This window comes from Pseudomonas sp. NPDC098747, from assembly GCF_044760045.1.
Lineage (GTDB): Bacteria > Pseudomonadota > Gammaproteobacteria > Pseudomonadales > Pseudomonadaceae > Aquipseudomonas.
In genome coordinates this window covers 68,458-113,057 of sequence record NZ_JBIWAL010000016.1, presented here as the reverse complement: position 1 = coordinate 113,057, position 44,600 = coordinate 68,458, and the positions used below count along the sequence as shown (strand labels likewise).

At 61.0% G+C, this 44,600-nt stretch carries 14 protein-coding genes (1 of these 14 running past the window's edge); 6 read left to right on the top strand and 8 right to left on the bottom strand.

The window, feature by feature from the left end; genetic code table 11:
• Window positions 1-17: 17 nt before the first annotated feature.
• From ACIQVE_RS12825 to ACIQVE_RS12800, 6 genes are all read right to left on the bottom strand, one after another.
• Window positions 18-1,394 carry a hypothetical protein gene (locus ACIQVE_RS12825; RefSeq protein ID WP_402808593.1) on the bottom strand — a complete coding sequence of 459 codons (1,377 nt, stop codon included), beginning with the start codon at window positions 1,392-1,394 and terminating at the stop codon, window positions 18-20.
• Window positions 1,395-1,519: 125 nt separating this feature from the next.
• Window positions 1,520-2,485 (bottom strand): alpha/beta hydrolase, encoded by a 966-nt coding sequence (locus ACIQVE_RS12820; protein WP_402808591.1) that lies wholly within the window; start codon window positions 2,483-2,485, stop codon window positions 1,520-1,522.
• 12 nt (window positions 2,486-2,497) lie between these two features.
• On the bottom strand, window positions 2,498-3,130 hold the full coding sequence (locus tag ACIQVE_RS12815; protein ID WP_402808588.1) for a BRCT domain-containing protein: 633 nt from the start codon (window positions 3,128-3,130) through the stop codon (window positions 2,498-2,500).
• Window positions 3,131-3,141: 11 nt separating this feature from the next.
• Window positions 3,142-3,531, bottom strand: a complete 390-nt coding sequence (locus ACIQVE_RS12810) for a hypothetical protein (RefSeq protein ID WP_402808586.1) — start codon at window positions 3,529-3,531, stop codon at window positions 3,142-3,144.
• A gap of 378 nt (window positions 3,532-3,909) precedes the next feature.
• Window positions 3,910-5,736 carry a glycoside hydrolase family 15 protein gene (locus ACIQVE_RS12805; protein WP_402808585.1) on the bottom strand — a complete coding sequence of 609 codons (1,827 nt, stop codon included), beginning with the start codon at window positions 5,734-5,736 and terminating at the stop codon, window positions 3,910-3,912.
• Complete coding sequence (locus tag ACIQVE_RS12800; protein WP_402808584.1) at window positions 5,729-6,529, bottom strand: SDR family oxidoreductase; 801 nt, start codon at window positions 6,527-6,529, stop codon at window positions 5,729-5,731. Before ACIQVE_RS12800 ends, ACIQVE_RS12805 begins: the two co-directional genes overlap by 8 nt.
• Window positions 6,530-6,801: 272 nt before the next feature.
• On the opposite strand from ACIQVE_RS12800, the gene ACIQVE_RS12795 reads away from it, so the two are divergent.
• Window positions 6,802-7,974: an MFS transporter gene (locus ACIQVE_RS12795; RefSeq protein ID WP_402808581.1), complete on the top strand. Its 1,173-nt coding sequence runs from the start codon at window positions 6,802-6,804 to the stop codon at window positions 7,972-7,974.
• Window positions 7,975-8,070: 96 nt separating this feature from the next.
• On the opposite strand, the gene ACIQVE_RS12790 is transcribed toward ACIQVE_RS12795, so the two are convergent.
• Window positions 8,071-9,204, bottom strand: a complete 1,134-nt coding sequence (locus ACIQVE_RS12790; protein ID WP_402808579.1) for a cupin-like domain-containing protein — start codon at window positions 9,202-9,204, stop codon at window positions 8,071-8,073.
• 129 nt (window positions 9,205-9,333) lie between these two features.
• On the opposite strand from ACIQVE_RS12790, the gene ACIQVE_RS12785 reads away from it, so the two are divergent.
• The 5 genes from ACIQVE_RS12785 (at window position 9,334) to ACIQVE_RS12765 (ending at window position 42,388) form a co-directional block, all read left to right on the top strand.
• On the top strand, window positions 9,334-10,071 hold the full coding sequence (locus tag ACIQVE_RS12785; RefSeq protein ID WP_402808577.1) for a thioesterase II family protein: 738 nt from the start codon (window positions 9,334-9,336) through the stop codon (window positions 10,069-10,071).
• 243 nt (window positions 10,072-10,314) lie between these two features.
• Entirely contained in the window at window positions 10,315-22,728 is a 12,414-nt protein-coding gene (locus ACIQVE_RS12780; RefSeq protein ID WP_402808575.1) for a non-ribosomal peptide synthase/polyketide synthase, read from the top strand.
• Window positions 22,728-36,332, top strand: a complete 13,605-nt coding sequence (locus ACIQVE_RS12775; protein WP_402808573.1) for a non-ribosomal peptide synthase/polyketide synthase — start codon at window positions 22,728-22,730, stop codon at window positions 36,330-36,332. Before ACIQVE_RS12780 ends, ACIQVE_RS12775 begins: the two co-directional genes overlap by 1 nt.
• Entirely contained in the window at window positions 36,329-39,559 is a 3,231-nt protein-coding gene (locus tag ACIQVE_RS12770; protein WP_402808571.1) for an amino acid adenylation domain-containing protein, read from the top strand. The genes ACIQVE_RS12775 and ACIQVE_RS12770 overlap by 4 nt, the downstream gene beginning before the upstream one ends.
• A 339-nt stretch (window positions 39,560-39,898) precedes the next feature.
• Window positions 39,899-42,388, top strand: a complete 2,490-nt coding sequence (locus ACIQVE_RS12765; protein WP_402808568.1) for a TonB-dependent siderophore receptor — start codon at window positions 39,899-39,901, stop codon at window positions 42,386-42,388.
• A gap of 171 nt (window positions 42,389-42,559) precedes the next feature.
• On the opposite strand, the gene ACIQVE_RS12760 is transcribed toward ACIQVE_RS12765, so the two are convergent.
• Window positions 42,560-44,600, bottom strand: partial view of an amino acid adenylation domain-containing protein gene (locus ACIQVE_RS12760; RefSeq protein WP_402808601.1) — the 3' portion only. 2,135 nt of this gene lie beyond the right edge of the window; the window shows 2,041 of its 4,176 coding nt (coding positions 2,136-4,176); the start codon falls outside the window, past its right edge; it ends in the stop codon at window positions 42,560-42,562.

The window sequence follows — 44,600 nt, the reverse complement described above, 5'->3', positions numbered from 1 at the left end:
AACTGGGTTCGACCCCATCAATTTAACGGTGGGCTGGCGCCAGCTCGGGCCGAAGAAAAACTTAACGTCGTGTCCGGGATTAGTTGACCACTACATAGGTCACTTTTAAGCTTTTCGGGAATCTCTTCTGTACTCGCTCCCAACAATCGATAGGCCCGTTCTTTTCCAGTGCGTCCATCTCTCCGATGACGTTCGACGGTGACTGCCTTGTTTAGGTCATCTTCGAATTTTTGTACAGCATCGGCAATATCCAGCGGCATGAACAACAAACGTTTGAGCATGGTGGGAAGTATCTGCGGCAAACAGTTGTTCAAGTCCAGACCAAGGTGGTCTTTGAGCGTGGGGATCAGATGTTTGCAGCCATTGATGAACTGGGTCATTTCCCGAACAGTCTGCAGCGGGGTTTCCAATCGGCTATTTTCTTCTCCGTTGACACGCTCATTCAGTAGCGCATCAAGCCAAAACTGGAGCATGGCCAGAGGGAAGAGTTTCGAGCCGTTATCGGTCAGGATAATTTTCGGATTCTGCAGATAACTAGTCAGCGCTGGAAGTTTAATTCGTCTTGGCAGAGGCAAGACCTTGCGTTGGTATTCTTCTGCCAGATCTTTGGCCCTGGTTTGGGCCTCTTCTTCGATAGCCGCTTTCTTATGTGTCAGCCGGCCATGAAACTCGCGCCAAATAACCTCATCGTAAAGGCTCAGGTCACCACTGATCAGGGGTACGACAAACGGCGAGGTCAAGTATTTACGAACGACTTCTATGTTTTCAAAGGCCAGTTGTAGCGAAGTATCAACGTCATCGATAGGTAGAACAACCAGCTTTCGTTGGGTCAGTAACAAAGTCTTTTTCAGCAGCAGATGAACATTTTCTGCGAGAGACTGGTTTCCCATGAAGGCCCGAAGTTTATCTAGGCCATACTGCTCTTTCTGTTTCTGGATGCCTTCCAGTGCCGTACCCAGCTTATGCAGTTGTTCATAAAAGGCTTCAGCTTGCTTTTCATCGTTTTGCAGAGCACTGCGAACGGTCTTGTCCCTCATCAGGGCGGCGACAATCACGTTTAGCAGCAGGTCGTCACCGTTTTCCAGAAGTGTCGGATCCAAAGGTTTGAGGATTAACAAATCCTTGTCGTCTTTGAGATAGGTGGTGAGGTTGACAAGGACTGAGCTTTTCCCGGTACCACGACCACCGTCGATCAGGATGGCTTCATGGCTGCGGTAATCATCAAGGTCGTCGGACTGAGTATCGAGCGAGGGGGTTTTACCAAGGCTGTGTTTAAGGTGTTCAACGATTTTTTTATAGACGTCCTGTGCCAAGAGGTTTTTCGGTGTCGGCTGGTGCGCCTGTTCGCCTTGATCGATAGGCAGTTCAATTTCGATGCCAGGATTCTCACCCATGTAAACCAGTCCTTGTAATGCGCGTGGCGCTTCCCTCCGAGAGAGAAAGCGAAAGATATGCTCGATGTGGATCCAATAAGAGTAGCTATCTGCCACTATAATTGCCAGTCAAACTCTTCCGCGCATTAAGGGTGAACTTTGGCACTCCGAAGATCCAGCAATGCCTTGATAGTTTGTGCTGGGGCTTCTTCAGGAATATTGTGGCCAACCCCAACCCCAACCCCAACCCCAACCCCAACCCCAACCCCAACCCCAACCCCAACCCCAACAAGCACACGCCGCTCGTAGGAACCGGTAAAGCGCAGCGCGTCTTCATCATTATTCACGACCGGACCGACATCATCATCAGCGCCACACAGTGAAATCGTCGGTACGCTGATCGCCGGTTGTTTTTCCAGCGCCTGCTCCATCCATTCCAGCGCCGGATCGCCCGCCGCGTACATGAACCGATGGCGATAGGAATGAATAACCACTTCGACGAAATCCGGGTTGTCGAAAGCGGGTGTGGTCAGTGGGTAACGCTCGGCATTGCGCAGCCACGTCGGTGACCATAATTGCCAAAGTAACTCGCAAAATTCCCACCGGTTTTGCGTCAGCCCCTCAACGCCACGCGGCGTATGGAAATAATACTGATACCAATAGCGATGTTCGGACTGAGGATCCGCTGGTCGAACCGAGTTTGGAATGTCCTGCAAGTTGTAACCGTCGCCGGTCACCAGTCCTCGCACACGCTCGGGAAACAACGCCGCGACAATGCACGCCGCGCGACCGCCCCAGTCATAGCCGCATAGCGTGGCTTGCGCGATGCCCAGCCCATCCATCAAATCCAGCAGATCCTGCGCCAGCGCCGCCTGCTGGCCGGAGCGCAACGTTTGCGCACTGTTGAACTGCGTCGGCCCATAACCGCGCAAGTACGGCACGATCACCCGATAGCCATTGGCGGCCAGCGGCGGGGCGATTTCGTCATAGGCGCGCGGAGAGTAGGGGAAGCCGTGCAGCAAGATCACCGGCTCGCCTGATTCAGGACCGTGCTGTTGGTAAGCGATGGTCAAATCCGAGGTTTTGCAGAAAAGCATCGTGTGATGATTCATCTGACTCTCCAACTATCCGAACAACACCTTCTGCCAATGGTCTTCGCTAACAATAGCAATCGGCACTCCGCTATTTCTCAGCTCAACTGCCTTTTTGATCTTGGTGCCATAGGTGCTGTGAAGCCATTGATCATTGCCGATGCTGCCAACGACCAAGTAGTGAATTTTTTTGCTGACCGAGCCGCCAATCACGCCGCCGCGCTCGACGATCAGTGCTTCACAATCCTTGCGCGGCCCGTAAGCCATGACGCCGGTGAACAGGAAGACTCGATCTGCCCAACTCATGTCCGGTGCCGGGTTGTCGAGCGGCAAGCTGGTGGGTGTTGTGGTGGATTGCAATGCGCCGACGGGGAGGCCTGCGAATTGACGCAGCATTTCCAGCAGCTCTACCGACTCTTCTGCATCCAGCACGTTGTCACTGAGCATTTGAGCGAGACGCGTGTAAAGAATGTTAACGACTGGATCGGCGAGGTGAATCAAATGGCTTTCGATCCATGTCTTGAGAAACTCGGCTTCCTGCTGGTTGATTTTGCCGTCAGCGGCAAGTCCGGCAGCAATACCGACCAAGGCGTCAGCAGAACGCCGGTCAATCCGTGCCCGGTGAAAGAAAGCGCTGTTTTGAAATTCCTGGTGTAAATCGACCATCACGCTTCTCCTTAAGCCTCTACTTCCGCCACCTGATTAAAATACTTCGTCCGATCCGGCGTATACATCACCACCATCTTCGTCCGCGAACACGTCAACGAGCGCTCCTCAGCCAAATCGACATCCAGATCTTCCCCACGCAACCCTTGCCACTGCGCGAGGTATTTCAGTGAGCCATATTTTTCGTTTTTCTTCAGGCTGCGGCTCACCCCGCCTTTCCAGCCGAGGACGGGCAGTTCGTTGGCGAGGCAGCGTTGGGCGAGGTCGGGGAAACGGGCTGCGCGCTGGCGGCCGATTTCCCAGCATTTGATCAGGCCTTTGTCGGCGGCTTCCCAGAGCTGGGTGCGTGTCAGGCCGGTGCGCAGGGGCGTATCGATTGTGCGCTGGACGTGCTGGGACATTCTGCTTCCTTGAATTCGGGTTTTGTTGGACAGCTCCGCTGTGCCCGTTGCGGTGGATGGTAGGGGCGGATGTAACCGCTGGCAACAAGGTATTTCGGGGTGTAAGTGCAAGTTGCGGGGAAGTGTGGATCCGGGCGTGTTGAGTGTTTGTAGGCACGCAGTTGCAGTCACTGTGGCGAGGGGATTTATCCCCGTTCGGCTGCGCAGCAGTCGCAAAGTCAATGAATGCGGTATTTCTGAAGGAATGGGGGTGCAGGATCTGGGGCTGCGAAGCAGCCCAACGGGGATAAATCCCCTCGTCACAGGGGATTGCGGAGTGTATGACCTACTTTGAATAGCGGAAGTATGCGGGAGTTGTCCTACAGAAAATGGCGACTATTACGGCTGCCATTCACTCTTTTCCCCACTCAACCGGCGATCCAGAAAACTCGCCGCACTGATCAAGGCCAGATGCGTCAGCGCTTGCGGCGTATTGCCCAAGTGCCGCCCATGGCTGTCGAACTCTTCGGCGTACAGCCCCAGCGGATTGGCGTAACGCAGCAGTTGTTCGAACTCCAGATGGGCCTTTTCCACCTGGCCGGCGCGGGCCAGGCATTCGACGTACCAGAACGAGCACGCGGCAAACGCACCTTCTGTGCCGGCCAAGCCATCAATCCCCGCATCTTCATTGCGATAGCGGTAAACCATGCCATCGCGCACCAGGGTTTTCTCGATAGCTGCCAGCGTCGACAGCCAGCGGGGGTCCTTGGCGCTGACGAAGCGCACCAGCGGCATCAACAGCATCGAGCCGTCGAGGGCAGTGCCGCCCTTGTACTGGACGAAATGCTCGCGTTCTTCATCCCAGAAGTTGTCCCAGATGTCGGCGTAGATCGCTTGACGGGTCTGGTCCCATTGGGCGAACGGTGCTGGTAGCGAGCGTTTTGAGGCGAGGCGAATCGCTCGATCCAGCGCCACCCAGCACATCAGCCGCGAGTGCAGAAAGTGATGTTGCTCACCGCGCATTTCCCAAATGCCTACATCAGTGGTCTGCCATGTCTCACAGACCTGATCGACCACTTCGCGCACGTGCTTCCAGCCTTCGTGGGAAATTGCGTCGCCATACTTATTGACCAGATACACCGCGTCCATCAGTTCGCCGAAGATGTCCAACTGGATCTGGTCGTACGCGCCGTTGCCGATGCGCACCGGTTTCGCGCCGCCATGGCCGGACAGATGCGCAAGCTCGGTTTCTGGCAGTTCCTGGCGACCGTCAACGGCATACAGAATGTTCAGTTTCATTGGCTGGCAGTTGCAATCGCTGACCCGTCCGCGCAGCCAGCCCATGTAGGCGTTGGCTTCGCTGACGAAACCCAGACGCATGAACGCGTAAACGGTAAATGAGGCGTCGCGGATCCAGGTGTAGCGATAATCCCAGTTGCGCTCGCCGCCGGGGGTTTCCGGCAGGCCGAAGGTGGCGGCTGCGAGTATCGCGCCGTGTCGGCGGGAGGTCAGGAGCTTGAGCGCGAGCGCCGAGCGGTTGACCATTTCGCGCCAGCGTCCGCGGTAAATCGACTGGCTGATCCAGTCGCGCCAGAACTTCAGCGTGCGCTCCATGCAGAAATCGCTGGCCCCCTCGGCGAAACGCGGATCGTCGGTCGCGCCGAGCATGAAACCGGCCGTCTGATCCTGTTTCAGCGTGAAGCGGGCGACGGCCGCGTCTGCGTCAACCTGCATCGGCTGATCCGAGGCCAGACGCAGCGTCGGTTGGCCCATTGCACTGAACAGTACGTCTTGCTGATCCGCCTGCGCGCGCGTGTCGGCGCGGGCGTAGTCGTGGCGCACGGCGCAGCGCATATGGAACGTCGCTTCGCCGCTGACCACGCGCACGCGGCGCATCAACAGCGGCAGGTCATCTTCGCTGTCGCCCACTGGCAGCATGTCGGTGATTTCCACCACAGCGTATTCACTGAGCCAGCGGGTTTGCAGGACGTTGGTGTCCGGCAGGTAAATCTGCTCACGTCGCGCATCGGGCAAGTCCGGCGCGAGTTGGAAAATCCCCGCGTCGGGGGTGTCTAGCAACGAGCAGAAAATCGACGGACTGTCGAATTCCGGCCAGCAGAAAAAGTCCACGCTGCCCTTGTCGTTGACCAGCGCCGCACTGCGCATGTCACCGATGATGCCGTGGGCGTCGATCGGGCTTTGTCGTTCTGGATGATGCTCAGCCATTGCCGCGGAACTCCGGATAGAGACTCATGCCGCCGTCGATGAACAGGGTGGTGCCGACGATGTAATCAGCAGCATCGGAGGCGAGAAACACTACCGCGTTGGCGACATCTTCAACATCGCCAATACGCCCGTAGGGAATCAGTTCAAGCAGTTTTTCGCCCGCCGCGCCTTCGGTGGCCTGTTGATTGATCGCCGTGCGAATCGCCCCCGGCGCAATGCCGTTGATACGAATGCGCTGATGGCTGACTTCCTGCGCGAGGGTTTGCATCAACTGGTCGACGCCGCCCTTGGATGCGGCGTAATTGACGTGGCCGGCCCACGGAATCCGCTGGTGCACCGAGCTCATGTGGATGATCTTGCCCGCAGCCCGGGACACGCCTTCGCGAATACCCTGACGGTTGAAAATCCGCAGTGCGGCGCGGGCGCAGAGGAATTGGCCGGTGAGGTTGACGCCGATCACCGCATTCCAGTCCTCCAGCGACATATCCACCGCCGCCGCGTCTTTTTGCAGGCCGGAGTTAGCCACCAGAATGTCCAGTGAGCCAAAGGCGTCGAGTGTTTGAGAGAACAGCCGTTCGACCTCGTCTTCCTTCGATACATCGGCACCGATGGCCAGCGCCTGACCGCCGTCGGCGATGATTTGCCGGGCAAGGGCTTCAGCGGGTTCGGCCTGACGGTTGTAGTTGATAACCACCGCAGCACCCGCAGCGGCCAAGGCTTTGGCGGCAGCGTGGCCGATGCCGGAGCTGGCACCGGTGATGAGTGCAACCTGGCGGGCGAGGGAAATGTGCATAGGGAGGCGCCGGGGTGGAGGGCTTATTTAGCTGACCGATTGCTTGCCTTGAGAGTTCATTTCTGTGGGTTCTGTAGTGAATGTACGGGCTTCATCGCGGGCAAGCCCGCTCCCACAGGGGACATTGCTGAACACAAAATTCATGCACGACATGGATCACTGTGGGAGCGGGCTTGCCCGCGATGGCGTCTTTACATCCCACCAACAATTCCTCGCTTCCTCTCTCATCAGCCTTTATGGCAACTTGGCCGCCCCTGACGAGACTGTGACCGATGGCAAACCCCTACCGCATATTGTTCAATGCCCCCGGCGCCCGCAACTTTGTGCTGGCCGGGATGATCGCGCGCATGCCGATTTCCATGACCGGTATCGGCGTGATCACCATGCTCTCGCAATTGAAGGGCGGTTATGGATTGGCCGGTGCGGTGGCCGCGACGTTTGCTTTGGCCACGGCGTTTTGCGCGCCGCAGGTGTCGCGGCTGGTCGACCGGTTTGGTCAGGGCAAGGTGTTGCCAGTCTCGGCGTTGATCGGGGGCGGGGCGCTGCTGATGCTGTTGCTGTGCACGCGTTTGCAGGCGCCGACCTGGACGTTGTTTATCTTTGCCGCGCTGGCCGGTTGCATGCCGAGCATGTCGGCAATGGTGAGGGCGCGCTGGACCGAAATCTATCGCGGCCAGCCACAATTACAGACGGCCTATGCGTTGGAATCGGTACTCGATGAGGTCTGTTTTATCGTCGGCCCACCGTTGTCGGTGGGGTTGTGCGTGGTAGCGTTTCCCGAGGCCGGGCCGTTGGCGGCGCTGGTGATGCTGACGATTGGCGTGACTGCGTTCGTGGCCCAGCGCAGCACCGAGCCCGCAGTGCATCCACATGAGTCGCAGCATCAGGGCTCGATCATTCGCTCGACCGAGGTTCAATGGCTGCTGGCGTTGATGATCGCGATGGGCATCATCGTTGGTGTGATCGATGTGGTCAGCGTCGCGTTCGCTCAACACCAGGGGCAACCGGCGGCGGCGAGTATTGTGCTGTCGGTGTATGCGATCGGCTCATGTCTGGCGGGGATTGCGTTCGGCGCGATGCGCTCGAAATTGCCGTTGCCGCGGCTGTTCCTGTATGGCGGGATGGCGACGGCGGTGACCACGCTGCCGCTGTTACTGGCGAGCAACATTTTTGGCTTGTCAGTAGCGGTTTTTATTGCCGGGCTGTTCTTCTCGCCGACGCTGATTGTGGCGATGGCATTGATCGAACGCATCGTGCCGCCGGCCAAACTCACCGAAGGGCTGACGTGGCTGGTGACGGGTTTGAGTATTGGCGTGGCGGTGGGTGCCGCCGGGTCTGGTTGGCTAGTGGATGCCTACGGCGCTCGCAGCGGATTCTGGCTGGCAATTGCAGCGGGGGCGGTGGTGTTGGGCTCTGCGGTGCAGAGTTTCCGCCATCTGAAATAATTCCGCACTCCCGAATACTCTGATGCACATACTGTGGCGAGGGAGCTTGCTCCCTCGCCACAAATGACCCACAGATATCATTTGCCTCTGGGATGCCTACCAACCCCGTCCTGAATTCACCCAGAAATTCACCGACAACGATGTCGACACCGACTCCACCTGATGGAACCACCCCTCCGGTAAAAACAGCAGATCCCCAGCCTCCAGCGTCACGCGCAGGAACGTCACACCCCGCGCCGCCGGGAAGCGTTCATAGTCCGGCGCATCCGGATTGAAATCGCAGCCATCCAGCCCACCCTCGGGCGCCGTCGACCAGGTGCCCAGCGCTTCGCGATGATGCGGCGCGGCCAGGGTGAATGTCTTCTGCCCCCAGACTTGGGCAAACAGATTGTCGGTGTCATCACGGTGTAGCGGTGTCAGGGTGCCCTTGGGGCCGATCCAGATTCGCGGTGGGATGAACAGCGAGGCGTCGAAGTAGGCGGGGTATTTGATCTGCTGCATCAATGCGGCCGGCAGAATGTTGTTGCCCATATAAGCGGGTGGCTCACCGTCCGCACCTTTGGCCGCCGGGTTTTCCAGCGAGGCAATGAAGTCGGCCATCGATGTGGAGCGAAAATCACGCTCGGTGGAAAAGGTTTTCTTCACGTAGTCGCCATGGCGGGTGATGCCTTGCAGCTCGGCGAAATGCACCAGTGATTCTTCACGGCTGAGCTTGAACAGTGGCCAGTCGTGCAGTGCATTGCTGATCACCACTGGAATGCCGTGGGGCAAGTAGCGCTTCTCGAACTCGGCCACCGACAGCTCACTGCGCGGACGACGCTCGATCTCATGTTGAGTCGGCAGACCAGCGGTGAGTTTTTCGCTGAAACGTGGCGGGGTCGGGTAGCGCTTGTTCATGTCGACCTTTTGCGCTGCCGCACCGCCGTGGCGGGCGTGGTCGATGATCTGCGGCAGCAGCGTCGCCAGGCCCATGTTGCCGCCGATCTTCAAGCGACCGCTGGCGAAGAGTTCTTCAACGTTGGCCGTGCCGCCCATGATGGCGAGAAAATCCCGCTCCGCGACTTCAAAGGTCACGTCGGGGCTGGCATGGCGGCCCGCTTCAGTGCGGCTGCTGGCCTTGACCTCGGACCAGTAGGCCTGTTGCGGGCCAAACACGAATTGGAAAACACCTTCGATACCGACTGCGCCAGCATTGGCGAACAGTTTGCCCAGGATGGTCTGCACGTCCACGGCGATTCCTCATTATTGATTTTGGTCTGAACAGTTAACGAGCACCTCTGTGGGGGATTTAGCGGGCATCGACTAATTTGCCGGGGCAGCGATCCGTTTCTCTCTACAGACGAATTTTTTGAGGGACGCGTGGTGACCAAGCTGACTTTGCTGTGCCTGCCGTATTCCGGTGCCAGCGCGATGGTCTACAGCCGCTGGCGGCCGAAGTTGCCGCAATGGCTGCAACTGCAACCGGTGGAGCTGCCGGGGCGCGGCGCCCGGTTCGATGAGCCGCTGCAAACCGATATGCGCACGCTGGCGATGCAACTGGCCAGGGAATTGCGCCCGACACTCAAAACTCCGTATGCGTTGTTCGGCCATAGCCTGGGCGCGTTGATGGCGTGCGAAATTGCCCATGCGTTGCGCGCACTGGGTTGTCCGGAACCGGTGGCGCTGTTTGCCTCGGGGACCGCGGCGCCAACGATGCGCGCCGATTACGATCGCGGTTTTGCCGAGCCGAAGACCGACGCCGAGCTGATCGATCAATTGCGCACGCTCAACGGCACCAGTGAGGAAGTGCTGGCCAATGAAGAGTTGATGGGCCTGACGCTGCCAATCCTGCGCGCCGACTTCCTGCTGTGCGGCACATTCGAGCCGGCGCAGCGGCCGCTGCTCAACTGCCCGGTGCACGTGCTGGGCGGCAAGGCCGACAAGGCCACCACCGAACAGTTGATCGGTTGGAGCAAGGAAACTTCGGGCAGCTTCTCGGTGGACATGCTCGCCGGCGGGCACTTTTTCATCCATGAGCACGAAGCCAAAGTGCTGAGGGTGATCAAGGATCAACTGGAAGTTCATCATCGTCGGCATGCCGTGCTCGCAACCGCCTGAGCACCCAAGAACCTGTGGGAGCGAGCTTGCTCGCGAAGAGGGAGTTCCAGTCGATATTTCCATTGGCTGACACATCGCATTCGCGAGCAAGCTCGCTCCCACAGGGTTTCAGGGCAATCTGAAAATCTCCCCTTTACCTCCCGCTTGATAGTTGTTCTCAAACGCTAATTTTTCCGCTGTGCATTCGTTTTATAGGGACGACGCGCCTTTGTGCTGCCTGCCTATTGATCCGGATGCCAAGAAATGAATGCAGAAGACTCCCTGAAACTCGCTCGCCGGTTTATCGGGTTGCCCCTGGAAAAGCGCCAGATGTTCCTGGCGGCGCTGCAGAGGGAAGGGGTGGATTTTTCCCGGTTTCCGATTCCGGCCGGGGTCGAGGCCGAGGATCGGCAGGCGCTGTCTTACGCCCAGCAACGCATGTGGTTTCTCTGGCATCTGGATCCGCAAAGCGGCGCTTACAACTTGCCGGCGGCGGTGCGCCTGACCGGTCGCCTGAATCAGCAGGCGCTTGAGCAAGCCTTTGCCAGCCTGATCGAACGCCACGAAACCCTGCGCACGGTATTCCAGCAACAGCCTGACGACAGCCTGCTGCAAGTACCGCTGCAACAACCGTTGGACATTCAGCGCGTCGACCTCAGTGCCTTGGCGGCCGCCGAGCGCGAAGTGCGCGTGGCGGCGGCGGCAGAAGAGCAGTCGCTGCTGCCGTTCGATCTGGCCAACGGGCCACTGCTGCGCGTGCGTCTGCTGCAACTGGCCGAGCAGGAACATGTGTTGCTACTGACGTTGCATCACATCGTTTCCGATGGCTGGTCGATGAACGTATTGATCGACGAGTTCTGCCGCTTTTATGACGCCCATGATCAGGGGCTGATTGCCGAACTGCCAGCATTGGCGGTGCAGTACAGCGATTACGCGCTGTGGCAGCGGCGTTGGCTGGAGGCTGGCGAGCAACAGCGTCAACTCGATTACTGGCTGGCGCAATTGGGCGACGAACACCCGGTGCTGGAGCTGCCGGTCGATCGTCCGCGCCCGGTACTGCCGAGTTATCGCGGTCGTCGTCACGAGCAGGTGGTGGAGGCGGCGCTGGTCGAGCAACTGCGCGGGGTGGCGCGCCAGCACGGCGTCACCTTGTTCATGCTGTTGCTCGGTACCTTCAATGTTCTGCTGCACCGCTACACCGGCCAGAACGACCTGCGCGTCGGTGTGCCGATTGCCAACCGCAACCGCCGCGAAATCGAAGGCCTGATCGGCTTCTTCGTCAACACCCAAGTGCTGCGCGTGCAACTGGACGGTCAGACCCGATTCGGCGACTTGCTCAGCGCGCTCAAGGAAACCGCGCTCGGTGCCCAGGCGCATCAGGATCTGCCGTTTGAACGGCTGGTCGAAGCACTCAAACTTGAGCGCAGCCTGAGCTACAACCCGTTGTTCCAGGTGATGTACAACCATCAGCCGGAAGTCGCTGATGTCACCACGCTCAAGGTCGGCAGCGGCCTGGAGTTGGGGGTGATCGAGTGGGAAAGCCGCAGCACGCAGTTCGATCTGAGCCTGGACACGTATGAGAAGGGCCGTCAGTTGCACGCCGCATTTACCTACGCCAGCGACCTGTTCGACGGTGAAACCATCGAGCGCATGGCGCGGCACTGGACACGCCTGTTGCACAGCATCGTCAACGATCCGCAGCAACGGGTCAGCGAGATCGGGCTGTTGCAGGCGCAGGAATATCAACAACTGACCCAGGACTGGGGGCGCCATGACACGACATGGCCGAGCGAGCGCCCGGTGCATGAGTTGTTCGAGGCGCAAGTTGCGCAGGCTCCGGATGCTGCCGCGCTGATTTTCGAGGGTCAGCAACTGACCTACGCCCAGCTCAATGCCCGCGCCAATCGTCTGGCCCGCACGCTGCTGGCGCAGGGTGTCGGCCCGGAAGTGCTGGTCGGCGTCGCCGTCGACCGGGGTCTTGAGCTGATTGTTGCCATCCTCGCGGTGCTCAAGGCAGGTGGTGCGTACGTGCCGTTGGACCCGCAGTACCCGCGTGATCGCCTGCTGTGCATGATCGAAGACAGCGGCAGCCGCTTGTTGCTGACGCAAAGCCATCTGCTCGAACGCCTGCCGGTGCCGCAGAACGTGCAGTGCCTGTGTCTGGATCAGTCCGACGTCTGGGCAAACGCAGACGAAAGCAATCCACAGTGTGCGGTGTGGGCCGATAACCTCGCCTACGTGATGTTCACTTCCGGCTCCACCGGTCGCCCGAAAGGGGTTGGCATCAGCCACGGTGCGCTGAGCAAACACGCCTTCGCCTCGCAGTATTACTACGGCCTGAGTGCCGCCGATTGCGCGCTGCAATTTGCCACGTTCAACTTCGATGCCTTCGGTGAACAACTCTTCGGCCCGCTGACCTGCGGCGCCTCGGTGGTGTTGCGCGGCAACGAGGTCTGGGACAGCGAAACCCTGTATCGCCACATCGTCGAACAGGGCATCACGGTCATGGACTTGACCACCGCTTACTGGAACATGATCGCCAAGGAATTCGCTGCCGCCGGCCCGCGTGACTATGCCGCGCTGCGTCAGGTACACAGCGGCGGTGAAGCCATGCCGCCGGAAGGCGTGCAGGCCTGGCGCGTGGCGGGGCTTGGGCAAGTGAAATTGCTCAACACCTACGGCCCGACTGAAGCCACCATCACCGCGACCACGCTGGATTGCAGCGATTACGTGTTCGGTCGTCAGCCATTACCGCTGACAATGCCGATCGGGCAGCCGCTACCGGGGCGCCATACCTATCTGCTGGATGCCGACGGTCAACCGACGCCGGTGGGCGTGGTCGGTGAACTGTTGATTGGCGGCGAGCTGCTGGCGCGCGGTTATTTCCAGCGTGCGGACCTGACCGCCGAGCGGTTTATGCCCGATCCGTTTTCCACTAGCGGTGCCCGGTTGTACCGCACCGGCGACCTTGCGCGCTTCAACGGCAAGGGCCAGATCGAGTACGTCGGCCGGGTTGACCATCAGGTGAAAATCCGTGGTTTCCGCATTGAGCTGGGCGAAGTCGAGGCGCGTTTGCTCGAACTCGATGCCGTCAGCGAAGCGGTGGTGCTTGCGGTACAGGGCGGCAGCAGCCTGCAACTGGTCGCGTACGTGGTGCCGAAGCAAGCCGACGTGGTGTCGGCGTCGGCCGATGCGCAAGGCGCGGCGCGCGAAGCGATCAAGGCGCAACTCAAAAACAGCCTGCCGGATTACATGGTGCCGACCCAAGTGCTGTTCCTCGGCACACTGCCGCTGAGCCCGAACGGCAAACTGGATCGCAAGGCCTTGCCGTCGCCGGACGCCAGCCAGATGCAGCAAGCCTTTGTTGCGCCGCGCAGCGAACTGGAACAGAAAATCGCCGCGATCTGGCAGGACGTGCTCAAGCTCGAACAGGTCGGCCTGACTGACAACTTCTTCGAGCTGGGCGGTGATTCGATCATCTCCATTCAAGTGGTCAGCCGCTCGCGTCAGGCCGGGATTCATTTCAGCCCGCGTGACCTGTTCCAACACCAGACCGTGCAAGGCCTGGCCAGCGTCGCTCAACAAGGCACCGCTGGCGTGGCGGTCGATCAGGGGCCGGTGACGGGTGCGTTGACGCTGCTGCCGATCCAGCAAGTGTTTTTCGCAGACGACATTCCCCAGCGTCATCACTGGAACCAGGCAGTGCTGCTGCGCAGTCATGAAACCCTGCGTGCCGAGGCGTTGTTGCAGGCGTTGAATGCGCTGCTGGCCCAACATGATGCGTTGCGTTCGCGCTTCGTCGAAGGCGCCGACGGTTGGCGTGCCGATGTGGCGCCAGTCGTGGTTGAGCCGGAACTGTTGTGGACCGCTGACAACCTTGCTGACGCCGAGCTGCACGCGCTGTACGCCAACGCCCAACAGAGTCTCGACCTGCAAAAAGGTCCGTTACTGCGCGCGGTGCTGGCCACCGTGGCCGATGGCAGTCAGCGTCTGTTGCTGGCGGTGCATCACCTGGCGGTGGACGGCGTGTCATGGCGGATTTTGCTGGAAGACCTGCAACTGGCGTATCAGCAAGCGCTGCAAGGTTCGAGCATCAAGTTGCCGGCCAAAACCAGTTCGTACAAGGCCTGGGGCGAGCATCTGCAAACCTTTGCCGCAACGGACGCGGTGCAGGCAGAACTGGGTTTCTGGCAACAGCAGGTTGAGGGCGCGGCGCAGGATCTGCCGTGCGACAACCCGCAGGGCAGCCTGCAAAGTCGTCACGCGCAAGTGCTGCACAGCCGACTCGACAAAACCTTTACTCAGCAACTGCTGCAACAGGCACCGGCGGCGTATCGCACACAGGTCAACGACTTGCTGCTGACCGCGCTGGCGCGGGTCATCTGCCGTTGGACCGGGTATGCCGATACGCTGATTCAGCTCGAGGGTCACGGTCGCGAAGACCTGTTTGACGACGTCGACCTGACCCGCACCGTCGGCTGGTTCACCAGTGTGTTCCCGGTGCGCCTGACCCCGGCGGATTCGCTGGCGAGCGCGATCAAGCAGATCAAGGAGCAACTGCGCGCCATCCCGAACAAAGGGCTTGGTTTCGGCGTGCTGCGTCACCTCGGTGACGCGCAGGCGCAAGCTCTACTCAAGGCACTGCCGGTGCCGCGCATCACCTTCAACTACTTGGGCCAGTTCGACGGCAGTTTCGATGCCGAGGAAGGCGCACTGTTCAGCCCGGCCGGTGAACGCGCCGGGCTTGAGCAAAGTCTGGACGCACCGTTGGACAACTGGCTGGGCGTCGAAGGCCAGGTCTACGAAGGCGAACTCGACCTGCGCTGGACCTTCAGCTGCAAGCAGTTCAACGAGGCAACCATTGCCCGTCTGGCCGACGATTTCACCCGTGAGCTGCAAGCACTGATCAACCATTGCTGCCTGCCGGAATCGATGGGCACTACCCCCTCGGACTTCCCGCTGGCGCACATCGGCCAAGCGCAACTGGATGCGCTAACGGTGCCGGCCGCCGGCATCGAAGACATTTATCCGCTGTCGCCGATGCAGCAAGGCATGTTGTTCCATACCTTGTACGAGCAGGGGAATGGCACCTACATCAACCAGTTGAGTGTTGATGTCGACGGCCTTGATCCCGAGCGTTTCCGCGCCGCGTGGCAAGCCACCATGGACGCCCATGACATCCTGCGCAGCGGCTTCATCTGGCAGGGCGAATTGCAGGAACAACTGCAGATCATCCATCGCCGCCTCGAGTTGCCGTACACGCTGCTCGATTGGCGTGAGCGCGATGACATCGCCCAGGCTCTTGAAGATTTCACGGCTGCCGACCTGGCGCAGGGTTTCGACCTGACCGAGGCCGGGCTGCTGCGCGTCACGTTGATTCGAGTGGCTGAGCAGCGCCATCACCTGATTTTCACCAACCACCACATCTTGATGGACGGTTGGAGCAGCGCGCAGATGCTTGGCGAAGTCTTGCAGCGTTATGCCGGGCAGCAACCGCCGCGTCCTCTGAGCCGCTACGCCGATTACATCCAGTGGCTGCAACGTCAGGACGCTGCCGTCAGCGAAGCATTCTGGCTGGCGCAACTGGCGGACTTCCACGAACCGACGGTGCTGGCGCAAGCCGCGGCGGGCGGTGGCGAGGTGCGTGCCGACAAGGGGCATGCGCTCAAGCATTACCAGTTGGATGCGCCGCGGACTCGCCGTTTGAACGAGTTTGCCCGAGAACAGAAAGTCACCGCCAATACCCTGGTGCAAGCCGCGTGGCTGCTGTTGTTGCAGCGTTATACCGGCAGCGCTTGCGTAGCGTTCGGCACCACCGTGGCCGGGCGTCCGGCGGAGCTGGTGGGTATCGAGCAGCAAGTCGGACTGTTCATCAACACGTTGCCGGTGATCGCCGGTTCGCGCCCGGATCAAACCGTGGCCGCGTGGCTGGCCGCTGTGCAGGCGCAAAACCTCAGCCTGCGCGAGTTCGAACACACATCGCTGGCGAATATCCAGCGCTGGGCCGGGCAGGGCGGCGAGTCGCTGTTCGACACGCTGCTGGTGTTCGAGAATTTCCCGATTTCTGAAGCGCTGCAACACGGCACTGCGCAAGGCGTGGTATTCGGCGAAGTGGCCAACCAGGATCAGACGCACTACCCGCTGACCCTCGGCGTGACGCTGGGCGACACGTTGGCGCTGCACATGAGTTTTGATCAGGCGCATTTCAGCGCCGCAACCATCGAGCGTCTGAGCGCACAACTGCTGCACCTGCTGGAGCAGTTCGCCGAATCCGCCGAACGTCCTCTCGGCGAAATCGCCCTGGCGACGGCTCAAGAACACGCGCGACAACTGGCTGAAAACCAGCCGCAAGCCTATCCGCAGGATATCCCCGTGCATCAGCGCTACGCCCGACTGGCGGCGCAACAACCTGAGCGCACCGCGGTGATTTTCGACGGACAGCATTTCAGCTACGGCGAACTCGACGCCCGCGCCAACCGTCTCGCGCATGAGCTGGTAGCCCGTGGCGTGCGCGCGGAAGTGCGCGTCGGCGTGGCACTGCCGCGCAGCGAAGGCCTGATCGTCGCGCTGCTGGCCGTGCTCAAGGCCGGCGGTGCGTATGTGCCGCTGGACACCAGTTACCCACGCGAGCGTCTGGCGTACCTGATGGAAGATTCCGGTCTGGCGCTGCTGCTGAGCGATTCGCGGGTGTCGGCGCAACTGCCGATCGGCGATGCACTGACAGTGCTGGAGCTGGATCACCTCGACCTCAGCGCGCATTGCGCACAGGCACCGGTAGTCGCGCTGGATCCGGATAACCTCGCGTATGTGATCTACACCTCGGGTTCCACTGGCAATCCGAAAGGCGTCAGCGTGACTCATGGGCCGCTGGCGATGCATTGCCTGGCGATTGGCGAGCGCTATGAAATGCGCGACAGCGATTGTGAATTCCACTTCATGTCGTTCGCTTTCGACGGTGCCCATGAGCGCTGGTTGACCAGTCTGACCCACGGCGGCTCGCTGTTGATTCGCGACGACAGCCTGTGGACGCCGGAGCAGACCTACAACGCCATGATCGAGCACGGCGTGACCGTGGTTGCGTTCCCGCCGGTGTACCTGCAGCAACTGGCCGAACATGCCGAACGCGTCGGCAATCCGCCGCCAGTGCGGATTTACTGCTTCGGCGGCGATGCCGTGCCGAATGCGAGTTTCGAACGGGTCAAGCGTGCACTCAATCCCGAGTACATCATCAACGGCTACGGGCCGACCGAAACGGTGGTCACCCCGTTGATCTGGAAGGCTGGTCGCGACGAACCCTGTGGCGCGGCGTATGCGCCAATCGGCAGCCGTATCGGCGATCGCAGCGCCTACGTGCTCGATGCTGATCTGAACCTGTTGCCACAAGGCATGGCCGGTGAGCTGTACCTGGGCGGCAGCGGCGTCGCTCGCGGCTATCTGAACCGGGCGGCACTGACTGCCGAGCGTTTTGTCGCTGACCCGTTCAGCCGCAACGGTGGTGTGTTGTATCGCACCGGCGATCTGGTACGCCAGCGCGCCGACGGTACCTTCGACTATCTGGAACGCATCGATAATCAGGTGAAGATCCGTGGTTTCCGCATTGAGTTGGGCGAAATCGAAGCGAGCTTGCAGGCCCTCGATGGCGTGCGTGAAACCGTGGTCGTGGCGCAGGAAAGTGCCGGCAGCAAACGCCTGGTCGCTTACGTGGTCGGCGACTCGACGCGCGACGATTTCGCCGAGCAACTGCGTGCGCAACTCAAGGCCACGCTGCCGTCGCACATGGTTCCGGCCTACGTGCTGCGTCTTGAATGCATGCCGCTGACCCCGAACGGCAAGTTAGATCGCAAAAACCTGCCCAAGCCTGATGTCAGCCAATTGCAGCAACTCTATGTCGCCCCGCAAAGTGCGCTGGAGCAGCAACTGGCGGCGATCTGGCAAGACGTGCTGAAGCTTGAGCGTGTGGGCCTGAGCGATAACTTCTTCGAGCTCGGCGGTGATTCGATCATCTCGATTCAAGTGGTCAGCCGTGCCCGTCAGGCCGGCCTGCGATTTACGCCGAAAGACCTGTTCCAGCACCAGACCATCCAAGCGCTGGCCGCCGTGGTGCAAACCGGCGAGCCGTTGCAAGTGATCGACCAGCAACCGGTAACGGGCGCAACGGCGCTGCTGCCGATTCACCAGTGGTTCTTCACGCAGTCGATTCCCGACCGTCACCACTGGAATCAGTCGGTGATGCTCAAACCCGCTCAGCCGCTGGATGCACAGGTGCTGGAGCAGGCACTGGATGCACTGGTGGTGCATCACGACAGCCTGCGCCTGGACTTTATCGAGCAAGCGCAAGGCTGGACGGCGCAGTACCGCGATGTCGCGGCGCAAGCGGGTGAAGCCATCCTGTGGCAAGTCGAAGTGGCTGATCTGGCGGCGCTGGAGACACTGGGCAACAAGGCGCAACGCAGCCTGCAACTGAGCGACGGATCGTTGATCCGCGCGGTGCTGGCGAACCTCGCCGACGGCACTCAGCGTCTGTTGCTGGTGGTGCATCACCTGGTGGTGGATGGCGTGTCGTGGCGGATTCTGTTCGAGGACCTGCAAAGCGCTTACCGGCAGATTCTGTCCGGCGCGGTCGTGCAACTGCCGGCCAAGACCAGTGCGGTCAAGGCCTGGGCCGAGGCATTGCAAGACTACGCAGCCAGCGCGCCGTTGCAGGCTGAACTGGGCTTCTGGCAGCAACAACTGCAAGGCGCCTCCACCGAGTTGCCGTGCGATAACCCGCAGGGCGGCCAGCAACACAATCAGGCTCAGGCAATCCGCACGCAACTGGACAAAAACCTGACTCGTCAGCTGTTGCAGGAGGCCCCGGCGGCCTATCGCACGCAGGTCAACGATTTGCTGCTGACCGCGTTGGCGCGGGTGATGGTGCGCTGGACCGGCGACGACAGCGTGTTGGTACAACTTGAAGGCCACGGCCGCGAAGACGTGTTCGACAGCGTCGATCTGACACGCACCGTCGGCTGGTTCACCAGTGTGTTCCCGGCCAGATTGTCACCGGTGGTCGATCTCGGTGCCTCGCTGAAACAGATCAAGGAACAGCTGCGCGCGATCCCCAACAAAGGCATCGGCTTCGGTGCGCTCGCGCATCTGGGCGACGAGTCTGCCCGACAAGCGCTGCAAGCCCTGCCGACACCGCGCCTGACCTTCAACTATCTCGGCCAGTTCGACGGCAGTTTCGATGCAGGCGACGATGCCTTGTTCGTCCCGACCAACGAGTCCGGCGGCGAAGAGGTCAACATGCAGGGGCCGTTGGGCAGCCCCCTGGCCCTGGACGGTAAAGTGTTCGGCGGCGAACTGGACCTGAGCTGGACTTTCAGCCGTGAAATGTTCGACCCGACGACCATCCAGCGCCTCGCCGACGACTACCTGCAAGAGCTGACCGCGCTGATCGCCCATTGCTGCGACGGTGCTAACCGTGGGGTGACCCCGTCGGACTTCCCGTTGGCGACGCTCAGCCAGGCACAACTTGACCTGCTGGTACCGCAACCGCAGGCCATCGACGACATCTATCCGCTGTCGCCGATGCAGCAGGGCATGCTGTTCCACACCTTGCTCGAACATGGCAGCGGCGACTACATCAACCAGATGCGTCTGGACGTCGACGGTGTCGATCCGCAGCGTTTTCGCGCGGCGTGGCAAGCGGTGGTCGACGCCCATGACATCCTGCGTACCGGGTTCGTCTGGCAAGGTGATCTGGCGCAGCCGGTGCAAGTGGTGCAGCGCCATCTCGAGGTACCGTTCCGCGTCCTTGACTGGTGCAGCCAGACTGATCTGGACGGCGCATTGCAAACCCTGGCGGACGAGGAACGCGCCCAGGGTCTGGACCTGACCCGCGCACCCTTGCTGCGTCTGGTACTGGTGCGTACTGCCGCCGACCGCCATCACTTGATTTACACCAACCATCACATCCTGATGGATGGCTGGAGCAGCGCACAGTTGCTTGGCGAAGTGTTGCAGCACTACAGCGGCGAAGTGGTGCCGCGTCCGAGCGGTCGTTATCGCGATTACATCGGCTGGTTGCAGCGTCAGGACACGGCGGCCGCCGAGGCGTACTGGCAGGCCGCGCTGAATGACCTTGAGGAACCGACTCGGCTGGCCAACGCCATCGCACGGCCAGGCAGCGCTTTGTCGAGTACGGGTTACGGCGATCATTTCCAGGTGCTGGACGCCGCTCTGACTCAGCGTCTGAGTGAGTTCGCCCGGGCCTCGAAAGTCACCGTCAATACCTTGGTGCAAGCCGCGTGGCTGTTGCTGCTGCAGCGCTACACCGGCAAAGACTGTGTGGCGTTCGGCGCCACTGTCGCCGGGCGTCCGGCGGATCTGCCGGGGGCTGAACAGCAGATCGGCCTGTTCATCAATACCTTGCCGGTCATCGCCGCCCCGCGCACGCAGCAGAGCCTGGCCAGTTGGTTGCAAGGCGTGCAGGCGCAAAACCTGGCACTGCGCGAATTCGAGCATACGCCGCTGGCGCAGATTCAGCGCTGGGCCGGGCAGGGTGGTGATGCGCTGTTCGACAGCCTGATGGTGTTCGAGAACTACCCGATTGCCGAGGCGCTGGCGCAGGGAGCGCCGCAAGGCCTGCGCTTCGGCCCGGTGATCAATCACGAGCAGACCAACTATCCGTTGACGCTGTTGGTACACATGGGCGCTGAGTTGTCGGTGCACTTCAGCTATCAGCGCGACAGCTTCGCGGCGACCGGTGTGACGCAGTTGGGCGCGCATCTGCAACGTCTGCTCAGTCAGATGATCGATGGCGGCGAGCGCTCGCTCAGCGAATTGAAACTGATCGAGAACGGCCCGGCCACTCACACCGATTTCGTCACCGATCTGTGCATCCACCAAAGCATCGCCCGTCAGGTGGCGGTCATGCCAAATGCGCTGGCCGTAACCTTCGGCAACACGCAACTGAGCTATGCCGAACTGGACGCCAAGGCCAATCAACTGGCGCACAAACTGGTTGAACTCGGCGTCGGCCCGGAAGTTCGCGTGGGCGTGGCGATGCCGCGTTCCGAGCAGTTGCTGGTTGCGCTGCTGGCGGTACTCAAGGCCGGTGGCGCCTATGTGCCGCTCGACCCGGATTATCCGGCCGATCGTGTGGCCTACATGCTCGAAGACAGCCGTGCGCGGGTTCTGCTGACCGAGCAACTGTTGGCTGCGACGCTGGATGTGACGGCCGAGACTCAAGTGCTGTTGCTGGATCAGGTTGCACTGGCAAGTTATCCGACTCATGCGCCGCAGACGTCGGTGGCACCGGACAATCTCGCCTACGTGATTTACACCTCCGGCTCCACCGGCAAGCCAAAAGGTGTGGCGATTGCGCATCGCAACGTCATGGCGTTGATCGACTGGTCGGCGCGGGTTTACAGCCGCGAAGACATTCAAGGCGTGCTGGCCTCGACCTCGGTGTGTTTCGACCTGTCGGTGTGGGAGCTGTTTGTGACCCTGGCCAATGGCGGCTCGCTGATCATCGGGCGCAACGCTTTGGAACTGCCGCAACTGCCGGCCCGCGATCAGGTACGCCTGATCAATACCGTGCCGTCGGCAATCGCTGCGCTGCAACGCGCCGGGCAGATTCCGCCGAGCGTACGCATCGTCAATCTGGCCGGTGAACCGCTGAAACAAAGCCTGGTGGAGGCGCTGTATCAGCAGACAACCGTCGAACACGTCTACGACCTGTACGGCCCATCGGAAGACACCACCTATTCGACCTGGACCCGCCGCCGTTCTGGTGGACAGGCACGTATCGGTCGGGCCCTCGATCACAGTGCCAGCTATTTGCTCGATGCCGATCTGCACGCGGTGCCTCAGGGCGTTTCGGCGGAGCTGTACCTGTCCGGTGCCGGCATCACCCGCGGTTATCTGGGTCGTGCGGCGATGACCGCCGAACGCTTTGTGCCGAGCCCGTTCGTCGCCAATGGCGAGCGTCTGTATCGCACCGGCGACCTGATTCGCCAGCGCGAGGACGGCGAACTGGAGTACATGGGGCGGATCGACCATCAGGTGAAAATTCGCGGATTCCGCATCGAACTGGGGGAGATCGAGGCGCGATTGCTCGCTCAGCCATCGGTCACCGAAGCGGCGGTGCTGGCCGTCGAAAGCGCGAGCGGCGCGCAACTGGTGGCCTATGTGGTCGCCCCGCAACTGGATCTGTACGACGGCCAAGCGCAGCGGCTGCTGCGCGACGGACTAAAGACTGGCCTCAAGTCTTCGTTACCTGACTACATGATTCCCGCGCATCTGCTGTTTCTTGAGCAGTTGCCCCTGACCCCCAACGGCAAGCTCGACCGCAAGGCGCTACCCGCGGTGGATGCCAGCCAGATGCAGGCCGCGTATGTCGCGCCGCACACAGAGCTTGAGCAGCAGGTCGCGGCGATCTGGCAGCAAGTGCTCGACGTCGAACGCATCGGTCTCAACGATCACTTCTTCGAACTGGGCGGGCACTCGCTGCTGGCGGTCAACGTGGTGTCGCGCATGGCCCTGGAACTGGGCCTGACGTTGACGCCGCAACTGTTATTCCAGCACCCCGTCCTGAGCGATTTTGTCGCTCACCTCAATACAGGAGGCGGGGCAATCAACGAACAGAAACTGAGCAAGCTGGAAGCCCTGCTTGACGATATGGAGGAAGTCTGATGGACACGAGTGTAGCTTTGAGGATTGCCAAGCGCTTTATCACTCTGCCGCTGGACAAACGTAAGCTGTACCTGGAAAAGATGCTCGAAGAGGGCGTCTCTCCGGCCAATCTGCCGATTCCAGAGACGCGCTCAAGCTTCGAAGCGATCCCGCTGTCCTACGCCCAGGAACGCCAGTTGTTCCTCTGGCAAATGGACCCGCACAGCACCGCGTATCACATCCCCAGCGCCTTGCGCCTCAAGGGCCAACTCGATATCGCCGCGCTTGAGCGCAGTTTCAATGCGCTGGTGGCACGCCACGAAAGCTTGCGCACCACCTTCGCCGAGCAGGGCGAAACCTTCTGTCAGGTGATTCATCCAAAACTGCCGCTGAGCATCTCGCTGGCACCGTTGCCGGCAGGCCTCGACGCCGCTGGCACGGACGCCGCGATCAAGGCTTTCGTCGAAAACGAAACTGCCCGACCGTTCAACCTGCAACAGGGCCCGCTGCTGCGCGTTTCTTTGCTGAAAGTTGCGGAAGATGACCATGTGCTGGCGCTGATCCAGCATCACATCATCTCCGATGGCTGGTCAATGCAAGTGCTGGTCGGTGAGCTGATCAAACATTATGCGGCCGACACCAGCGGTCAGACGCTGAGCCTGCCGCCGCTGCCTGTGCAGTACGCCGACTATGCGATCTGGCAGCGCCACTGGCTGGAGGCGGGCGAGCGCGAGCGGCAATTGGCGTACTGGATCGACACCCTCGGCGGTGAGCATCCGGTGCTGGAGTTGCCGATCGATCATCCGCGTCCGGCGGTGCAAAGTTTTCGCGGCGCGCGCCTCGACCTGCAAATGCCATCGGCCCTGGGTGATGCCCTCAAGCAACTGGCCCAGCGCGAAGGCGCCAGCCTGTTCATGGTGTTGCTGGCTTCGTTCCAGGCCTTGCTGCACCGCTACAGCGGCCAGTCGCAGATTCGCGTTGGCGTGCCGACGTCCAACCGCAACCGGGTCGAAACCGAAGGCCTGATCGGCTTCTTCGTCAACACCCAGGTACTGAATGCCGAGGTTCACGGGCAACTGCCATTCAACCAGTTGCTGGCGCAAGTCAAGCAATCGGCCATGGCTGCTCAGGCCCATCAGGATCTGCCGTTCGAACAACTGATCGAAGCCCTGCAACCCGAGCGAAGCCTGAGCCACAGCCCGGTGTTCCAGGTGATGTACAACCATCAGGCGGTCAACGACCAGGCCCAGCGCCAGAGCCTGGTGCAACTGCCGCACCTGAGTGTCGAGGACATCGTCTGGGAGGGCCGTACCGCGCAGTTTGACCTGACGCTGGGCACCTACGAATCCAGTGAAGGCGTAGCGGCGGAACTGACTTACGCCACCGACCTGTTCAAGCCTGAAACCATCGAGCGTCTGGCCCGCCACTGGCTCAATTTGCTGCAGGGCATTGTCACCGCGCCGCACCAGCGCATCGGTGAATTGCCACTGCTGGAAAATACCGAACATCAAATGCTGGTGCAGGACTGGCGCCGCGTGGTCGATCACGCCGCGCCGGCGCCGTGCGTACATCAACGCATCGCCTTGCAGGCACAGCAAACGCCTGATGCCACGGCACTGATCGTTGGCGAAGAGGTGCTGACCTACGCTCAACTGGAGACTCGCGCCAACCAGCTCGCGCACAAGCTGATCGAGCTTGGCGTAGGTCCGGACCGACTGGTCGGTATCGCCGTCGAGCGCAGCGTGGAAATGATCGTCGGCCTGCTGGCGATTCTCAAGGCCGGCGGCACTTATGTACCGCTGGACCCAGCCTATCCGCAAGATCGCCTGGCCTACATGATCGAGGACAGTGGTCTGCAATTGCTGCTGACCCAGTCGCATTTGCAGACGCAGTTGCCGATCCCGGTGGGGGTGCAGACTTTGCTGCTGGACCAACCGCAGGACTGGCTGGCGGCATACCCGACCAGCGCCCCCGTTGTAGCGGTGAGCGGCGAACACCTGGCCTATACGATTTACACCTCCGGCTCCACCGGCAAACCGAAAGGCGTGATGGTGCGTCATGCGGCGGTGAGCAATTTTGTCGCGAGCATGGTCGAGCAACCAGGCATCGTCGCGACTGATCGCATGCTCTCGCTGACCACGTTCTCATTCGATATTTTCGGCCTGGAAATCTACGGCCCGTTGCTGGCCGGTGCCGCCGTGGTCTTGACCGGCAAAGACGTGCATCAGGACCCGCAAGCGGTGCTCGAACTGATCGCCCGCCACGCCGTGAGCATGCTGCAAGCCACGCCGTCGACCTGGCGCATGCTGCTGGACAACGAGCACGCCGCCACCCTCAACGGCCGCACCTTTCTGTGTGGCGGTGAAGCGCTGCCACAGGAACTCGCGCAACGCATGCTCGCGCGCTCGCCAAAGGTCTGGAACCTCTATGGCCCGACCGAGACCACTATCTGGTCGGCGCTGCATCCGCTGAGCGCGGACGATAGCCGTCCGTTCCTTGGCAAGCCTATCGACAACACCGCGTTGTATATCCTCGGCAGTGACCTGGAACTCAACCCGCTCGGCGCTCCGGGTGAATTGCTGATCGGTGGCGATGGCCTGGCACGGGGTTACTTCCAGCGTCCTTCGTTGACGGCCGAGCGCTTTGTGCCTGACCCGTTTTCGAGCACCGGCGAACGGGTTTATCGCACCGGTGACCTGACCCGTTACCGCGCCGAAGGCGTGATCGAGTACATCGGTCGGATCGACCATCAGGTGAAAATCCGTGGTTTCCGTATCGAATTGGGCGAGATCGAAGCGCGCCTGCTGGCGCTCGACAGCGTGCGCGAAACCGTCGTCGTCGCTCAGGATGGCCCGACCGGCGCGCAACTGGTGGGCTATGTTGTGCCGTCCTCCAGCACTGTGCTGGATGCTGAAGGCGAAGCCGATCTGCGCGCGGCGCTCAAGGCCAGTCTCAAAGCCGAGTTGCCGGAATACATGGTGCCGGCGCATCTGCTGTTTCTCGCGCAACTGCCGCTGACCCCCAACGGCAAAGTCGACCGCAAGGCCTTACCGGCGCCCGACGCAAGCCAGTTGCAATCGACCTACATCGCGCCGCAGACCGCCACCCAGCACACCGTCGCCGAGATCTGGCAAACGGTGTTGAAACTTGAGCAAGTGGGGCTGGGCGACAACTTCTTCGAACTCGGCGGCCATTCGCTGCTGGTGACTCAGGTCATATCGCGGGTACGTCAGGCACTCAATGTGCAAGTGCCGCTGCGCACGCTGTTCGAACACAGCACGCTGGCAGATTTCGTCGCCGCCCTCGGGGTCGAGCAAGCGCATCAGGAGCCGCCGATCATCGCGCTGCCGCGCTCGCAACCGCTGACATTGTCCTACGCCCAGGAACGCCAATGGTTCCTCTGGCAACTGGAACCGACCAGCACCGCCTATCATGTGCCGGCTGCTTTGCGCCTGCGTGGCGAACTGGATTTGCCGGCGTTGCAGCGCAGCTTCGATGCGTTGATCGCCCGTCACGAATCCCTGCGCACCTGTTTTGTGGAAGAGCAGGGCCAGACCCTGCAAGTGATCCAGGCCCAGGCGACGCTGGAACTTGCCGTCGAAAATATGGCTGATGAACTGGACGATCACGCGCTGCAAGCATTGGTCGCCGCCGAAACCCTGCACCTGTTCGACCTGCACAAAGGCCCGTTGCTGCGGGTCAAGCTGTTGCGGATTGCCGCTGATGACCATGCACTGATCATTACCTTGCACCACATCGTTTCCGATGGCTGGTCGATGGGCATCATGGTCGATGAGCTGGTGGCGTTGTATGCCGCGCACAGCCAGGGCAAAACCGCACAATTGCCGGCACTGCCGGTGCAGTACGCCGACTACGCCGTGTGGCAACGGCAGTGGATGGATGCCGGTGAACGCGAGCGTCAACTGAGCTACTGGACGGCGCAACTGGGCGACGGCGAACAGCCGTTGCTCGAACTGCCGACCGACCGTCCGCGCCCGCCGGAGCAGAGCTACCGCGGCGCGCGCCAGGACATCCCGCTGAGCGCGGAACTGGCCGCTGGCCTCAAGCAAGTTGCAAAACGCGAGAACGTCACCCTGTTTGCGCTGTTGCTGGCGTCGTTTCAGACCCTGCTGCATCGCTACAGCGGTCAGGCCGACATCCGGGTCGGCGTGCCGGTGGCCAACCGCAATCGGGTCGAGACCGAAGGTTTGATTGGCTTCTTCGTCAACACTCAGGTGCTCAAGGCCGAATTTGACAGCCAGCAGACGTTCCGCAGCCTGCTGCAACAAGTGAAGAACACTGTACTTGGCGCCCAGGCCCATCAGGATCTGCCGTTCGAGCAACTGGTCGACGCCTTGCAGCCGCAACGCAGCCTGAGCCACAGCCCGTTGTTCCAGGTGCTGCACAACCACCAGAGTCAGGCGCGACAGGGTCGCGGTGCGACACGCCTGCCGCAGATCGCCATCGAAGGCCTGAGCTGGGCCTCGCACACGGCGCAATTCGACCTGACTCTGGACACGTTCGAATCAGCCGATAACGTCTGGGCCGAACTGACTTACGCCACTGACCTGTTCGACGCCACCACCTTGCAACGCCTGGCGCAGCACTGGACGAATCTGCTGCACGGCATCGTCGTCGATTGCACCCAGCGCATCGCCGAGTTACCGCTGCACGACAGCGCCGAGCGTCAAGCCACTCTGTTTCAGTGGAACCCGGCCGTGGCTGACTTCCCGAGCGAAGCCTGCCTGCATCAGCTGATCGAAGCGCAAGCCGAGCGCGCCCCGCAAGCGATTGCCGTGACCTGTGCCGAGCAGACGCTGAGCTACGGCGAACTCAACAGTCGCGCCAACCAATTGGCCCACAAGCTGATCGCCAATGGTGTCGGCCCGGACGTGCGCGTCGGTCTGGCGGTGGAGCGCAGCCTGGACATGCTGGTCGGGCTGCTGGCGATTCTCAAGGCTGGCGGCGCCTATGTGCCGCTCGATCCGAGCTATCCGCAAGATCGCCTGGCTTACATGATCGGCGACAGCGGCATCGAATTGCTGCTGACGCAAAGTCATCTGCTGGATCGTCTGCCGGTACCCGATTGCGTACGCAGCCTGATGCTCGATCAGGAGCATGACGGTCTCGAAAGCTACAGCGACCACAACCCGCAAGTGCGCATGAGCGCGGACAACCTGGCTTACGTGATTTACACCTCGGGTTCGACCGGTCAGCCGAAGGGCACTTTGCTCGCCCATCGCAACGTCTTGCGCCTGTTCGAAGCCACCGATGCGTGGTTCGATTTCGGCCCTGCTGATGTCTGGAGTCTGTTCCATTCCTACGCGTTCGACTTCTCCGTGTGGGAGATTTTCGGTGCGCTGTTGTACGGCGGCAAACTGGTGGTGGTGCCTTACGAGGTCAGCCGTTCGCCGGAAGATTTCCATGCGTTGCTGTGCCGTGAAGGCATCACCGTACTCAACCAGACGCCTTCGGCGTTCAAGCAACTGATGCAAGTGGCCTGCGCCCCGGAACATGCAGCAGCGCAATCGTCCCTGCGTTACGTGGTGTTCGGCGGCGAGGCGCTGGAGGTCAAGAGCCTGCGCCCATGGTTCGAGCGCTTCGGTGATCAGGCGCCGCAACTGATCAACATGTATGGCATCACCGAAACCACCGTGCACGTGACCTACCGTCCGTTGTCGATGGCTGATCTGCAACGTGACGCCAGCAGCCCGATCGGCGAGCCGATCCAGGACCTGTCGTGGTACTTGCTCGACGGCGACCTGAACCCGGTGGCCAAGGGTTGCATCGGTGAGTTGTACGTCGGGCGCGCCGGTCTGGCGCGGGGTTATCTGAACCGTCCTGACCTGACCGCGCTGCGCTTCATTGCTGATCCGTTCGCCGCGGATGGCGGGCGTCTTTATCGTACCGGTGACCTGGCGCGCTATCGTGCCGATGGCGTGATCGAATACGTTGGGCGAATCGACCATCAGGTGAAGATTCGTGGCTTCCGTATTGAGCTCGGCGAAATCGAAGCGCAATTGCTCGAACAAGCCGCCGTGCGCCAGGCTGTGGTGCTGGCGCAACCGGGTCTTAGCGGTCAGCAACTGGTCGCCTGGCTGGTGCCAGACGACGTTGCATTGCTTGAAGCCAGCCCTGCCGAACAGACGCAATGGCGCGACAACGTGCGTGCCCAACTCAAGGAAAACCTGCCGGATCACATGATCCCGGCGCACCTGTTGCTGCTGGCGCAACTGCCGCTGACCGGCAACGGCAAACTCAACCGCAGCGCGTTGCCGTCGCCGGACGCGAGTCAGGCGCAGCAGGCCTATCAGGCGCCGCAAAGCGAACTGGAACAGCGTCTGGCCGCCATTTGGCAGGACGTGCTGAAGCTGCCGCAAGTCGGTTTGAACGACAACTTCTTTGAGCTGGGCGGCGACTCGATCATTTCGATTCAAGTGGTCAGCCGTGCACGTCAGGCCGGTATTCGCCTCAATCCCAAAGACCTGTTCCAGCACCAGACCGTGCAGCGTCTGGCGCTGGTCGCACAATTGGGCGGTGAGCAATCGACGATCGATCAACAAGCGGTGACCGGCGCTGCGCTGCTGTTGCCGATTCAGCAGCAGTTCTTCGAAGACCCGATCCCGGAACGTCATCACTGGAACCAGTCGGTGCTGCTCAAACCGCGTCAGGCGCTGGACGCCGCCAAGGTCGAGCACGTGCTGCGTGCCTTGGTTCTCCATCACGACGCCTTGCGCCTGAGCTTCACTGCGCACGACGGCGTCTGGCAGGCCAGGCACCGCGCGGTTGAAGACCAGCAACACAATCTGCTTTGGCAAGAAGACGTGGCCGATGCCGTGGCGCTGGAAGCGTTGGGCAACCGCGCCCAACGCAGCCTCGACCTGCAAAACGGGCCATTGCTGCGTGCCGTGTTGGCGACGCTGGCCGACGGCACTCAGCGCTTGCAATTGGTGATCCATCACCTGGTGGTGGACGGGGTGTCATGGCGGATTCTGCTCGAAGACTTGCAAAACGCTTATCAGCAGTTGCTCAACGATCAGCCACTGAACTTGCCGTCGAAAACCAGCGCCTTCAAGGACTGGAGCGAGCACTTGCAGAGTTACGCCAACAGCCCGGCGTTGCAGGCCGAACAGGCTTGCTGGCAGGCCTGCCTGAGCGATGTCAGCGCTGATCTGCCGTGCAAGCGCGCCGACGCTGGCGAGCAAAATCGACTGGCGCAGACCGTTCAGACTCGTTTGAGTCCTGAGCTGACCCGACAACTGCTGCAAGAAGCCCCGGCGGCTTATCGCACTCAGGTCAATGACCTGTTGCTGACGGCATTGGCCCGCGTGATTGGCCGCTGGAACGGGCAGGCGTCGACGCTGATTCAGCTCGAAGGTCATGGTCGTGAAGAGTTGTTCGACGGTGTCGACCTGACCCGTACCGTCGGCTGGTTCACCAGCCTGTTCCCGGTGCGTCTCACTGCTGCGGCACTGCCGGGCGATTCGATCAAACAGGTCAAGGAGCAACTGCGCTCGATCCCGAACAAGGGCATTGGCTTCGGCGCGTTGCGTCACCTCGGTGATGCCCAAGTGCAAGACAGCCTGCGCGCCTTGCCGACTCCGCGCATCACCTTCAACTACCTGGGCCAGTTCGACGGCAGTTTCGAAAGCGACGACGGCGCACTGTTCGTACCGTCGCCGGATAACGCCGGCCTCGATCAAAGCCCGGACGCGCCGTTGGGCAACTGGCTGACCCTTAACGGTCAGGTGTATGGCGGCGAACTGAGCATCGGCTGGACCTTCAGCAAGGAGCGCTTCGACAGCGCGGTGATCGAAGCGCTGGCCGATGATTACGCCCAGGAACTCGCGGCGCTGATCGAGCATTGCCTGACCCCAGGCGTGTCGGGGCTGACACCCTCGGACTTCCCGTTGGCGCGGCTGACTCAGTCTCAGCTCGACGGCTTGCCGACCTCGCCACACTTGGTCGAAGACATCTATCCGTTGTCACCGATGCAGCAGGGCATGTTGTTCCACACCCTCTACGCGCAACAGTCGGGCGATTACATCAACCAGATGTGCGTTGCCGTGGATGGCCTGCAGGTCGAGCGTTTTCGTGAGGCCTGGCAAGCGGCGATGGACAGCCATGAAGTGCTGCGCAGCGGTTTTGTCTGGGAGGGTGATCTGCCGTGTCCACTGCAAGTGATCCACAAGGGTTTGCAGGTGCCGTTCAGCGTGCTCGACTGGCGTGATCGCAGTGATTTGCCCCAGGCCCTGAAGGATCTGGAACTTGCGCAGCGCCAGCAGGGTTTTGACCTGCACGCGGCACCGTTGCTGCGTCTGGTGGTGGTGCGAGTGGCGGCCGAGCGTTATCAGCTGATTTACACCTCTCACCATATTTTGATGGATGGCTGGAGCAACTCGCAGTTGCTCGGTGAAGTCTTGCAGCGCTACCACGGTCAAGCGCCGGTGATGGCGGCCGGGCGTTATCGCGATTACATCGAATGGCTGGCGCAGCAGGACGCGCAGGTCACGGAAAACTTCTGGAAGGGCCAGTTGGCCGACTTCGAGACACCGACCTATCTGGCCGATGCCGTGGCCCGCAGCGCTGACACCACGGTTGCAGGCCAGGGCGAGCATTTGCTCACACTGGACAGCGACGTGACCGCTGAACTGAATAGCTTCGCCCGTGCGCAAAAAGTCACGGTCAACACGCTGGTGCAAGCCGCATGGTTGTTGCTGTTGCAGCGCTACACCGGGCAAGACACCGTTGCGTTTGGTGCCACCGTATCGGGTCGCCCGGCGCAGTTGAGCGGGGTCGAAGGCCAGATCGGTCTGTTCATCAACACCTTGCCGATCATCGCCAGCCCGCGTGCCGAGCAGCCGTTGGCGCAATGGTTGCAACAGGTGCAGGCGCAGAATCTGTTGCTGCGCGAGCAGGAACACACACCGCTGTTCGACATACAGCGATGGGCCGGGCAGAGCGGCGAGGCGTTGTTCGACAACATTCTGGTGTTCGAGAACTACCCGATTGCCGAAGCCTTGCAACAAGCCGCGTCGGACGACCTGCGCTTTGGCGATGTCGAGCGTCATGAGCAGACCAACTATGCGCTGACGTTGATGGTCAACCTGGATGAGCAGTTGACCGTGCACTTCAGCTATCAGCACGCAAGCTTTGCCGCCGACACCGTGGTCAAAATGGCGACGCAGTTGCAACAGCTCCTGACCGGCATGAGCGCCAGCGCTGATCGTTGCCTGGGCGAGTGGAAGCTGCTGGATGCGGCTGACGAGCGACAAATGCTGCAGGACTGGAATCCGGCCGTGGCCGACTTCCCGAGCGAAGCCTGCCTGCATCAATTGATCGAGGCGCAAGCCGAGCGCGCCCCGCAGGCGATTGCCGTGACCTTTGCCGAGCAAACACTAAGCTACGGCGAGCTCAACCGTCGCGCCAACCAATTGGCCCACAAGCTGATCGCCAGTGGCGTCGGCCCGGACGTGCGCGTCGGTCTGGCGGTGGAGCGCAGCCTGGAAATGCTGGTCGGTCTGCTGGCGATTCTCAAGGCCGGTGGCGCCTATGTGCCGCTCGATCCGAGCTATCCGCAAGATCGTCTGACCTACATGATTGGCGACAGCGGCATCGAATTGCTGCTGACGCAACATCATCTTCTGGATCGTCTGCCGGTGCCGGATAGCGTGCGCAGCCTGATGCTCGATCAGGATCGCGACGGCCTCGAAGGCTACAGCGACAGTAACCCGCAGGTGCGCATGAGCCCGGATAATCTGGCTTACGTAATTTACACCTCGGGTTCGACCGGTCAGCCGAAAGGTGCCTTGCTCGCCCATCACAACGTGCTGCGCCTGTTCAAGGCTACCGACGCGTGGTTCGATTTCGGCCCGCAGGATGTCTGGAGCCTGTTCCATTCCTATGCGTTCGACTTCTCGGTGTGGGAGATTTTCGGTGCGTTGCTGTACGGCGGCAAACTGGTGGTGGTGCCTTACGAGGTCAGCCGTTCGCCGGAAGATTTCCATGCGTTGCTGTGCCGCGAAGGGATTACGGTGCTCAACCAGACGCCGTCGGCGTTCAAGCAACTGATGCAAGTGGCGTGCGCCTCGGAACACGCGGCAGCGCAATCGTCCCTGCGTTACGTGGTGTTCGGTGGTGAGGCGCTGGAGGTCGAGAGCCTGCGTCCATGGTTCGAGCGTTTTGGCGACCAGGCCCCACAACTGATCAACATGTACGGCATCACCGAAACCACCGTGCACGTGACCTATCGTCCAGTTTCCTTGGCCGATTTGCAGAGTGACGCCAGCAGCCCGATTGGCGAGCCGATCCCGGACCTGTCGTGGTACTTGCTCGATGGCGATCTGAACCCGGTCGTCAAGGGGTGCATCGGTGAGCTGTACGTCGGGCGCGCGGGGCTGGCACGGGGTTATCTGAACCGGCCTGACCTGACTGCGTTGCGCTTCATTCCTGATCCGTTCGCGGCTGATGGCGGGCGCCTGTATCGCACTGGCGACCTGGCGCGTTACCGCGCCGATGGCGTGATCGAGTACGTCGGGCGAATCGACCATCAGGTGAAGATTCGCGGGTTCCGTATCGAGCTTGGTGAAATCGAAGCCCGTCTGATGCAGATCGCAACCGTGGGCCAGGCATTGGTGCTGGCGCAACCGGGCATAAGCGGTCAGCAACTGGTTGCATGGCTGGTGCCTGACGACGCTGCACTGCTCCAGGCCAGTCCGGCCGAACAAGGCCTGTGGCGTGACCGCGTACGTGCCGAACTCAAGGAAAATCTGCCGGACTACATGATTCCGGCGCACGTGCTGTTACTTGCCAGCCTGCCCTTGACGGCCAACGGCAAAATCGATCGCAAGGCCTTGCCAGGCGTCGATAGCGTTGTCGCTGCGGGAGATTTCGTGGCCCCGGTCGGTGAGCTGGAACAACAGATTGCAGCGATCTGGCAGGGCGTGCTGGAACTCGATCAGGTGAGTCGCGAAGACCATTTCTTCGAGTTGGGTGGGCACTCGCTGCTCGCCACGCAAGCGGTGTCGCGCCTGCGCAAACTGACGACTGGCACGTTGAGCCTGCGCGATCTGTTCAACTATCCACGCCTCAAGGATCTGGCGGCGTGGATGGCTCAGGAACAGACCCAAACCGACGCCGGTTCGGCCAGCCAGGCCGTGCCACTCAAGGCCTGGGGCGCCAAGTCGACGGCACCGTTGTCGCTGGTACAGCGCCGCTTGTGGGTTGCCGAGCAGTTGTCCGGTGGCAGCGCGGCGTATGGCATGCCGCTGGCCTTGCGCTTGCGCGGCGAGTTGTCGATCGAGCGCTTCATGAGCAGCTACGCCGAAGTGGTGCGCCGCCATGAAGTGCTGCGCACTGCGTATTCCCAGGACGATGAAGGTGATCCGATTGCGTTGATCTGCGAGCAGGTAAACGTCGACTTCCCGGTACTTGATTTGTCCGGTCTGTCGCGCAGTGCCCAGGAAGAACACGTCGCGCAAGCGGCGCTGGATAACGCGCGCACACCGATCGATCTGGAACAGGCGCCATTGTGGCGCGGGCGCATTCTGCATCTGTCGGCCACCGAGCATGTGTTGCTGTTCTCGATGCATCACATCATCTCTGACGGTTGGTCGATGGGCGTGCTGGTCAACGAGTTGGTGCAGATCTACGAGTTGAGCAAGGCCGGGGATGCCACGCCGTTGCCGGCGCTGGAAGTGCAGTATTCCGACTTCGCCCTGTGGCAACAGGAACTGGAGCGCAAAGGGATTCTTGGACAGCAGGCGGCTTACTGGAAAGACACGCTCGGCGGTTACAGCGGGCAGCTCAACCTGCCTTTGGACACGCCGCGCGGGGCAGTGGCTTCGTACGACGGTGACGCCGTGCAGTTCCATCTGCCGACGGCGTTGAGCCAGGCTTTGCGCAAGGTCTCCACCGAGGCCGGCGTGACGTTGTACAGCACGTTGCTGGCGTCGTTCCAGGTGTTGCTGCACCGCTTTGGCGACGGCGCCGATGTGGTGGTCGGTGCCGACGTTGCCGGGCGCGAGCAACCGGAGCTGGAGCGGTTGATCGGGTTCTTCGTCAACGTGCTGCCGCTGCGTTCACGCTTCGACGCGGCGACGACGTTTGCCACGTTCCTCACCCGCACCCAGGACAACCTGCTCGGCGCGCTGGAGCATCAGGACCTGCCGCTGGACATGATCATCGAAACCTCGGGCGTGCCACGGCACAAGGGCATGAACCCGCTGGTGCAGGTGTTGTTCGTGATGAACAACCTGCCGGGCCGCACCCAGTCCATGGGGGGGTTGAGCGTCGAGCCGCTGGCGGCATTGCAGACCCATTCTAAATTCGACATGGCATTGTTCGTTGACGAAGAAGAAGGGCAATTGCTGGGCAATTGGCAATTCGCCACAACCTTGTTCGGACACGAGCGCATTCAGTACCTGGTGAAGGCCTGGATAGCCCTGTTGGAACAGATCGTCGCTGATCAGGACATTCAATTGGGAGCTATCAGCATGCCAGTCGACAATTTAGCCGTGGCCGCCAAACCGGCTGCGCCCGGGCCCAAGTCCGACAAACTCGGCAAGTTCCTCAAGCGCGGTGCCGCGCCGGTGTCCAAGGTTCGCCCGGCGCCGATCCGCGAATCACTGATCGCCGCGCCCCAGCCGTTCCCGCTGCTGGTGGAGCCGAACGAGCCGCAACTGGACTTGATCGAGTGGATCAAGAACAACCGCCCGCTGATCGACGAGAAACTCGCCACCCACGCCGGCATTCTGTTCCGTGGTTTCGAGCTCGACGGCATTCAGGGTTTTGAAGCGTTCGCCGAAGCGATTCAACCGGGCCTGTACGGCCAGTACGGCGACCTGCCGAAGAAGGAGGGCGGCAAGAATACTTACCGATCCACGCCGTACCCGGAACGCAAGATGATCCTGTTCCACAACGAGAGCTCCCATCAGGATCGCTGGCCGCGCAAGCAGATGTTCTATTGCGAGCAGGCCGCGCCCGTGGGCGGGGCGACACCGGTTGTCGACTGCCGTTTGATGTACGAAAAAATGCCGGCGGACCTGCGTGACAAATTCGAGGCCAAAGGTCTGCTTTATGTGCGCACCTTCACCGATAACCTCGACGTGTCGTGGCAGCATTTCTTCAAGACCGAAGACCGCGCCGAAGTCGAGGCCCGTTGCCGGGCTGGCGGCATCGAGTGGCGCTGGCTCGACAACAACGAACTGCAAACCCGCACACCGGGGCCGGCGGTGATCCGTCACCCGATTACCGGCGCCAAGTCGTTCTTCAATCAGGTGCAGTTGCATCACATCTACTGGCTGGAGCCGGATGTGCGTGAAGACCTGTTGGCGATGTTCGGCGCCGAACGCATGCCGCGTCACGTGTATTACGGTGACGGCACACCGATCGAAGACGAAGTGATGCAGCGCATCGGCGATTTATACGAAGCGTGCGCCGTGCGTTTCGACTGGCAAAAAGGCGATGCGATTCTGCTCGACAACATGCTGGTGGCTCACGCCCGTGATCCGTTCGAAGGCCCGCGCAAAATTGTCGTGGCCATGGGCGACATGTATGACCACAGCAGCCTGAAGCCCGGAAAAACCGCGCGTGGCGCATTGAACACCGAGGAAAGCGGAGCATGAACGAGGTCATGATGGACGCACAGGATCCGGGTTTCGCCCTGACGCCTGAGCAACAGGCGCTGCTTGAGCAGCTGTCGAACACGGCGACCTGTGGTGAGGCGTTGCGCTGGTTGAGCGTGATCATTGAGGGCGACCTCGATCCGCAGCGCTTGCAGGCCGCGTTCGATACGCTGCTGGCGCAACAGCCGATGCTGCTGGCGCGGCTGGGCAAAGTCGCCGGTTTCCATGGCTTGCGCCAGGCTGTGTCGGACGTCGGACGCTTTCCGTTGACGATTCAGGCGGGCGAGCAGCGTGCCGAGGAAGTCCAGGCGCAGATCATCGAATCGATGGGCCGCGCTTTTGTCGTGGGCGAATCGGCAAGCGTCGAGGCGGTACTTTATCGTCTGGCGCCTCAGCAATGGCAGCTTGTACTGGGTGTCGCGCGTTACAGCGCCGATGCGTTATCGCTGAATCTGCTGCTTGAGCAAGTGCAGCAAGCCTACGCCGGCGACCAGACTGAGGAAGACGAGGCACCGGGCGAGTTTGCGCAGTACCTGGAATGGCGCAGTGAAGTGGTGCTCGATGAAGACGCCGGCACTGCCCGCACTTACTGGCAGCAACAGTTGCAAGGTGTGCAGGCGGACATCGCCACGCCATGGCTGGCCGCACGCAGCACAAGTGTGGAAAGGGCCGCAGCCGACACGCGCCTGTCGTTGCCGCTGCAATCGGCGCAGCGCCAAGCCTTGCAGGCCTTGGCCGAGCAACTCGGTCAGCCCGTTGCCACGCTGCTGCAAGGCGCCTGGTGGGTATTGCTGGGACGGTTGAGCGGACTTGAGCAAGCGTTGGTTGGTGTGCGCCATGACAGTCGCAGCGACTATGAATACTTCGCCAATGCCGTGGGCGTGTTCGAGAAAACCTTGCCGCTGTCTGTTGCGTTGCCTGCCAGCGTGACGTTCAGCGATTGGTTGGTACAACTGGCGGCACGTCTTGAAGAACAGCGCACCTGGCAAGAGTACTGGACTGCGGAACTTGCGCCCGACGCGGCGCGCCCGGCCTACGGTTTTGCCCTTGCACAGATTAGTCGGATCGACAGCAGCGGCGGTTTGCGCTGGTCGCCATCTGCTGCCGTAACTGTGCAGCCGGATGCATTCGAGTTGCTGTTGCAGGTGCAACTGAACGATGCGCAGCAACTGGCAGCGGTGGAGCTGCTGTACGCCAATTCGCGTTATTCACCGGCAACGGCCGGCGTCGTGCTGGAACAGTTCGGCGAGTTGCTGGACTCGATCATTGCCGCACCGGACACCGCGTTGGCGCAGCTCAACCTGCTCGGTCGCGCCGAAGAACAGCGTTTGCTGGCAATCAATCCGTCGATGCAGACCCTGGCCGATAGCCGTTACCTGCCGCAGCGCATCGCTGATTGGGCGACCCGTACGCCGGATGCAGTTGCCCTGACTGACACGCTAGAGCAATTGAGCTACGGCCAGTTGCAAGTCCGGGTCGACGCCCTCGCGCAAGGCCTCAAGGCCCAAGGGCTGGGTGAGGGTTCGATTGTCGCGCTGGCGTTGCCGCGTTCGGCGGATCTGGTGATCGCCATGTTGGCGAGCTGGCGCATCGGTGCGGCTTATCTGCCGCTGGACGTGCACTGGCCACAGGCGCGTCAGGCGTTGATGCTGGAACAGGCCGGCGCTGCAATGCTGCTGACCGATACAACGCATCTGTCGGCATGGCAGGATCAGCCATTTATGGTGCTGACCTTGGCTGGCCTCAGTCAATCGTCAGAACCATTAACTGCGCTAGCCACTCAGGGCCATGACATCGCCTATGTACTGTTTACTTCAGGCTCCACGGGCATGCCCAAAGGCGTGGTGATCGAACACCGGCAACTGCTCAATTATACGGCTCAAGCCAGTCAGGCATTGGGGCTGGAGCAATGCAAAAACGTCGGTTTCAGTTCAACGGTGGCAGCGGATCTGGGCAACACGGCGTTGTTCGGTGCGTTGTTCAACGGTGCGACGCTGCATGTCGCCAGCGATGAGCAGATGCAGGACGGCGCGTTGTTTGCCGAGTATCTGCAACAGCGGCAGATCGATTGCCTGAAGATCGTGCCGTCGCACCTCGCCGCGCTGCTCGACAGCGAGCGGTCGAGCCTGCCAGACACGCTGGTGCTGGGCGGCGAGCCGATTGCGCCGACGCTGATCGAACGCATTGCGCGCTTGCGCAGCGACTGCCGCGTGTTCAACCACTACGGCCCGACGGAGGCCACGGTCGGGGTGATGATTCATCCGTTGGATCTGCATGGCGCCGTCAGCGATAGTTCGGCGTTGACGCAAGTGCTGGGCAATAACCAGGTTTACGTGCTGGACGCTGAGTTGCGTCTGGCGCCGGCAGGTGTGCTGGGTGAGTTGTATCTGGGCGGCGCGCAGCTGTGCCGAGGCTATTTGAATGTCGAGGCGGATGAGCAGACGTTTATCCACAGTCCGTTTGATCCGGCGCAACGTCTGTACCGCACTGGCGACCTGGCGCGTTATCGCGCAGACGGCGCGATCCAGTTGCACGGTCGACGTGATCAGCAGGTCAAGGTGCGCGGTTTCCGTATTGAACTGACGGAGATCGAAGCCGAGCTTTTGCGCCTGCCGCAGGTTGCCGAAGCCTTGGTGCTGCCGGCAGCCTCGGCGGAGCAGGGATTGTTGGCCTTTGTCGTGGCGCAGCAGGGAATGTCGGCGGGCTTGCTGGACGCCGCGCGAGCGGAACTGGCTGCGCGTCTGCCGAGTGTGATGGTGCCGCAGCACCTGCATTTGATCGAGCGTTTCCCACGGTTGGCCAACGGCAAGATTGACCGCAAGTCGTTGCAGCAATTGGCGGGTACGGCGGCGGATGACGAATATGCCGCACCGCGCGACGCACTGGAGCAATTGCTTGCAACTCGCATGGCGCAGTTGCTCGGGCATGAACGCCTGGGCATCGACCGCGACTTTTTTGCCGCCGGTGGCCATTCGTTGCTGGTGATCAAACTGGTGGCCGGGATTCGCAAGTTGTTGCAGTGCGAGGTTCATCCGGGGCTGGTCTTCGATCATCCGACTGTGGCGTCCTTGGCGCTGGCCTTGCGGGCCGTGGAAAGCACGCCGGGGCAGTTGGAGAAAATCGCCCAGGTGCGCTTGCGCATGGAGGCGATGAGCCCCGAGGAAAAGGCTCGTCTGGCCGAACAGGCTCGCCAGCTACAAGCCGCCAAGGCGGCGCAAACAAGCTGACACAGCAAGAAACAAAAGGCCGTCGCCCACAGCGACGGCCTTTTTTTTAACTTTTTGCGTAAATGATAAATAAACTCATTCCGGTTTTTTGCAGGTGCTGCGTCTTACTTAGGTATGTGGGCAAATCAGGTCGGGCAGGGCAGCCCCAGACACCGGATTTGTTCAGCAGAAAAGATTTCGTCGTTGTCCAGCCAGATGACCGCGCCCGGGGAGGGGCCGGTCGGCCATGTACTGAAATGTCGCCCCGTGGGCCGTTGACAGTGCGTGGCTCCCTTGTGCCGACAACGGCGGGCCCCTCGGCCCAATGGACTTCCACTTCTACCAATAATAGAGAGCACGATGTCAGCAATTCATGAGTTGAAACCTCTGTTCAAGGCACTCGTCATGTCCCGCGGCCTGCGTTCGCGTCGCGTATTGACCGGTCTGGGGCTGGTCTGCGTATTGCCACTCAGCGCCCAGGTAATGGCTGAAGACGTCAGCATCAACATTCCTGCGCAGTCGTTGCCGCAAGCGCTGCAAGCCTTCGGTCAGCAGACCAATCAACAAGTGATCTACAACGCTGACGACATGGCCGGCCTCAAGAGCCACGCGGTCAGCGGCAAGATGAGCCCGCAAGCGGCCGTCGCCGAACTGCTCAAGGGCACCGGCGTACGCTACAGCGTCGAGGGCAACACCCTGATGCTGGTGCGCGGCACTGCCACCGAGGGCCTGGAATTGGGCGCGACCAACATCAGTGCGCAACAGGTTGGAGCGACGACAGAAGGCAGCAACTCGTACACCTCCAACGCCGTCACGATCGGCAAGGGCACCCACACCCTTAAGGAAATTCCGCAGTCCATCACCGTGATGACGCGCAAGCAAATGGACGATCAGGATCTGGTCGACCTCAAGGATGCGCTCAACCAGACCACCGGCATCGTCGGCCTGCAAGGTGTCGGCAAGGGTCTGATCATTTCTTCGCGTGGTTTCCAGATCGACGACTGGCAGTACGATGGCGTGCCGATCCCGCGTAACACCTATTCGCTGGGCAACTGGGCTACCCAGGACCTGATCTTCTTCGACCGACTGGAAATACTGCGCGGTGCAGCCGGGCTGTTGCAGGGCACCGGTAGCCCTGGCGGCGCGATCAACCTGGTACGCAAGCGCGGCCAGTCTGCTCCGACGGTGGCCATCACCGGCAAGGCCGGCTCGTGGGATCACTACGGTCTGCAAATTGACGCGGGCGGCCCGCTGAATCAGGCCGGCAACATTCGTGGCCGTATCGTTGCCGACGAAGATCAGAGCAATTCCTTCGTCGACAGCGAGTGGAGCAAGACCCACTCGCTGTACGGCTCGCTGGACTTCGATCTGAGTGATGACACCACCCTGGGCCTGGCGGTCAGCCGCACTGAAGCCGAGTCGCGCCCAATGATCCGTGGCCTGCCACGTTACGCCGACGGTTCGATGCCAAACATCGGGCGTTCGACCTACGGCGGCGCCAAATGGAACCACTCGCAAATCGATGTCACCACCCTGTACGCCGATCTCGAACATCGTTTCAGCGACGACTGGGCGTTCAAGGTCGGTGCTGTGCAAATGACCGAGACCAACACCTCGAAAAGCCAGCGCCTGCAAAGCTCCGGCGCGGGCCTCAAGCCTGATGGCAGTGGCCTGCAATATGCCGACTTCGTCACCGACTTCGACTCCACCAAGGTCGGTCTCGACATGAACCTCAACGGCAAGTTCGAAGCCTTGTCGATGCAACAGGAAGTCATGCTGGGTGGCAACTACTCCCAGCTGGAGACGGATGATCAACTCGCCCGGACCTTCAACAACAGCGCCACCGACACGATCTTCGACATCAACAACAACCGCCCCGACGTCAGCTATGACAGCTTGCTCAATACCCCCGGCGGCCGTGGGATCAGAAGTAAATACGATATCCGCCAGAAAGGTCTGTACGGTACCTGGCGTGTCAAACCGGTCGACGACCTGACCCTGGTGCTGGGCTCCCGTGTCAGCTGGTATGACTTCAGCTACAAGGCCAAGAACCAGGCTGCGTTCACCGACAATTATGTTGCCGATACGCCAAGCACTTCGAAAGAAACCGGTGAAGTTACGCCTTACGCCGGTATCGTCTACGACCTGAGCCGCGAGTGGGCGGTGTACGCCAGCTACACCGACGTGTTCCAGCCGCAGACCGTGCGCGATGCCGGTGGTTCGATGCTCAAGCCGATTGTTGGCACCAACTATGAAATCGGCCTCAAGGGTGAGCTGATGGACGGTCGGGTCAACACCTCCCTGGCCCTGTTCCGGTATGACCAGGAAAACCGCACCGTCGATGATGTTTCCGGTGGTATGGAATGTGACGGCTGGTACTGCTCGACCGCTGCGGGCAAAGTGCGGAGCCAGGGGCTGGATGCCGAAATCAGTGGTGCGGTAACGGACAACCTGCAGCTGTTTGCCGGTTACACCTACAACACCACCAAGTACCTCGATGACCCGGACATGGAAGGTCGCACCTTCAGCACCTGGACGCCGAAACACATGCTGCGCGTGTGGGGCAACTACCAGTTCACCGGTGACTTGAACCGTCTCAGCACAGGTCTGGGCTTCACCACGCAAAACCACACCCTGGGTTACGAGGGCACTTACGAGGTGGCGGGTTACACCGTGTGGAACGCGCGTTTCGCCTACCAGCTGACGCCGGAGATCGGTCTGGCGGTCAACGCCAACAACCTGTTCGACAAGCAGTACATTACGTCTGCGTACAACCAGCTCAGCGGCAACAACAACTTCGGTGATCCACGTAACGTGATGTTCTCCGTGAAGTACACCCCTGAGTTCTGATGCACTGACGGGTCGCTGAAGCGAACCGGCCCACGCTCCTTGAAGGAGGGCGTGGGCCGGTTTTTTTGTGCCCGGATTTCTTTCGCCAGATCCACGGCGCTAAAGAGTTACAGGCATAAAAAAACGCAGAAGCCAAAGCTTCTGCGTTTTTCGTTGACCGACTCTGAACGGTCAGTCGCGTGCCGTCGCCTCACAAGCGAGGAGTACGGTTTCAAAGGAGTCCAGCAATGTTTCGCCGTAAATCATGCTGCGATGCGGCAATGGCGAGTGGATCGAGCCTTGCAACTGCCCGCTGACGTTATGTTGGCGCAATACCTGCTCCGAGTGCAGCACTTGCTCCAGGGTCTTGTGCGACAGCGACCACCAGCAACTGGCTCTGACGTTGAGCCGTGGCAACGAAAACGCGTCAAAACTTTTCACCAGTCGTTCGTGGATGTCGAACGCCTGGGCGTTCATGATTTCCTGCTTGATCGCCTCCAGAGTCGTGATCATCGCTTGTTCGTCAGTGGCGGCTTGCTGGCTGGCCCAGCGATAAAAGGTCTTGAGATCGGTCGTCGGATTCTCGGCGATGTAGCGCGTCGCGGGTTCTTCCAGGTGGGCGAACATCAGGCTGAACATTTCCACGGCGACGGACAGTTCGTTTTCTGCACTGAAAAAATCGGGATTGTCTTCTTCCCTCGGTTTTCGTGGCAGATCCGCAGGGAAGATGTTTTCCGGCAGCGTGGTATCGACCAGGCCCAGGAACGTCACCTGTTTACCCTGGCGCTCCAGAGCGGCGGCCACGTCCATGGCGATCGCGCCGCCCAGTGACCAACCCATCAGGCGATAAGGCCCGTCGGGGTGCTTTTCGACAATCTGCTCGGTGTATTCGGCAATCATCTGCGGCCAGGTCTGGGTGCTGGCATCCTTGTCGGCGAAGCCTTTATGCATGATGCCGAAGGTGCGGGCGTGCTTGCTCAATCGCTTGGCCAGCGGCTGATAACAGAAGACGATACCGCCACTGGGGTGCATGCAGAACAGCGGTGGCGCCGATGAAGTCGTCCCGCTGAGCTCGACCACGCATTGCACCTGCTGTTGATGCTCCATGGCGATAAACCGGGCCAGCACTTCGACCGTGGGGTGCGCGAGCATTTGCTGCAAGGCCAGTTTGATCCCCAGGCGATTGTTTAATGCAGCGATGAACTGAATGGCCAGAATCGAATGTCCGCCCAGTTCGAAAAAGTTGTCGTCCAGACTGACACGCTCGACGTGCAGCGCCTCTTGCCAGAGTTCGGCCAGCGCTGTTTCCAGCGGTGTTTGCGGCGCACGAAACACGGCGTGGGTCTGATGGATCTCGGGCAAGGGCAGCGCCTTGCGATCCAGTTTGCCGTTCGGGCTCAGTGGCAGGGCGTTCAGCACCATCAGGTGGGCAGGCACCATGTAACTCGGCAATTGGCGCGTGAGTTCAGCCTTGAGGGCCTCGCGCAGTTGGCTTTGTTGCGGCTCACTCGAAGGCTCGCTTGAATGGGCGACCACATAGGCGATCAACTGTGTGCCGGTCACCGCTTCGTGAGCGATCACCACGGCCTCACGCACGGCGGGCATTTGCAGCAGGCACGACTCGATTTCACCGAGTTCGATGCGGAAGCCACGAATTTTTACTTGATGGTCGAGGCGTCCGACGTATTCGATCACGCCGTCGGCGTTGTAGCGCGCCAGGTCGCCAGTGCGATAGAGGCGGCCACCCCGTAGGCCGAACGGGTCCGGCATGAAGCGCTCGGCGGTCAGCTCAGGTCGATTGAAGTAGCCACGCGCGAGCTGGTCGCCAGCGATCATCAGTTCGCCCACAGTGCCGACGGGTACGGGTTGGCCACCGGCATCGAGCAGATAGACCGCGCGACCGGCCAGCGGTCGGCCGATCGGGATGGTTTTGGGCAACGCTGTGCGCCCACTGACGTAGTCGCTGCAATCGTGCAGTGTCGAGTCGACCGTGGCTTCGGTCGGGCCGTAGACATTGAGCAGGCGCACGTGGCCAAGGCCGGCCTGGCCCCAGGCAGCGACCGCTTCCGGCGGCATCGCTTCGCCGCCGACAACCATTTGGCGCAGTGATCCGTAATCACGCGGGCCGGCGGCTGCGAAGTCCTTGGCCAGCATGTTCCAGTACGTCGTGGTCAGTTCGCTGACGGTGAATTTTTTCTCCAGCAACTGCTGGTACCAGGTCTCGCTGTCCCAG

Coding starts and splice junctions, on each gene's coding strand:
- ACIQVE_RS12815 (WP_402808588.1), bottom strand. CDS start 3,130: ATGGTCGATTTACACCAGGAATTTCAAAACAGCGCTTTCTTTCACCGG.
- ACIQVE_RS12770 (WP_402808571.1), top strand. CDS start 36,329: ATGAACGAGGTCATGATGGACGCACAGGATCCGGGTTTCGCCCTGACG.
- ACIQVE_RS12775 (WP_402808573.1), top strand. CDS start 22,728: ATGGACACGAGTGTAGCTTTGAGGATTGCCAAGCGCTTTATCACTCTG.
- ACIQVE_RS12800 (WP_402808584.1), bottom strand. CDS start 6,529: ATGCACATTTCCCTCGCCCGCCAGGTTGCACTCATCACCGGTGCCAGC.
- ACIQVE_RS12765 (WP_402808568.1), top strand. CDS start 39,899: ATGTCAGCAATTCATGAGTTGAAACCTCTGTTCAAGGCACTCGTCATG.
- ACIQVE_RS12795 (WP_402808581.1), top strand. CDS start 6,802: ATGGCAAACCCCTACCGCATATTGTTCAATGCCCCCGGCGCCCGCAAC.
- ACIQVE_RS12805 (WP_402808585.1), bottom strand. CDS start 5,736: ATGGCTGAGCATCATCCAGAACGACAAAGCCCGATCGACGCCCACGGC.
- ACIQVE_RS12810 (WP_402808586.1), bottom strand. CDS start 3,531: ATGTCCCAGCACGTCCAGCGCACAATCGATACGCCCCTGCGCACCGGC.
- ACIQVE_RS12780 (WP_402808575.1), top strand. CDS start 10,315: ATGAATGCAGAAGACTCCCTGAAACTCGCTCGCCGGTTTATCGGGTTG.
- ACIQVE_RS12825 (WP_402808593.1), bottom strand. CDS start 1,394: ATGGGTGAGAATCCTGGCATCGAAATTGAACTGCCTATCGATCAAGGC.
- ACIQVE_RS12820 (WP_402808591.1), bottom strand. CDS start 2,485: ATGAATCATCACACGATGCTTTTCTGCAAAACCTCGGATTTGACCATC.